At 25.8% G+C, this 51699-nt stretch carries 50 protein-coding genes and 1 pseudogene; 45 read left to right on the forward strand and 6 right to left on the reverse strand.

What is annotated here, in order from left to right:
* From KQY27_RS05470 to argH, 17 genes and pseudogenes are all read left to right on the forward strand, one after another.
* On the forward strand, nt 1-1720 hold a 1720-nt coding region (locus tag KQY27_RS05470; protein WP_224425563.1), incomplete at its 5' end, for a DUF11 domain-containing protein.
* 516 nt (nt 1721-2236) lie between these two features.
* Nucleotides 2237-2440 (forward strand): histone family protein, encoded by a 204-nt coding sequence (locus KQY27_RS05475; RefSeq protein ID WP_224425564.1) that lies wholly within the window; start codon nt 2237-2239, stop codon nt 2438-2440.
* 652 nt (nt 2441-3092) lie between these two features.
* Entirely contained in the window at nt 3093-3464 is a 372-nt protein-coding gene (gene rpl7ae / locus KQY27_RS05480; protein ID WP_224425565.1) for a 50S ribosomal protein L7Ae, read from the forward strand.
* 104 nt (nt 3465-3568) lie between these two features.
* A complete protein-coding gene (locus tag KQY27_RS05485; RefSeq protein ID WP_224425566.1) occupies nt 3569-3775 on the forward strand; it encodes a 30S ribosomal protein S28e in 207 nt (68 codons plus the stop codon).
* Nucleotides 3776-3845: 70 nt separating this feature from the next.
* Nucleotides 3846-4010 (forward strand): 50S ribosomal protein L24e, encoded by a 165-nt coding sequence (locus tag KQY27_RS05490; RefSeq protein WP_042703707.1) that lies wholly within the window; start codon nt 3846-3848, stop codon nt 4008-4010.
* Between the two features lie 13 nt (nt 4011-4023).
* Complete coding sequence (gene ndk, locus KQY27_RS05495) at nt 4024-4476, forward strand: nucleoside-diphosphate kinase (RefSeq protein WP_224425567.1); 453 nt, start codon at nt 4024-4026, stop codon at nt 4474-4476.
* 153 nt (nt 4477-4629) lie between these two features.
* Nucleotides 4630-6417, forward strand: coding sequence for a translation initiation factor IF-2 (infB, locus tag KQY27_RS05500; RefSeq protein WP_224425568.1), 1788 nt, complete (start codon nt 4630-4632; stop codon nt 6415-6417).
* 166 nt (nt 6418-6583) lie between these two features.
* Nucleotides 6584-6991, forward strand: a complete 408-nt coding sequence (locus KQY27_RS05505; protein ID WP_224425569.1) for a 30S ribosomal protein S6e — start codon at nt 6584-6586, stop codon at nt 6989-6991.
* 214 nt (nt 6992-7205) lie between these two features.
* Nucleotides 7206-8429, forward strand: coding sequence for a translation initiation factor IF-2 subunit gamma (locus tag KQY27_RS05510; protein ID WP_224425570.1), 1224 nt, complete (start codon nt 7206-7208; stop codon nt 8427-8429).
* 100 nt (nt 8430-8529) lie between these two features.
* Nucleotides 8530-8886, forward strand: a complete 357-nt coding sequence (locus KQY27_RS05515; RefSeq protein WP_224425571.1) for a PIN domain-containing protein — start codon at nt 8530-8532, stop codon at nt 8884-8886.
* A gap of 139 nt (nt 8887-9025) precedes the next feature.
* Nucleotides 9026-9550 carry an inorganic diphosphatase gene (locus KQY27_RS05520; RefSeq protein WP_224425572.1) on the forward strand — a complete coding sequence of 175 codons (525 nt, stop codon included), beginning with the start codon at nt 9026-9028 and terminating at the stop codon, nt 9548-9550.
* A gap of 85 nt (nt 9551-9635) precedes the next feature.
* Nucleotides 9636-10235, forward strand: a complete 600-nt coding sequence (locus KQY27_RS05525; RefSeq protein ID WP_224425573.1) for a DNA-directed RNA polymerase — start codon at nt 9636-9638, stop codon at nt 10233-10235.
* A 33-nt stretch (nt 10236-10268) separates the two neighbouring features.
* Nucleotides 10269-10445 (forward strand): transcription elongation factor subunit Spt4, encoded by a 177-nt coding sequence (gene spt4 / locus KQY27_RS05530; RefSeq protein WP_224425610.1) that lies wholly within the window; start codon nt 10269-10271, stop codon nt 10443-10445.
* A 190-nt stretch (nt 10446-10635) separates the two neighbouring features.
* Complete coding sequence (locus KQY27_RS05535) at nt 10636-11136, forward strand: DUF359 domain-containing protein (protein WP_224425574.1); 501 nt, start codon at nt 10636-10638, stop codon at nt 11134-11136.
* Nucleotides 11137-11176: 40 nt separating this feature from the next.
* Nucleotides 11177-11455 (forward strand): annotated as a pseudogene (locus tag KQY27_RS05540) (30S ribosomal protein S24e); the annotation flags it as partial.
* A 122-nt stretch (nt 11456-11577) separates the two neighbouring features.
* On the forward strand, nt 11578-11733 hold the full coding sequence (locus KQY27_RS05545; protein ID WP_224425576.1) for a 30S ribosomal protein S27ae: 156 nt from the start codon (nt 11578-11580) through the stop codon (nt 11731-11733).
* Between the two features lie 746 nt (nt 11734-12479).
* Entirely contained in the window at nt 12480-13907 is a 1428-nt protein-coding gene (argH, locus tag KQY27_RS05550) for an argininosuccinate lyase (RefSeq protein WP_224425577.1), read from the forward strand.
* Nucleotides 13908-14025: 118 nt separating this feature from the next.
* Here the strand turns inward: argH and KQY27_RS05555 are convergent, their stop codons facing one another.
* Nucleotides 14026-14310 carry a hypothetical protein gene (locus KQY27_RS05555; RefSeq protein WP_224425578.1) on the reverse strand — a complete coding sequence of 95 codons (285 nt, stop codon included), beginning with the start codon at nt 14308-14310 and terminating at the stop codon, nt 14026-14028.
* A 147-nt stretch (nt 14311-14457) separates the two neighbouring features.
* Between KQY27_RS05555 and KQY27_RS05560 the strand changes: the two genes are divergently transcribed.
* Entirely contained in the window at nt 14458-14595 is a 138-nt protein-coding gene (locus tag KQY27_RS05560) for a hypothetical protein (RefSeq protein ID WP_224425579.1), read from the forward strand.
* A gap of 66 nt (nt 14596-14661) precedes the next feature.
* Here the strand turns inward: KQY27_RS05560 and KQY27_RS05565 are convergent, their stop codons facing one another.
* Complete coding sequence (locus tag KQY27_RS05565; protein WP_342765746.1) at nt 14662-15909, reverse strand: ATPase; 1248 nt, start codon at nt 15907-15909, stop codon at nt 14662-14664.
* Between the two features lie 346 nt (nt 15910-16255).
* Between KQY27_RS05565 and KQY27_RS05570 the strand changes: the two genes are divergently transcribed.
* The 3 genes from KQY27_RS05570 to KQY27_RS05580 all read left to right on the forward strand — a co-directional run bounded on the left by KQY27_RS05570 (nt 16256) and on the right by KQY27_RS05580 (nt 18651).
* Entirely contained in the window at nt 16256-16861 is a 606-nt protein-coding gene (locus tag KQY27_RS05570; RefSeq protein WP_224425581.1) for a DapH/DapD/GlmU-related protein, read from the forward strand.
* Nucleotides 16862-17166: 305 nt separating this feature from the next.
* A complete protein-coding gene (locus KQY27_RS05575; protein WP_224425582.1) occupies nt 17167-17331 on the forward strand; it encodes a 4Fe-4S binding protein in 165 nt (54 codons plus the stop codon).
* Nucleotides 17332-17469: 138 nt separating this feature from the next.
* The gene (locus KQY27_RS05580) at nt 17470-18651 is read left to right on the forward strand and encodes an NAD(P)/FAD-dependent oxidoreductase (protein ID WP_224425583.1); all 1182 of its coding nucleotides are present in this window, start codon (nt 17470-17472) and stop codon (nt 18649-18651) included.
* A gap of 225 nt (nt 18652-18876) precedes the next feature.
* On the opposite strand, the gene KQY27_RS05585 is transcribed toward KQY27_RS05580, so the two are convergent.
* Entirely contained in the window at nt 18877-20070 is a 1194-nt protein-coding gene (locus KQY27_RS05585) for a cation:proton antiporter (protein ID WP_224425584.1), read from the reverse strand.
* 427 nt (nt 20071-20497) lie between these two features.
* Here KQY27_RS05585 and KQY27_RS05590 point away from each other — a divergent pair, with 427 nt between their 5' ends.
* From KQY27_RS05590 to KQY27_RS05610, 5 genes are all read left to right on the forward strand, one after another.
* Complete coding sequence (locus KQY27_RS05590; RefSeq protein ID WP_224425585.1) at nt 20498-21997, forward strand: DUF2193 domain-containing protein; 1500 nt, start codon at nt 20498-20500, stop codon at nt 21995-21997.
* A gap of 54 nt (nt 21998-22051) precedes the next feature.
* Complete coding sequence (locus tag KQY27_RS05595) at nt 22052-22822, forward strand: MIP/aquaporin family protein (RefSeq protein ID WP_224425586.1); 771 nt, start codon at nt 22052-22054, stop codon at nt 22820-22822.
* Nucleotides 22823-23281: 459 nt separating this feature from the next.
* Nucleotides 23282-24046, forward strand: a complete 765-nt coding sequence (locus KQY27_RS05600; protein WP_224425587.1) for an MIP/aquaporin family protein — start codon at nt 23282-23284, stop codon at nt 24044-24046.
* Between the two features lie 341 nt (nt 24047-24387).
* On the forward strand, nt 24388-25374 hold the full coding sequence (gene galE / locus KQY27_RS05605) for a UDP-glucose 4-epimerase GalE (protein WP_224425588.1): 987 nt from the start codon (nt 24388-24390) through the stop codon (nt 25372-25374).
* 164 nt (nt 25375-25538) lie between these two features.
* Nucleotides 25539-26786 carry a transglutaminase-like domain-containing protein gene (locus KQY27_RS05610; protein WP_224425589.1) on the forward strand — a complete coding sequence of 416 codons (1248 nt, stop codon included), beginning with the start codon at nt 25539-25541 and terminating at the stop codon, nt 26784-26786.
* A gap of 745 nt (nt 26787-27531) precedes the next feature.
* Here the strand turns inward: KQY27_RS05610 and KQY27_RS05615 are convergent.
* Entirely contained in the window at nt 27532-28677 is a 1146-nt protein-coding gene (locus KQY27_RS05615; protein ID WP_224425590.1) for a TIGR04083 family peptide-modifying radical SAM enzyme, read from the reverse strand.
* A gap of 159 nt (nt 28678-28836) precedes the next feature.
* A complete protein-coding gene (locus KQY27_RS05620) occupies nt 28837-29043 on the reverse strand; it encodes a TIGR04165 family Cys-rich peptide (RefSeq protein ID WP_224425591.1) in 207 nt (68 codons plus the stop codon).
* A gap of 609 nt (nt 29044-29652) precedes the next feature.
* Here KQY27_RS05620 and KQY27_RS05625 point away from each other — a divergent pair.
* From KQY27_RS05625 to KQY27_RS05710, 18 genes are all read left to right on the forward strand, one after another.
* Nucleotides 29653-31119, forward strand: coding sequence for an MFS transporter (locus tag KQY27_RS05625; RefSeq protein WP_224425592.1), 1467 nt, complete (start codon nt 29653-29655; stop codon nt 31117-31119).
* A gap of 382 nt (nt 31120-31501) precedes the next feature.
* Entirely contained in the window at nt 31502-32485 is a 984-nt protein-coding gene (locus KQY27_RS05630) for an ATP phosphoribosyltransferase (RefSeq protein WP_224425593.1), read from the forward strand.
* A gap of 197 nt (nt 32486-32682) precedes the next feature.
* Nucleotides 32683-33330, forward strand: a complete 648-nt coding sequence (pyrF, locus tag KQY27_RS05635; RefSeq protein ID WP_224425594.1) for an orotidine-5'-phosphate decarboxylase — start codon at nt 32683-32685, stop codon at nt 33328-33330.
* A 371-nt stretch (nt 33331-33701) separates the two neighbouring features.
* Nucleotides 33702-34385, forward strand: coding sequence for a cobalt ECF transporter S component CbiM (gene cbiM / locus KQY27_RS05640; RefSeq protein WP_224425595.1), 684 nt, complete (start codon nt 33702-33704; stop codon nt 34383-34385).
* A gap of 35 nt (nt 34386-34420) precedes the next feature.
* Nucleotides 34421-34732 carry an energy-coupling factor ABC transporter substrate-binding protein gene (locus KQY27_RS05645; protein ID WP_224425596.1) on the forward strand — a complete coding sequence of 104 codons (312 nt, stop codon included), beginning with the start codon at nt 34421-34423 and terminating at the stop codon, nt 34730-34732.
* Nucleotides 34733-34775: 43 nt separating this feature from the next.
* Nucleotides 34776-35450, forward strand: coding sequence for a cobalt ECF transporter T component CbiQ (cbiQ, locus tag KQY27_RS05650; RefSeq protein WP_224425597.1), 675 nt, complete (start codon nt 34776-34778; stop codon nt 35448-35450).
* Between the two features lie 208 nt (nt 35451-35658).
* On the forward strand, nt 35659-36249 hold the full coding sequence (locus KQY27_RS05655) for a class I SAM-dependent methyltransferase (protein WP_224425598.1): 591 nt from the start codon (nt 35659-35661) through the stop codon (nt 36247-36249).
* Nucleotides 36250-36311: 62 nt separating this feature from the next.
* Nucleotides 36312-37568, forward strand: a complete 1257-nt coding sequence (locus KQY27_RS05660) for a DMT family transporter (RefSeq protein WP_224425599.1) — start codon at nt 36312-36314, stop codon at nt 37566-37568.
* 130 nt (nt 37569-37698) lie between these two features.
* Nucleotides 37699-38532, forward strand: coding sequence for an ATP-binding cassette domain-containing protein (locus KQY27_RS05665; RefSeq protein WP_224425611.1), 834 nt, complete (start codon nt 37699-37701; stop codon nt 38530-38532).
* Between the two features lie 115 nt (nt 38533-38647).
* Nucleotides 38648-39106, forward strand: a complete 459-nt coding sequence (gene ribC / locus KQY27_RS05670; protein ID WP_224425600.1) for a riboflavin synthase — start codon at nt 38648-38650, stop codon at nt 39104-39106.
* Between the two features lie 454 nt (nt 39107-39560).
* The gene (locus tag KQY27_RS05675; protein ID WP_224425612.1) at nt 39561-40274 is read left to right on the forward strand and encodes a glycosyltransferase family 2 protein; all 714 of its coding nucleotides are present in this window, start codon (nt 39561-39563) and stop codon (nt 40272-40274) included.
* Nucleotides 40275-40313: 39 nt separating this feature from the next.
* Complete coding sequence (locus tag KQY27_RS05680) at nt 40314-40670, forward strand: DUF2304 family protein (protein ID WP_224425601.1); 357 nt, start codon at nt 40314-40316, stop codon at nt 40668-40670.
* A gap of 360 nt (nt 40671-41030) precedes the next feature.
* On the forward strand, nt 41031-41843 hold the full coding sequence (locus KQY27_RS05685) for a (Fe-S)-binding protein (RefSeq protein ID WP_224425602.1): 813 nt from the start codon (nt 41031-41033) through the stop codon (nt 41841-41843).
* On the forward strand, nt 41844-43169 hold the full coding sequence (locus KQY27_RS05690) for an LUD domain-containing protein (RefSeq protein ID WP_224425603.1): 1326 nt from the start codon (nt 41844-41846) through the stop codon (nt 43167-43169). It begins immediately after the preceding gene.
* A 271-nt stretch (nt 43170-43440) separates the two neighbouring features.
* Nucleotides 43441-43668, forward strand: a complete 228-nt coding sequence (locus tag KQY27_RS05695; protein WP_224425604.1) for a hypothetical protein — start codon at nt 43441-43443, stop codon at nt 43666-43668.
* A 272-nt stretch (nt 43669-43940) separates the two neighbouring features.
* Nucleotides 43941-44657, forward strand: coding sequence for a (5-formylfuran-3-yl)methyl phosphate synthase (locus KQY27_RS05700; protein ID WP_224425605.1), 717 nt, complete (start codon nt 43941-43943; stop codon nt 44655-44657).
* Nucleotides 44658-44792: 135 nt separating this feature from the next.
* Complete coding sequence (guaB, locus tag KQY27_RS05705) at nt 44793-46274, forward strand: IMP dehydrogenase (RefSeq protein ID WP_224425606.1); 1482 nt, start codon at nt 44793-44795, stop codon at nt 46272-46274.
* 99 nt (nt 46275-46373) lie between these two features.
* Nucleotides 46374-47195 (forward strand): molybdenum cofactor guanylyltransferase, encoded by an 822-nt coding sequence (locus KQY27_RS05710; protein ID WP_224425607.1) that lies wholly within the window; start codon nt 46374-46376, stop codon nt 47193-47195.
* Nucleotides 47196-47578: 383 nt separating this feature from the next.
* Here the strand turns inward: KQY27_RS05710 and KQY27_RS05715 are convergent, their stop codons facing one another.
* On the reverse strand, nt 47579-47779 hold the full coding sequence (locus tag KQY27_RS05715) for a pseudomurein-binding repeat-containing protein (protein ID WP_224425608.1): 201 nt from the start codon (nt 47777-47779) through the stop codon (nt 47579-47581).
* 689 nt (nt 47780-48468) lie between these two features.
* Between KQY27_RS05715 and KQY27_RS05720 the strand changes: the two genes are divergently transcribed.
* Nucleotides 48469-51354: a transglutaminase domain-containing protein gene (locus KQY27_RS05720; RefSeq protein ID WP_224425609.1), complete on the forward strand. Its 2886-nt coding sequence runs from the start codon at nt 48469-48471 to the stop codon at nt 51352-51354.
* Nucleotides 51355-51699 lie beyond the last annotated feature (345 nt).

Genomic DNA, 51699 nt, shown 5'->3' on the forward strand with positions numbered 1-51699 from the left:
GTCTGTTGGTAGTTTGATTAATGGTGATAGTGTTACTTTGGTGATTACTGTTCGTGTTAATGGTACTGGTGTTGTTGTTAATGGTGTTAATGTTTCTGCGGATCAGAATAATACTAATAATGATACTAATGGTTCTAATGTTACTGAGAATGTTACTGTTGTGCCTGAGGTTAATTTAACTGTGACAAAGACTGCTAATGTTACTAGTGATGTGTTTGATGGTGATGTGATTAATTATACTATTGTTGTGACTAATCATGGTCATGATAATGCTACTGGAGTTGTTTTAAATGAAGTGCTTCCAAACACCCTTGTTTATGTTGGTAGTGTTGCTAGTCAAGGTTCTTATGATCCTGTTACTGGTGTTTGGTCTATTGGTAATTTGGCTAATGGTGATACTGCTATATTAGTGATCACTGTTCAAATTAATGGAACTGGTATAATTAGTAATGGTGTTAATGTTACTGTGGATCAGACTAATATTAATAATGATACTAATGATAGTAATATTACAACTAATATTACTGTTAGGCCATATGTTAATCTCACTATTACAAAAACTGCTAATGTTACAAATGCAAGCTATGGACAAAGTTTAAGTTATACAATTACTGTGACTAATCATGGTATTGATAATGCAACTAATGTTATAGTTAGTGATATTTTAGATCCAAGACTTATTTTTGTTGGTAATTACTCAGGAGTTTCTTATTATGGTAATAATCATACTATAATTTGGACTATTGGTAATTTAAGTGCTGGCGATAGTGTTAATTTGACTTTTACAGTTATTATTAATGGTACTGGTCTTATTTCAAATGTTGCTAATGTCACTACTAATAATACAAATATTGGAGATAACACAACTGTTGGTAATAACTCAACTATCAATATTGATCCGGCAGTTAATTTAACAGTTACTAAAGTAGCTAATGTTAATGAAACTGTCATTAATGGTCAGATTATAACATATACCATTTCTGTAACTAATTATGGTCCTAATAATGCAACTGGTGTTATTATTAATGAAAAATTACCTAATGCTCTTATATATCTAAGTAGTAATGCTTCTATAGGTATATACAATGGAAATACTGGTATTTGGACTATTGGTAATTTAAATAATGGTCAATCTGGCGAACTTGTTATTACTGTCCGTGTTAATGGTATTGGTGTTATTGTTAACGGTATTAATGTCACAGCAGATCAGCAAAATATCAACAATAATACTAATAACTCTAATATTACTGAAAATATCACTGCCAAACCAAAAAATACAACTTCTCATAATACAAGTATTGCGATCACTGGTAAAGTCAGTGATAATGGTAAATCAATAATTATAACAGGTAGATTAACTGATGAAAATGGTAATCCATTAGCTAACAAAATTATTAAATTCTATGTTAATGGTCACTATGTTGGACAAGCAATGACTAATAATGAGGGTATAGCTCAATTAGAATATACATCTAACACTCCTTTAAAGAATGGGGATTATGTACTCACTACTGTATTTAGTGGGGATGAAATATATCCTCCTTCTTCTAATAGTACAACTTTAAAATTCAGTAATAATCCAAATAATACAACCAATAATACTAACTTTGTTAATGCAGGAGTAAGTATGAAAAAAACAGGTATTCCATTATTTGCTATATTATTAGTTTTACTAAATCTACTTGGTATAGCTGTGTGGAAAAAACAGAAATATAATTAAAAACTTTCTTTTGAGAGAATTATTTTTATTCTCTTTTATTTTTTCTATTTTTATTTTTTTAACATTTAAGGCATTTTTTATAATCATAATTATATATTTCACTTTCAATTTTACCAATAATAAAATAATATATGAATTTAAAAATTATTAAAAGTCTAATCAAACATTATAATAAAAATTTAATTAATTGTCAAAAATTTAATTTTAAACATAATTTCTATAAACATTCTAAAATGTAATTATATTTGAGAGTAATCATATCTTTATAATTTATATTTCTATATTTTAAAAAACATAATTATATTGTCTATTATCTGACTTTATTTTTTGAAAATTTTATTCAAAACTATCTAAATTAATGTTCTTGTTCACATATTTAATTATGATAAATCGTTATGTTTTTTATAAAATTACATTGTCAAAGTTCTTATTATATTGAAATTTACTTACATTGGACCAATATCTTTATATATGATGAAAGATACAGTATTAAATACAAATTTATGAGGTGAAAATATGGAATTACCAATTGCTCCTATCGGCAGAATCTTAAAAAACGCTGGTGCTGACAGAGTCAGTGATGGTGCTAAAGAAGCATTAGCTGAAGCTATAGAAGAATGTGGAAACGACATCGCTGCTAAAGCAGTCGGTTTCGCAAGACATGCTGGAAGAAAAACTGTAAAAGTAGAAGATATTAAATTAGCTACTAAAACTTGCTAATACGAAAATATTAAACAATTTAGTTTATCTATTTTGTAATATTTGAGTAATATTTTCTATTAATTTTTCTTTTGTTTTTATTTTATTAAGTTAATTTATTTCTATATTTTTTATTTATTTCATTATTTTGTTTTTATTTGGTCTATTTTTGAAAAGCTTTATATGCTATAAAAATATATTTAATATAGTCTATTCTCAAGACATTTATTTCATTAAATATTTATCATTAATATTTTTGACTAAATTTTGAATTTTTGAGATTATGAAGCTATAATTGATGCAATTAGTCTTTGACTATTGTGTAATGATGTTTTAGCTAAAATTGACTTTTTGTCCTATTGATATTTTGATTAATATCTTAATTTTAGCTTATTTTATTGTTATTTATCACTATGCTTTATATAGACTTTTTAATATTGAATTATTTAATATTAAATTATAATATAATCTAATATAATCTGATTACATTATTTTTATAGAAAATAATATAATCTGGATATTTAAATTATATTTTGTTATAACAGCAGATAATTATAAATTATTACAAATAATTATAAATAATTTTAATAAAAATTATTTTAACTCATTCGAGCTGCAGTTATAATATTTGCCGATGGATGGCAAATGCCAGATGAAAAAGGAGGTAAATAATATGGCAAAAGCAATTTATGTAAAATTTGATACCCCAGAGGAAATAGCTGAAAAAGCTGAAGAAGCATTAGAAACCGCGAGAAATACTGGAAAAGTAGCTAAAGGAACTAACGAAGTTACTAAATTTATAGAAAGAGGAAACGCAGCACTTGTTGTAATTGCAGAAAATGTTGATCCTGCAGAAATTGTTGCACATATTCCAGTTCTTGCTGAAGAAAAAGAAATTCCTTATGTTTACTTACCAACTAAAGAAGCAGTTGGTGGAGCAGCAGGTTTAAATGTTGGTACAGCTTCAGCTGCTATTGTAGATGCTGGTGAAGCAGAAGAATTAGTAAAAGAAATCGTGGAAAAAGTCGAAGAACTTAAAAACTAATTATTTTCTCGATCTGTTTAAAAAGCAGAAATTTTCTAAAGTAAAGTCAAAAATTGATATAAAATTTAGAAAATTCAGCTTAATTCATATTAACAGGTGATTATATGGAAGAAGGAACTCCAGCAGAAGTTATTGAAGTTCTAAAAAGAACTGGAATGACTGGAGAGGTAATGCAAGTTAAATGCAGAATCCTCGATGGAAGAGACAAGGGAAGAATATTAACTCGAAATATCATGGGTCCTGTTAGACAAGGAGATATTTTGATGTTATTAGACACAATTAGAGAGGCTAAGGAGATTAAGACTCCATAAGGTGTTTTTGTAGTTATTATACTATAAAAACATGGATTTCTTAATTAACTTTAATTCTAAGGTGAATATTATGAGAACTTGTTCATTTTGTAAAGAAGAAATAGAAGAAGGTACTGGTAAGATGTATGTTAAAAAAGACGGATCCATATACTTCTTCTGTAGTAGTAAATGTGAAAAAAACATGATTAAACTTGGAAGAGTTCCAAGAAAAGTCAAATGGGTTAAAGAAAATTAACTAGAGGCAAAAAATGATGGAAAAAAGCTTCGTTATGATGAAACCCGATGCTGTACAAAGAAGGATAATGGGAAAAATTCTCTCCCGTTTTGAAGAAAAAGGACTTCAAGTTGTTGCTTGTAAACTTTTAAAAATTGATGAAAGTCTTGCAAAAGAACACTATGGTGAACACGCAGAAAAACCTTTTTTTAATGATTTAGTTACCTATATAACTTCTTCACCTTCATTTGCTATGGTAATCAAAGGCGATGATGCAATATCATTAATCAGAAAAATTGTAGGGGCAACTAATCCTAAAGATGCAGATCTTGGAACTATTAGAGGAGATTTTGCAATGGATATGGGTAGAAATATCATTCATGCTTCTGACTCTCCTGCTTCAGCAGAAAGAGAAATTGCTCTATTTTTCAAAGAAGATGAGATTTGTGATTTTGAAATTGCTGATGAAACTTGGATTTATGAATAAAATTGATAATAAAACTTGATTAAAAAGTTGAATTAAAATTAATAATTAATTTACAATTAATAATTAATACTATCAATATTTATTAATTAATCAATATTTATTAAATAATCTTAATCTAGAAATAAATCTAAATTAAATAATTATTATAATTACATGAAAATCAGATCTCCTATTGTATCAGTTCTTGGCCATGTGGATCATGGTAAAACAACACTGCTTGACTTTATTAGAGGTAGTACTATAGCTGCTAAAGAAGCTGGTGGAATAACTCAACATATTGGTGCTACTGAAATACCTATTGAAACAATAGAGAATATTTGTGGCAAATTTATTGGAAAGTTATCTATCCAAAAAGATATTCCTGGTCTTTTTTTCATTGATACTCCAGGGCATGAAGCTTTTACTAGCCTTCGAAAGCGTGGTGGTGCTTTAGCTGATTTAGCTATTCTTATTGTAGATATTAATGAAGGATTTAAACCTCAAACTTATGAGGCTCTTAACATTCTTAAAATGTATAAAACTCCTTTTATTATAGCTGCAAATAAAATAGACAAAATTTTTGGATGGGAAGTTCATGAAAATGAATCTTTTTCGAAATCTTTTGAAAATCAGGCAAAAAGTGTTCAATTAGATTTAGACAAACTAATCTATGAACTTGTTGGAATTTTACATAGAGAAGGTTTCCAATCTGAAAGATTTGACCGTATTAGTGACTTTTCTTCACAAATTAGTATTATTCCTATAAGTGCTCAGTCTGGTGAAGGAATTATTGAGCTCCTTGCAATGTTATTAGGCCTTGCCCAAGAATATTTAACTGAGCAACTTAAGATTGAAGAAAATTCTCCAGCTAAAGGAACTGTGCTTGAAATTAAAGAAGAAATTGGTCTTGGTGTTACCCTAGATGCTATTATTTATGATGGTATTCTTAAAAAAGATGATGAAATTGCTTTAATGGAAAATGGGGATGTTTTAACAACTAAAATAAGATCAATTCTTAGACCTCTTCCTTTGGAAGAGATGAGAGACTCAAAGAAAAAATTCAAAAAAGTTGATGAAGTTGTAGCTGCTGCAGGTATTAAAATTGCAGCTCCTAATCTTGAGGATGTTATTTCTGGTTCTCCACTTAGGGTAACTAAAGATGGAGATCATGTTAAAGAAGAAATATTACAAGAAATGGAAGATATTACAATTCATACTAATGAAAATGGAGTAATGGCTAAAGCAGATACTCTTGGTTCTCTTGAAGCTCTTGTAAATTTACTTCAAGATATGGATATTCCAATAAGAACTGCTGAAATTGGTGATGTTTCAAAAAGAGATGTTATTAATGCATCTATTGTAAGTCAAGAAGACCCATCTCATGGAGTCATCATTGCTTTTAATGTTAAAGTTCATCCAACTGCTAAGGAAGAATTAGCTAATTCTAATATTAAACTATTTTCTGGTAATGTTATTTATCAAATTACTGAAGAATATGATAATTGGATTAAGGAAAAAGAAAAAGAACAGAAGAAAAAATGGCTTGATGCTATTATTAAACCTGCTAAAATCCGAAGTATTCCTAAACTCGTATTCAGACAAAGTAAACCTGCTATAGCAGGAATTGAAGTCCTTAGTGGAACTGTTAAACAAGGTTATTCTCTTATGAATGAAAATGGAGATATCGTTGGGGTTATCGAAAGTATGCAAGATAAAGGAGATAATCTGCCTTCTATTACTAAAGGTCAAAAAATAGCAATGGCAATTAAAGATGCAATTGTTGGAAAAGACTTTGAAGAAGGAGATACTCTATATGTTGATATTCCAGAAAAACATTATAAAATTTTAGAAAGAGAACTCAAAGACAAGTTAAGTGAAGATGAATTTGAAACCTTAAATGAAATTTTAACTATTAAAAGGAAAATTGATCCTGATTGGGGGACATTTGGACTTTTTGAATAATTTACTTAATGTTGTAGAATATTTTATTAAAAGATTTATTAAAAGATTAATTAAATGATTATTAAAAGAGTTATTAATAATTTTATTAGTAATGATTTAAATAATCAATATAAAGATTATTAAATTAGAAATTTATTAACAATAAGAAATGTAAAGGAGGAATTTTTTGGCATTTAAAGTTGTTGTTTCAGATAAAAGTGAAAGTTACCAAATAGAAGTAGATACTAATGAAAGACAAATTATTGGTTTAGCTATTGGTGATGAATTAGATGGAGATTTAATAGGACTTGAAGGATATACATTAAAAATCACTGGTGGAAGTGATAAGAATGGATTTCCTATGAAAAAAGATATCGAAGGTCCTAGAAGAGTTAAAAGTTTATTAACTGGTGGAGTAGGTTACAAACCTAAAGCTGCAGGTGTTAAAAGAAGAAAAACATTAAGAGGAAATACTATCTCTGATGATATTGTTCAAATTAGTACTATTGTATCTAAAGCTGGTAATAAATCAATTAATGATATACTTAATCCTGAAGCAGAAGCTGAAGCAGAAGGCGAAGCTCCTGCAGAATAGTAATTAATTATATCTTATTAATATGGTCTTTTATAAATAAATTTATAATTTTTTATCTAATATTTGATAAAAATTATATAAATTATAAAATAAATAATATAGATAGAATAATAAAGGATTATATAATGAATATTACGAACATAATCAGTAATATGTATGGAATTATGTATGGAAATACAAATATTTTAATAATAAAAAATTGCAGGTGTAATCTGTGAAAGTACAGTCTGATGTTAACATAGGGCTAGTGGGTCATGTCGATCATGGTAAAACAACTCTTACCAAAGCATTATCAGGTATCTGGACAGATACTCACAGCGAAGAAACTAAAAGAGGTATATCAATTCGTTTAGGATATGCTGATATTGAATTTAGAAAGTGTAACAAATGTGGTGAACCATTATGTTATACTACAGCTTTAACTTGTGAACATTGTGGTGAGGAAACTGAAATTTTAAGAAAAGTATCCTTTGTCGATGCTCCTGGACACGAAACTCTTATGGCTACTATGTTATCTGGTGCTGCAATAATGGATGGTGCAGTATTAGTAATAGCTGCTAATGAATATTGTCCACAACCTCAAACTAAAGAGCATTTAATGGCTCTTGATGTTATTGGTGTGACTGATGTTATTGTAGTTCAAAATAAAATTGATATTGTTTCAAAAGAAAGAGCTATTGAAAGCTACAAAGAGATACAAGAGTTTGTTAAAGGTACTTGTGCAGAAGGTGCTCCTATTATACCTGTTTCAGCTCAACAAGGGGCAAATATTGATATTTTAATAGATGCTATTGATAAAAAAATTAAAACACCTAAACGTGATCCTAACAAACCTCCAAGGATGCATGTAGCTAGATCCTTTGATATAAATAAACCAGGATCTCATCCCGATACCATTAGGGGAGGAGTTATTGGAGGAACATTAGTTCAAGGGACTTTAAAAGAAGGACAAGATATTGAAATTAGGCCAGGTATTGAAAATAAACATGCTGGTAAAAATGCTTGGATTTCTTTAACATCTGAAATCATTGGATTAAATGCTGGTGGGGAAGATGTTGATGAAATTGGCCCTGGTGGTCTTGTAGGAATAGCTACTAAATTAGATCCTTCTCTTACTAAGGCAGATTCATTATCTGGATCTGTAGCTGGAGAACCTGGAACTCTTCCTGATGTTTTACACAGCTTTGAAATGGAAACTCATCTTTTAGATCGTGTTGTTGGTACTAAAGAAGAGCGAGATGTTGCTCCAATTAAAATTAAAGAACCTTTAATGATTAATTGTGGTACGACTACTACTATTGGGGTTGTAACTAAAGTTAAAGGTAATGTTCAAGTAACATTGAAATTACCAGTTTGTGCGGATAAAGGAGATAGAGTAGCTTTAAGTCGTCGTGTTGGAGCTCGTTGGAGATTAATTGGTTATGGAATTATCCAATAATCCTAATCTGGCATGTTTTTATTTGATGATTTGATAATAGGGATATTAATATGAATAATAATAAAAATGAAAAAGTAATTGTCATTGATACAAATTTTTCATGATTCCCTTTCAGTTCAATGTTGATATAATTGATGAACTTGAAAAAGCTTTTCCTTCTTATAAGTTAATCACTCCAAATTTCGTAATAAATGAGTTAGTTGGCTTAAAAAAGAATTTAAAAGGCAAAGACAGGGTTGCAGCAGGAATAGCTCTAAAAATAGCTAAGTCGTCCAATATTAAAATTGAAGATATATCTCTTAAAACTAATGAATCTGTTGATGATGCATTAATTCGAACTTCAAAAGTTTTAGCTACTAATGATATTGAACTAAGAAAAAAAGCAAGAGAACATGGAATAACTGTTATTTATCTACGTCAAAAAAAATATGTTGTTGCTGATGGTTATTTAGAATGATTATCTCTTAAATTTCAAAATTTAGATAAATTTAGACAAATTTAGATAGATTTAGATAAATTTAAATAAAATTTACTTATTTAAAAATATATAAATAAAATATATGAAGATATATTGATTTAAATTAATGGTGGAAAGTATGAATTTATGGACTGAACTAACTCCAGGATCTGAATTTCCTGAAGTAATAAATGCAGTAATTGAAATTCCAAAAGGATCAAGAAACAAATATGAATATGATAAAGAAATGGAAGCATTTGCTTTAGATAGAGTATTATATTCTTCAGTGGTTTATCCTGCGGATTATGGCTTTATACCTCAAACTATTTATGATGATGGGGATCCAATGGATATTATGGTATTGATGGAACAACCAACTTTTCCAGGTTGTGTAATTGCTTCAAGACCTATTGGTATTATGGGGATGATTGATGGTGGAGATAAAGATTACAAGATATTAGCTGTTCCTGTAGATGATCCTAAATTTAAAGACATTAATAATATATCTGATCTTCCTTCTCACCTTTTAGATGAAATTAAAGAATTTTTCTTGACTTACAAAAATCTTGAAGGAAAAAAAGTAGAAGTTTTGGGTTGGGAAGATGCTGAAGTAGCTAAAAAAGAAGCTATACGGTCTATTGATCTTTACAAAGAAAAATATTAAAATTCATTATTGAATTATATATCATATTGAAATATTATATTTATTAAATGATAAATGCTGAATTAATTATTAATGAGGGATTTACTTGTATTATTTAACAAAAATTGAGGATACTGTTAGAATTCCACCTTATCGGTTTGAAGATCCTCTAGAAGAAGTAGCTATTGAAACTTTAAATGAATCTTACAATGGTAGACTTGATAAAAAATTAGGTTTACTTGTTAGTGTGAATGATATAGAAACTATTGGTGAAGGAAAAGTAATTATGGGTGATGGTGCTGCTTACCATGAAGTAACTTTTAATGCAGTATTCTTTAAACCAGAATTATATGAAATCATTGATGGAGAAGTTATTGAAATAGCTGAGTTTGGAGCTTTCATTAGAATTGGTCCAATGGATGGATTGGTTCATGTTTCACAAGTTACTGATGATTATATTAACTATGATTCAAAAAGAGGAGCTTTACTTGCTAAAGAATCTAAAAAATCTCTTGAAGAAGGGAATAAAGTTAGAGCTAGAATTGTAGCTGTTAGTTTGAAAGGTAAATCTACAAAAGAAACTAGAATTGGTCTTACTATGAGACAAGCTGGTTTAGGACGATTTGAGTGGATTGAAGCAGAAAAAGATAAAAGCAAAAATAAAAGCAAAGATAAAAGCAAAGATAAAAGCAAAAATAAAAAATAATTAAAAAGATAATTAGGATGTATTTTAATGAGTATGAAATCTTGTACTTCATGTAAAAGAATATCTACTAAAGAACGTTGCCCAGTTTGTAACAATCCTACTTCAACTAATTGGAGTGGTCTTTTACTAATTGTTGATCCAGAAAATTCTGATATTGCAAAAGAATTAAATATTGAATTACCTGGTGAATATGCTTTAAGAGTAAGATAATTGTTATAAATAGGTTAATTCATAACTAGGTAATTGTTATAGTAAGATAATCAAACAAGATAGTTTATAAACTAGATTTATTATAATCTATGTAATTTATATGAATAATAATTAATAATAATAAAAATAATTAAATAATTTTATAAAATAAATTAATTAAATTATATTAAATATATTAAGGGGTTTAATAGTGTTAATCCTAGATAAAAATTTAAGAGATGAGTTTAAAAAACCTTTAGGTGAAGTTTATCCAATATTTGATAATGCAATACCTAAAATTAAATCATCTAAGTTTTTAATATCTGTTGGAGATGCTACTACTAATAATCTTCTTAAAAATAAAATTTATCCAAATATTAGTATTATTGATAATCTTATTCAAAGAAAAGATCATGATCACGATATTATTTATACAGAAAATTTTTTAAATGCTGAAAATCCTCCAGGAACCATTACTGATGATCTATGGGAAACCATAGAATTAGCTATTAGTAATGCAACAAAAAATAATGAAAGACAACTTATTATTGTTGAAGGGGAAGAAGATCTTGCAGTTCTTCCATGCATATTATTGGCTCCTGAAAATTCAATTGTTCTTTATGGACAACCTAATGAAGGATTAGTTTTTTTAAATGTTTCTGATGTGAAGGATAGGGCTAATGAACTTATTCAATCATTGAAAAGGGTTTAGCTATTGAATTAATATTATATTAAGTTAAAGAGGCTTAAAAATGGAAATTGACATAATAAATAAGAAAGAAAATAGTGCATTAGATAGAACTGAGGTTAAATTTAATTGTATTTATGATGGTGAAGCTACACCTAAAATATTAGATGTTAAAAGTAAATTAGTAGCTTTATTAGATACTAAAAAAGATTTAATTGTGGTTGATTCTATTCAACCTCATTTTGGCGAGACAAAAGCTGCTGGCTATGCAAAAATTTATGGTTCAAAAGACAGTTTAGAAGGTATCGAAACTGAGCATGTTATTGCTAAAAATAAAGAACCTGAAGTTGAAGAAGTTGTTGATGATGAAGCTGAAACTTCTGAAGAATCAGAAGAAGCTAATGATTCTGAAGAAAAATCTGAGGAATCTGAAGATTCAAATTAAAATTTGTGGAGGACTAAATTATGAAAAAATCTACACTTTATGAAGTTGATGGAGATAAAATAAAAAGAAAAAATCCATTCTGTCCTCGATGTTCTGGAGGTGTATTTATGGCTGATCATGGTGATAGATATGCTTGTGGAAAATGTGGATATACTGAAATCAAAAATAAAGATTAATTTTTCTTTTTATAATTTTTTATAATAAGTATTTTTTTATATTTTTATTATAAATTTTTAATAATTATTTATATTAATAATTCAAATCATTTTTTTTGATTATAGTTTAATTAGATTTTTAATTAAATTTTTTTATATATTTTATTATATATTTTTTATATTTTATTTTTAATTAAATTTTTTATATTTTTTATTTTTAAGTTTTATTTTTATTTAGTTTTATTTTATTTTAAAGCAATTTATTGCATTTTATCTATTTTTATTTTATATTCTCTTATTTTAATTTTTTATTTTTATTTTAATTCTTTTTAAAATTATTTAAAAGATAATTAATAAATAGTTAATAGAATAATAATATAATATAGAATAAATAATTAATAAAAAAGTTACTTAAAGTTAATTATAATTTTTTAAACTTTAAAACATTATATCAATATTATATTAAATAATATAAATAATAAAATAAATCAATAATAATAGTTAAATTAGTATATAATATTATTATATCTGCAGTATTATTGTACTTATAGTAATAAAATAGTTTTATTATATTGTTTGGTAAATAGATATATTATTTAAATAGATGTATTATTTGATAATATTTACTAAATTACTAAATTATTAAATTACTAGATTACTACATTCAAATAAATAATAATAGTAATAATTGTTGATTTATATTATGTTTATGAATAAATTATCAAAATAAATTATTAAATTTCAATAATAGTTTTTTGGGGTATTCAATGAATTTACGAAGTGGAAGATTAGATAAAAAAATGACAAAAGGTGCAGCTGAATATACATCTTCACTTGAAGCTGATAAAAAGATCTTTGAAAGTGATATTAAATGTAATTTTGCTCATGTATTGATGTTAAAAAATGAAAAAATAATCGATGATGAAGTAGCTGATAAAATTCTTGAAGCTTTAACTAAACTTAAAGACGAAGGATTTGATGCATTAACTTTTGATCATTCTGTTGAAGATATTCATATGGCCATTGAAAATTATGTTACAGATATGGTAGGTATAGGTATAGCTGGATTCATGCACACAGCTAAGTCAAGAAATGATCAAGTAGCTACTGATATAAGATTAACACTACGTGGTAAAATCATTGAAATTCAGTTAAATATTTTAGAATTTATTGAGGGCATTGTAAAATTAGCTGAAGAACATAAAGAAACAGTAACTATTGGATACACTCATCTTCAGCATGCTCAACCGATTACTATTGCTCATAATTTCATGGCATATGCACAAGCTCTTAAAAGGGACTATCAGAGATTAGCTGATACATATAAAAGGGTCAACCAAAATCCTCTTGGTTCAGCAGCTATGACTACAACAAGTTTTCCGATTAATAGAGAACTTACTACTAAACTTCTTGGATTTGATAGCTATTTAGAAAATTCTATGGATGGAGTCTCAGCAAGAGACTTTATAGCTGAAACTGTTTTTGATTTAGCTACTCTATGTACTAGTTTATCTAAAATGTGTGAAGAAATGGTTCTTTGGAGTACTTATGAGTTTGGAATTATTGAAATGGCTGATGAATTTTCTTCAACTTCATCTATAATGCCTCAAAAAAAGAATCCTGATGTGGCTGAAGTGGCTAGAGCTAAGTCTACCGTGGTTAATGGAGAACTTATTACTATAATGACTATATTAAAAGCTATTCCTTATACTTATAATCGTGATTTACAAGAAATAACTCCTCATCTTTGGAATTCTATAAAAGTAGCTAATGATACTTTGAAAATCGTTTCTGATATGGTTTTATCTGTAACAATTAATAAAGAAAGATGTTTAGAATTAGCTGGAGCTAATTTTGGAACTGTCACCGATTTAGCTGATGTTATGGTAAGAGAAAGAAATATTCCATTTAGAACAGCTCATAAAATAGTTGGACGTCTTGTAAATCTTTGTATTGAAATGGATTTAGAAATTGGTGATGTTGATTCTGGATTTATTGATGGAATAGCTAATGACTTAGGCTTTGATAAGTTAAAATTATCTAATGATTTAATTAAAAAAGCACTTGATCCTTTAGAAAATGTTAAAATGAGACAAGTTCCAGGTGGACCTTCTCCAGAAATGGTTCAATTAGCTTGTAATAATATGAAAAACTTTTTAAAAGAAGAATATGCTAAAAAAGGTGTTGAAAACTAAATTTAGTCATAATGCAATAAACATAATTTAAATTAATAAAAATAGAAGAATTTAATAGTTGAATTTAATTGTTTAATTATAATAGTTGGATTATAATAATTGAAAATTTTATAATATATTATATATTAAGTTCATCTAATCTTCTATTTATTTCTTCATCACTTAAATCTTCTTCTAATTCTTCTTCAACTTCTTCTTTTTCTTTATTTTCAGAAGATTTATTTTTTTTAATTTTTTCTTTCTTTAGTTTAGTTTCATAACTTTCTCTTATTTCTTTGGCTAATTCAGCATTCCCTTCAATAATAGGTCCTGTATAATCACAATCTTTGCATTCCCAAATTGACTGATTTTGAGGTAATATCCAATCAACATTTCGTGATCCGCATCTTGGACAAATTTTCATGTTCTCATCTCTTTTCCTTGTGTTTATTATATATTCTTTAAATAATTTTAAATAATATTAATAAAAATTTTAAATAATTTAATGTTATAGTTATGATAAACGATTAATTAGATAATATTATATACAATTAAATACATAATATTTACTATGAATTCCAAAAACACAAATTTGGCATTAGGAATAGTGGCTATTATCGCAGGTATATTAGTGATTGTTTTCCCTAATATAGTTGCTTATGTAATAGGGTTAGTCTTAATAGCTTACGGAGTATTAAACTTTTTATAATCTTTTTTAGATTATAATTAGTTTATTAAACACATTTATTTTAATTTTTTTATTTCTTATTTTCAATTATTCTGTATTATAAAAACTCCATATTAAATTGAGAGCTTCACCAGGTTCTAATACACCGGCTCTAGTTTCTCTAAGGATTCTCTGTATTGAAAACTTCTTTAAATAAGGATATTTTTTATGTGTTTCATATAAAAGAGGACAGCCAAAACCTTTTATTTTTCCTAAATTATATTTAGCTACAGTGTTTTTGATTTCTTCTTTTCCAATTGATAGTGTTGCAGGCAAATTTAATCTATAAGTAAATTTATTTTCTTTAAATTTATTATTAGTATAATTATTATTACTATTATTATTGCTATTGATATTAGTACTAGTATTATTAATATTATTAGAACGATTATTAGTATTATTATTCTTTATTTCTTCATTTTGATGATGTTTTTCATTTTCAATCGAAGAAGTGTGCTTTGTTATGCACTGAAAACCAGTTGAAAGCATGTCTCCAAAGATTACTATTTTAATATTATTCTTTTCTGCATAATCAAATAATGTAGATTCAATAACAGATGAACATCTTCCACATGGGTGAAATCTTCCATTTAATGAATCTTTTATTATTTCACTATAATTTACAGGGATATATTCATGGTTAACATCTAAATCATTACATAACTTATTTATATTATCTTTAAATTGTTTTGGAAGAACAATAGTTCCAGGATCTATTGTGATAGCTAATGGATTAAACCCAAGTTTTTTAGCTAAAATTAGTGAAAAGCTACTATCAACTCCTCCTGACAATGCTACTATTGCATGATTATTATTGTCATTTTTATTTTCACTATTTAGGTCATTGTAAGTATTACTGTTAAAATAATCTTTTAAATTGAAGTCATATAAATTATTAATCTTTTCTTCTAAAAGATCTTTTAAATTTTTCATTGGTTTTAAAAATTCAGGCTTTTCTAGTTCTGAATGATCATTGTAATTATTAGTATTCTCTTTAATAAACGAATTTAAACTTTCTAATGAAAACTTCATTCGATATTCTCTTAATAAAAAATCTGAATAGCTTTCAACATGGATTTTATTAAAACCTGTTTCTTCTTTAAGTTTACCTACAACCCAACCTCCCTTTCCTATTATTGCTGATTTATCCGGTCTATCTGGAGTTATAATCCATAATTCATTAGTATTTTCGTTGAGTATAAGTTTTTGAATCTGGATATCATTATTTTCATGCCCTATTTCTTTTCTTATTTTATTTATGTGTTCTATGAGATTTTCCTTTTTTAGATTCAAAATTTCACCAATATTTTGAAGATTATTAAATGAATATTTTATTAATATTATTATAATTGGTATTATTATACTAGATATAATATATAATTATATATACTTTGTTAAATATATGAATATTTATAAGGATAATAATATCACTATCATTAATATTATTTATATTATTTTTAATAAATAATAAGTTTTGATTTTATTAAATTATATATTTAAGTAACAAAATATAATTATGATAAGAATTTAATAATAAATTATAATAAATATTATACATTTGAAAAAGATATACTAAGAAAAATAATTATTAATAAAATTAATAATAAAGTTAATCTAAAATAATTTAAGGAGTTTAATGATAATGGCTAGTCTACTAGGAATTTTTAATGAAGATAGTGATGAGTTTTATCAAAAGCTAGCTAAAGAAAATATTAAACTTGGGGTTAACTATAAAAGGTTTAGTAAACCTCCTGTTTTTGGAAAAAACATTTTACTTCGTTCTAATTCTGTTATTTACAATGATGTTGTTATTGGAGATGATTTCAAATCTGGTCACAATGTTGTTATAAGAGAAAATACTACAATTGGGGATGATGTTCTAATAGGGACTAATACTGTTATTGAAGGAAATTGTACTATTGGTTCTAATGTCAGAATTCAATCTAATGTATATATTCCTACTAATAGTGTTATTGAAGACAATGTCTTTATAGGGCCTTGTGCTTGTTTCACAAATGACCGATATCCTGTTAGAGTTGAATATGAATTGAAAGGGCCTCAAATTAGAAAAGGTGCTTCTGTTGGAGCTAATACCACATTTTTATCAAATATTGAAGTAGGTCAAGGAGCTATTGTAGCTGCAGGGGCTGTTGTAACAAGAACTGTTCCTCCGTTTTATCTAGCTATTGGAACTCCAGCAAAAATTAAACCATTACCTGAACATTTAAGAGTATCTAACATGCTTTAAATATTTTTATTTTATTCTTAAACATTTATTATTGTTTATTTTTATTATAGTTTTTTATCTTTCTATATTTTGTTTTTATAGATTTTTTCTATTTTTTTATTATTTTTATTTTTTCTATTTTTTGTTTTTATAGCTTTTTTTCTATTTTTTATTTTAATTTATCTATTTTACTTATCATTATTATTTTATAGCTTATTTATCTTGTTTATTTAATCAAAAATCAACAAATATTATATAGTATAAAAACAAAATTTAATCTATAATATTTTTATAAGATTTACAATTATATTCATAAGGCGATAAAAATGATAGTTAAAGATTGGTGTATGTTTTGTGGAGAATGCGCGGGAGTATGTCCAAGGAATCTAATTGAAGTTAAAGAATTTTCTTTGATATTCGATGATAGTGAATGTAGAGAATGTAGTACATGTGTTAATGTTTGTCCTGTTACAGCATTACAAAAAGAATAACTGAAATTATTTTATATTAAAATTATTAATGAAATCAATTTATATTTTAGATATATAATGGTTATATTTATTAATATTTATTAATATTTGTTGTATATTATTTTATTATGTATATTATGTTTATTTTAGGTGTGTAATATGATTAAAACTGATGTATTGGTAATTGGATCAGGACCTGCTGGATCATCTGCAGCTAAACATGCTGCATTAGGTGGAGCAGATGTAATACTTATTGACAAAAAATCTGAAATTGGATCTCCAAAACGTTGTGCAGAAGGAGTTTCAAAAGCAGGACTTGCAGATTTAGGAATTGAACCGAACCCTCGTTGGGTAACTAAGGAACTTGATGGTGTACGTCTTGTTTCTCCAAATGGTACTAATGTTTGGTTGACTTCTGATGAAATTGAACTTCCAGAAGCAGGATATATTCTTGAAAGAAAAGTTTTTGATAAATATATGGCTATGGATGCAGCTAGAGCTGGTGCAGAAATAAAAATCAAAACATTGGCTCATGGAATGAGAAAAGAAGGAAATGGCTATGTTGTAACTTGTGAACATATGGGTGAAATGTTTGAAATTAAAGCTAACATTATCATCGCAGCTGATGGACCAGAATCTCGTGTAGCTAGATGGGCAGGACTTAGAACAGCTACTAAACCAACTAATATGGAATCAGGTATTCAATTTGAAATGGTTGGAGTAGAAATGGAAAAACAAGATGTCATTGAATTCTATTTTGGAAGTGTTTCTCCTGGAGGATATGCTTGGATTTTCCCTAAAGGTGATGATATAGCTAATGTAGGGCTTGCTGTAATCACTAATGATACAGATAAAACTCCTTATCAACATCTTAAAGAATTTGTGGCTAATTGTCCAGCTACTCAAAATGCTCAACCAGTTGAATTCAATATTGGTGGAGATCCTGTAGGTGGAATGCCGAAAAAGATTTATGGTGATAATATTCTTGTTTGTGGAGATGCAGCTGGCCAAGTTAATCCACTTACTGGTGGAGGAATTATCAGTGGTATGAAAGGTGGAATGCATGCCGGTAAAGTAGCTGCAAATGCTATTGCTGATGAAGATTTCTCTGAAAAATATTTAAAACAATATGATAAGAATGTTAGAGAAGATATTGGAGATGAAATTTCTAAATATCTCAAAGTTAAAGACTTTGCTCTTTCATTATCTGATGAAGAATTAGATTCAGTAGCTGATGCTTTCCAAGATATTCAATTTGAGAAAGTTAGTACTACTGAACTTGTTAAAAACTTAATTAAAGTTAATCCTAAAGCTTTACTTAAATTAGGTAAATTGATTTAATTTATCTTTTTTATTTTTATTCTTACTTTTTATTTTTAAAATTTATTTAATATTTTTAGATAAATTGATTTAATTATTTTTTTATTTTCTATTTTTATTTATTATTTTTACAATTTAATTAATATTTAAATTATTGATATATCAATTATTTAATTATTATATTAAAAATTAATAATTAAAATTAATAATTTATATTCTTTAAAATAATAAGTACTTAAATAATATCTAAATATCTTTTGTCAATAGTTTTGGACCAAGTATTCTTATTCCAATAGCTCCTATTGGTGCTGAAAAAATTATACCTATTGCAGCTATTGCAACTATAATTTCACCAGAAGCAACTCCCATTGCAAGTGGAATAGCTCCAATTGTAGCCTGAACTGTTGCTTTTGGGAAATATGCAACCATAGAAAATATTTTTTCCTTTAAATTTAAATCAGTTCCTAGCAATGATATATAAACGCCAAATGATCTAAAGAGTAATCCAAAAGATATAACAATTAATCCTGGTATGATGAGACTTAAAGCTAAACTTATATTTAATTGAGCACCTAACATTACAAATACGACTATTTCAGCTAAGAACCATATATTTTTAAACTTATTTGATAGTTTAGTTGCTGTTTTTGGGGTTCGATTATATATCATAAATCCAACTACCATAACTCCTAAAAGTCCTGAAATTGGTATTATTCCTTCTAATCCTTGACCTACTCCATTTAAAAGAAGCCCAACTGCTAAAATAATTAAAAGTTTTTCAGTAAGTGAAAAATTCCATTTTTTGAATATATTTAATAGAATAATGCCTGATATAAATCCTACTAAAATGCCTAAAATCAATGATATTGGAATTCCAATAATTGTCCAAGCTATATTAGCATTTGTTCCAAAATAAACTCCTAAAAAAGATGAAAATATTGTAATTGCTACAACATCATCTGCAGATGCTCCTGCTAAAAGTATTGTTGGAATAGATTTCTTTGTACCTAATCCCTGTTTCATTAATGAAAGCATAGAGGGAACAAGAATTGCAGGAGCCACAGCTCCAAGAACAAATCCTAACATCCCTCCTTCGATAAATGAAATTCCTAGGATGAATGGGGAGATAATAGCTATTGACATTCCTTCAAAGATCGAAGGTAAAAATCCCATTGCAATAGCAGGCCTTCCTACTTTTCTAATTGAATCTTGGCTTATTCCAAGTCCTGCTCTAATCAAGATGATAACTATGGCTATGGTTGATAATTCTTGAGATAAATCTAAAAAAGAACCATGAAGGATGTTAAATCCAAATGGTCCAAGTAAAACACCTATTCCCATTAATCCAATAAATCCTGGGATTTCATATTTGCTTAATATTTTTGTACATAATATTCCAAGAACAATTATTATCCCAAGATTAATAGCAATTTGATCCATTTTATCAATTTTTTATTCTAAATTTCAATGTTTTTATATTTTATTAAATTAAAAATATTAATTTGTTAATATTTATTTTTTTATTTTTTATTTTCTTTATTATATTTTATCTTTAATATTAATACTTATATTCTTTTATTTTTATTTCATTGAATTAGCTTGTAATTGAATTATTTATTATAATATTTTTATCTATTATTAGATTTTACTTGAACTTTTGAGTTATTTTATATAATACATTAAATTTTATTACATATGAATATAATTTTATTAAACTATTATTACGGATAATGAACAAATTTATATCAAATAAAGAACAAATATATAAAAATATTATAGATATATTTAAAAAGTATTTTTTTATTAAAGCTATATTATTTTATTTAAAAATACTTTTTGAGATTATATATTGCTTTGAGGTGAAATAATGTCTGAAATATATAAAAAGATGGTAAATGAGTCAATAGAAGCTCAAAGAGCAGATGTAAACACTGTTAAAAAAAATAGAGGAAAACAATTTAAAATTAAAGACTCTGAAAGCTATGTTAAGGTAGCTGGAGATATGAAAGCAGTAGATGGTCAAGCTCAATCTGTCATTGATTTACATGTAAACTCTGTTAAAGCACATTACAACATATTAAGTGATTTAACAGATACTGTTAGGCCAGAAGATGATCCTTTTGTTGAACATTATCAAACACCTGCAATTCTCGAAATCCTTTGTGAAGAAGACGAAGAATTCTGTAAAAGTTTGAAAACTTTTGTAGATACAATTGAAAATTGCGAAGCTTTAATTGGGAAAGAAGTAATTAGGCGATATGGTGGATTTTACGGTCCAACATGTGTAGTTGACTTTGCTCTTATTCCAGGAAGTACAAGTAATGTTGTTAATCAAATATTACTCGAAACAAAGATTCCAAATAATCATAAACAAGCTATTCTTGCAGCTAAATCTTGGGGAATGAATACATCGTACGGTATTGGAGAAGTATTTTCTAATGAACTTGAATCTGGAGCTACTGCAGCTGCAGCTGTTAAAAAAGAAATAGCAATGATTAAAAAAATTTATGACACTCCAATTAATGCACAAGCCGAATTGATGGATGATTTAGGCCATGAATCTTTTGATGTTAGATCATATATGGAGAATTACAAAAAGATTATGAGAAATACTACAATAAATGCTATTGAAGATGGTGTACACTATGGAAATATTGTGACTGTTCCTGCATATTGTGTAGGAGATATTTCACACCATATCTCTCAATCAACATATAATATGTGTAAAGATGATGTGATTATGGGGGTTATAGAAGCTACAACTGATGTTATTGATACTACTTTAAATGCTAATTTAGATAATTATAAATCTGAATTTGATGTTTTATCTTTAGCTACTGGAACTTCTGCAGCTGCAGTAGAATATATACTTGAGCTTGATGGTTTTAATGCTCCGATGATTGTAGATCTTTTAACTAAACGTTTCCATAATTTTGTACAACAATATCCAACTCGTGGTGCTGCAGCTGAACTTCATAACTGTGACTTCATGGATATGATATATAGGGGATGGAAATACACAGATCAAGCTAGAAGGGCAAGAAGTAGTGAAAAAGAAGATTTAACCCCTATTGTTAATGGATTTAAAGTAGATCTTAATCCAATTAGAAACAATGAAATAATCATGAATCCACAAAGATATACTTATCCTGCATGTGCAATTTCTGTTAGATTCTCATCACTTATGAGATTAGCTGATTATCCATGTCTTTTAACAAGTGAACCAATAACAGCTACTATGATGACAAATATTATAGCTCTTCATAAAGAAGATCCAGCTTCACCTGTAAGAGGATGTAAAAACTGTGCTTCAGCAGCTCTTGTAGATTTCAGACATCATTATTGTCAATGGAGAGAAGCAGTATAACTTTCCAATAGTTCATTAAAATTTATTTAAAATTCTTTTATAGAAGATGGTTTTATGGCCTGTGGAATTGAAAAAAAGATGTTGGCAGAACTCATAGGAACTTTTCTCTTAGTTTTCTTTGGTACAGGTTCTGCAGTAGTTACATTGTTAATCACAAATAGTTTTGATCCAAATCATGTAGGTATTGGGGTACTTGGTGGACTTGGGGACTGGATAGCTATTGCTCTTGTATTTGGTCTTACAGTAATGGCTTGTATTTATTTATTTGGTAAAATTTCAGGTGCACACATAAATCCTGCGGTTACTATAGGATTATTGGTTACTAAGAATATATCCTTGGGTGATTCCTGTTACTATTTCTTAGGCCAATTTATTGGTGCAATACTTGGAAGTTTAGCACTTTTAGCTGTATTGGGCATGTCTGCTGTAACAATTGGTGGTTTAGGGGCAACCGCTCCAGGACTTGGAGTTAACTATTGGCAAGCTATGTTTGCTGAATTTATAGGTACTTTCTTTTTAATGCTTGTGATTATGGGGGTAGCTGTTGATAAAAAAGCAGATCCAGGATTTGCCGGGATATCTATTGGTTTTACTGTTACAGCTGTAATTGCTGTTTTAGGGCCATTTACCGGGGCTTCAATAAATCCTGCCCGTACTTTTGGGCCATATCTTATAGATTTATTAGCTGGTGGAGCCAATCTTTGGTTTTATTATCCAATATATTTGATAGGTCCTATTTTAGGAGCCATTGTAGCTTCATTGCTATATTCCTATATGGCTAAAGGTACTGATGTTTGTGAATTACCACAACCATTTCAAGAATAAAATTAATAACTAATTTTAGCTATTTTTAATTTTATTTTTATTTTTAATTTTATTTTATTAGTTTTTTAATTTTTTATTAACTTTTTTATTTTTGGTTTATATGTTTATATTTTTTTAAAAAGAAATTATTGGATTTATATTTATAAATAAAAATATGATATTATAATTTTGTTATTAATATAGTAATAATATGATAATTATATATAATACTAATTATATATTATCATATAAGATATATAATCTTATAATAATTCCTATTTTAGCTAAATCATCGATAATATTATAGTTGTTGTCTAATCTAACTATCAAATATGATTAGTTTAGTTTATTATAAAACTATATTAATTATTATTCATTATTAGATTATTTTTAGTGATTTTGACTATTTTATGGTTATTTGTTAATGGGGATTTATTTTATTAAATTATTTATCTAATAATATGATTTAAGGGTGATTTTATGGAATATTCTTTAAGTAAAAAGATGTTTGCAGAGATGATTGGAACTTTTTTGTTAGTATTGTTTGGTACTGGATCAGCAATAGGGGCTGCTTGGATTGTGCATAATTATGTTTCTGGTGGGGCTATTGGAGCACTTGGAGGATTTGCAGAATGGTTAGCTGTTAGCTGGGGATTTGGTATTACTGCCATTGCTGTTATTTATGCTATTGGAAAAATATCTGGAGGACATATAAATCCTGCTGTTACTATTGGTTTACTTGTTACAAAAAACATATCTGGTAAACATGCTTCTGTATATATTGTAGCTCAATTTATTGGTGCTATTATAGCTACTTTGTGTTTACTAGGTATTTTTGGTGTAGATATTGGTGCAGGTATAGGTGCTCTAGGAGCTAATGCTCCTGCTACGGGAATTAGCTTTTATCAAGCTATGTTAGCTGAAATTATAGGAACATTTCTCCTGGTGCTTGTTGTTATGGGTGTAGCTATTGATAAAAGTGCAGATCCTGGTATTTATGGATTATCTATTGGTATGGCTATTGGTATTTCTTTAACTTTCTTGGGACCTATTACTGGAGGAAGTATTAATCCTGCTCGTGGGTTTTCTCCATACTTAGTTAGCTTTTTAGTTGGTAATCCTGCTGGTTTAGTTTGGACTAATTATTTAATATTCTTAATTGGGCCTATTGTTGGTGGAATTATAGCTGCTTTATTATATAAGTTCATTGCAACTCCAAATCAGAAAAATAAAATTTATAATTAAGAATGATAATATAAATTAATAATAAAATTGGATAATAAAAAGTTTATGATAAAAAATGATATGGGATTGATAATTAAAAATAGATATTCTACTTTTTTTAGAGTTAAAATTAAATCTTTCTTAATATTTTTTATTTTAATTTATTATTTAATAGTTTTATTTTTACAGGTTTTTTAATTTTTCTTCAAATATTATTCTTGGGGTGATTTAAAGAGTAATTTATTTTTAGAATAACCATAAATTTAAATAATCATAAATTAAATATAATTATAAGAATAATTATATTATAATATATAATAATTAATTATCAATTTTAAACGTATTTAGGGGCATAATTATAAATGATTTTAGTAACAGGTGGAGCAGGATATATAGGTTCTCATGTAAATAAAGAACTCCATAAAGAAGGTTATGATACTGTTGTTTTGGATAATCTTAGCTATGGATATGAGGATGCTATTAAATGGGGTGAATTTGTTAAATGCGATTTAGCTGATACTGAAAAAGTTGAATCAATTTTTAATAAATATGATATTGAAGGAGTAATGCATTTTGCAGGATTTATTTCTGTTGGAGAATCTGTTAAATTTCCAGCTAAATATTATAAAAACAATTATAAAAACACTCTATCTCTTCTTAAAGTTATGAAAAATAATTCTATCAATAAATTTATATTTTCTTCGACTGCAGCAGTATATGGTAATCCTTATCAGGTCCCTATTACTGAAAATCATAAATTAAACCCAATTAACCCTTATGGAAAATCTAAATTAATGGTTGAACTTGCATTAGAAAGAGAATCAAAATTAGGATCTCCTGAATTTAAATATTCTGCACTTAGATATTTTAATGCATCTGGTGCTGATATAGAAGGAGAAATTGGTGAAAGACATAATCCTGAAACTCATTTAATTCCTCTTATTTTAGATGTAGCTACTGAAAAAAGAGATAATATATCTATATTTGGGGATGATTATGATACTCATGATGGAACTTGTATTAGAGATTATATTCATGTAGCTGATCTTGCTCAAGCTCATATTAAAGCTTTTGAATATTTAGATTCTGAAAAATATTCTATTGATGGTGAAAATATCTTTAATCTTGGAAATGGGAATGGATTTTCAGTTAAAGAAGTAGTTGATATTTGTGAGAAAGTCACAGGTATTGAAATAAAAAAAGAAATACTAGGTCGTCGAGATGGAGATCCGCCTATTTTAATAGCTGATTCTATGAGGGCTAAAAACACTTTAAATTGGAATCCTCAATGCACTGATTTGGAAAAAATTGTTGAAAGTGCTTGGAATTGGCATAAAAAACAAAATTGACCATATAAAATTAATATAATTTAATTAAATAATATAATTTATTTGTAAATTTTATTAATAAACACGTATTTGGTGGTAATATTTCATTAAACAATTTTAGAAACAGGAATGGAAAATATTTATTAAATAGAAAATCAAGACTTTTATTATTAATTTTTGTTTGTTTGTTTTTTCTTTGTATAACAAGTGTAAATGCTGATGTTGTAAATGAAAATAGTAACATTATTACTGATGATACTAATTCTAGTGATATAATAATTAATGAAACTAAATTTAGTGCTACTACTATTACTACTAATACTAATAATATTTCTAATTCTAATGTTACAACAACTAATAAAACTTCAGATTCAAATAAAACTTTGTCTATTGTTGTTACTTCTAATAAAGTAGTTGATTATGTTAAACCAGCATCTGCTTCTAGACATAGTACAAAAATCAAACCAACTAAACTATCTCAAAATAGTATAACTCTTGCTGCTAGTTATTTAAATCGCTATGTATATGTTCATGGAAAACTACCTAAATTTGTTAAAATATCTGGTTATAAGTTTTCTATTCCAGAATTTCTTTATTTAATTTCAAAAACAATTCAATATAAGAAAAATAAAAAAAATTCCAATATTCCTGTTAAATATAACCTTAAAGATCCTCAAAATATTAGAGGTACAAGTATATATGGTAATATTTCATTTAGTAAATTTTATAAAAGTGTGTTAGAAGTTATTGATTATATGAACTATTATAAGGTTGCTCCTAATTATATCGATACTAGTATAGGATCTATGCAATATCAGACAATTGTTTTTATTTTTTCAAAAGTTTTAGCTAGAAATGAGTTTCCAACAAAAATTGATATTTCTATTAAATGTCCAAATACTATAACTAAATCAACTCCTAAATATGTACGTCCAGGAACAAAAAATCCTTTAAATAGTAGATATACTGGTGGTTCATTAGCTAAATATTTAAAATCATCTAAAAATTGTCAATCTAATAGTGTTTATATTAAAAAAATGGCAAAAAAGATTACAAAAGGTTGTAATACTAAATTAGCTAAAGCAAAAGCTATTTATTATTGGGTAAGGGATAATATGGATTATACTTCCTATTATAATACTCGATACGGTGCTAAAAAAGCAATTGCAAATAGAAAAGGTAATTGTGTAGATTTATCCCATGCAATAATTGCTCTTTGCAGAGCTAGTAAAATTCCAGCTCGTTATGTTCATGGAAGATGTAAATTTGTCAGTGGAAACTGGTATGGTCATGTTTGGGTTCAAATTAAAGTTGGTAAAACATGGTATGTAGCTGATGCATCTAATAATGAATTAAATGGTTTTGGAGTAGTTAATAATTGGAGATCTGATAAATATTATATCCATGGAAGATATAGTAGTTTAAGGTTCTGATTTACTATTTTTATTTCATTTGATTTATTAAATAAATTGAATGTATTCATTTTATTTTTATTTTTTACTTTTATTATCAATTTGTTATTTTATTATAATTCTATTATTTTTTATAATTTTTTTAATTTTTATCAATATTTATTAAGAATATGTAAATAATAATATATTTTTTATAAATTTCTTTATTAAATCAAAATATAATGAAATAATTTTTTATTAATTTTTTAAAAAGATATAAAATATAAATCTAAAAAAAAGAATAATTAATATAAAAATAGTAATAAAAATAGTGTAATAATAATATAATAGTAGTAAAATAATATAAAATAATATTAAAATAGTAAAATACTATATGAGATAATTAAAAACAGAATTTAAAAATAATAATATATAATAATGGTAAAATAAGTAATTTATTAGGGTAAACAATTAATATTTGTGGTAGTGGGATCATTCACTCCTAACAAATTACTTCGTGTTTGTGTTTATTTCAACAAATCATATTTGTTGTAAGCATAATTATATTATACCCAATAATATATAAATATTCCTATTGTTATACTCGATAATATGTAAATATTCTTATTTTTATACTTAGTAATATGTAAATATTCCTATTATGTTTTTTAGTATTATTTTATTTATTTTACATATTCTATTTATTAATTTTGTTTTTAGTTTTTAATAAATAATATTATGAAAAAAATATTTAATTTAATTTTGTTTTGTATAGTATTATTAATTATTATTGTTTAAGCATTAAATCCATAATTGAATATTTTTTCTTTGTTTCATGTTTATTTACTGTGTTTTCTCCCATAATAGGGGGGATAGATGACTTTAAAAAGTCTTTATTAGCTCTGTTACTAACTTCTTTGAAAATCATTTTATATGCAGTACATTGGGGATCAACAGATTTAGCAGTTCCAGTAGCTACAATACCATTATATGGGCATCCTCCTCTGCAAAATTTTATATATGTACAATCTCCACAATTTTCATCTACAAAATCTTTAAAATCCATTAGTTTTTGCCAGGCTTCACTTTTCATCAATTGTTTCATGGATGGTTTGTTTTTTACATTTCCCATTATCCATTCTTCCATTCCATTAAATCGATAACAAGGATAAATGCTTCCATCGTGACCAATAGCTAAAGTATCCCCCATACAATCAGCAAATGTACAAAGAGTTCCTCTTCTTCTAAATGAACTTTTACAAATATGATCAAAGTCTTTTATTTCTATTTTATCAAGATCATTAAGGTATCTATCAAGTAACTGTATAAGAAGTTTTCCATGATCTTCTTGTTCTAATGCCCAAGGATCCGCATTTTCTCCTCTCATTGAAGGAAGTGCTGCATGAAGTTTCATATTATATCTGTTTTCCAAAAAGAAGTTATATATTTCTTCTTCAAAATCCTTAGAATATGATGTAAATGTACAAATAAAGTTAATTTTAACTCCGTTTTCTGTAGCTGTTTTATATCCTTCCATAGTTTTATCAAAATAACCTTTTCCCCGTTGATAATCATTAATTTCACGAGGACCATCAATACTAGTACTAATAGCTACTCCATATTCAGCAAAAAGTTTAGCTAAATCTTGATTTATTAACCATAGATTACTTTGAAGAGAAAATCCCGCTTCCTTATGAGTTGATGCATTTTTTAGGATTGGGAGTGCTTCTTTGTAAAAATCGTAACCTGCAAGAAGAGGTTCTCCACCATGAAATGTAAAATGAACATAATCGTCTCTAAATCCATCTAACCAAGTTACAATTTCCTTTACAATTTCAATATCCATTACTCCGGAACCTTTTTTTGAGCCCCAACAGTAGGCACAGTTAGATGGACAATCTAAAGTTGGAATTATCATCACATGGAAAGTCATATTTTTCACTATTTGGGTTTTTAATTTTAATTTTATTATTTATTTCATTATTTAATTTAATTATTTAATTATTATTTAATTTATTATTAATTTATTATATTAATTTATTATTTTAATTAATTATTTTTATTCTTTATAATAACAATTTTTTATTTATCTTCATTTTCCTTTTTTTATTTCTTCTTTTTCTTTCTCTTTATATTTTTCTTCTTGATCTTCTTTTGTTTCAAAAATATATCCACATTCATCACATACAACAGCTTTCATTTCTGCATGAGCTTTTTGATCATCTAACATTTTTCTTTGCACAGTTTTATCTTGTGATCCACATTTAGGACATTTAGCTAATAATTGTTCTAATTTCATAATGTTAATATAATTTTTATAATTTATATAAATTATTCTAAAAATAATGATATTTATCAAATATTAATTATTTCAATTTATTTTAAATTATATTAAATTATATTAAATTATTTTAACTTATTTTAAATTATTTTAAATTATTTTAATTTATTTAGAAATATTTTTTATAATATTATTTATATTTTTAAAATATTATCTAGATAAATAGCTGTATTATATATCTTTATTAAATTTATTGTCAAGTTTACCTTTTTTATTATCTATTTTTCTTTTTATTGTAAATTTATGATGAAATTTAGGTTACATTTATATTATATAAATAATAAATAGAATTAAGTAAATTTATAATTATTAATAATGATTAATATTAATTATTCAATATTTTTTAATAATTTCATATAATGATATATTTAATATTAAATTTTCTATTAATTAGCATTTTAAATTATTATATTAAATTATTAATTTAATTATTATTAATTTATTAATTCAATTATTATATTGATATTAAATTAATTATTGATAAATATTGTTTATAATGCCATATTATGATCATGATTAATGTATATCGACACAGAATTACTCATTGAATGATTAAAGGTATTAACTATGAATTCAAAATTAAAAGAAGATGAAAAGAAAGTAAAATATAATAACATTGATTCAAAGCATTTAAACACATTGTCTAAAAATAAATATATATTATTGATTACTGCATTATCATATTTTTTATCAGGGTATGTTGTATCAGTAATCTCAATTGCATTACCAAATATGGCTAGAGATTTTGCTGTTAGTGCAGTAGCACAGAATTGGATAGCTATAATTTTTTTTCTAACAATAGCTATTTTTTCAATACCTTTTGGAAAAATATCTGCAAAGTTTGGATTAAAAAAAACGTTTTATTTAGGTTTAATTCTTTTGATAATAGGATCATTAGGTGTTTCAGTTTCTAATTCATCTAATTTTTTAATAGCTTTTAGAGCTTTACAGGGATTTAGTGTTGCAATATTAAATGTTTCAACTTTAGCTATTGTAACAGAATCAATGCCTCCACATGAAAGAGGAAAAGGAATAGGAATAATAACTTCAATAGCTTATGTTGGTCTTATTGTAGCTAATATTCTTGGTGGTTTTTTAACTCATAATTTTGGATGGAGAAGTGTATTTTTATTTGTAATACCGTTTTTAATATTAACTATATTAATAACTTATTTTAAAGTTTCTGATGAATGGATTTTTTCAAAAGGAGAGAAATTTGATTATATTGGAGCTTTAATATTTGGATTAGCTATTTCCTTTTTAACATATGGATTTACAACAATCCATGAACTAAATGGAATAATTTTAGTTTTACTAGCTATAATCTCATTTGCTATATTTGGAAAATGGCAGTTAAAATCTAAGTTTCCTCTATTTCCTATTAAAATTATTAAAAATAGAGTGTTTACATTTGCAAGTTTTGCAGCATTTTTATGCTCATTTGCAACTTTTGTAATTACATATATTGTTGATTATCATTTACAGTATATTAAAGGGATAGATCCTCAACTAACTGGTTTAATTCTTATGTTAGCCCCTCTTTCAATGGCAATATCAACATTTTTTGCAGGGAGATTATCTGATAAATTTAACCCAAGAATATTAGCTAGTTCTGGATTAACACTAGCATTTATTTCTTTAATTATTTTAGCGTTTATGGATTCAACTACTACTATTCCAGTTATTATAATGGCAATTATTCTTGAAGGTGTTGGTTATGGAATGTTTATATCTCCAAATACAAATATTGTTATGAGTTCTCTTCCAGATAAATTTGCATCAATTGCTTCAGCAACAGTTTCAACTACAAGAGTTATTGGTGAAACTTTAAGTTTAGGAATGTTAACTGTTACTTTTGCGATAATTATGGGATCACTTCAGATTCTTCCTCAATATTTCCATCTTTTAATTGTAAGTTCAAAAATAGTTGCTATTATAGCTTCAATAGGATGTTTAGCAGGAATATTTGTTTCCTTAATTGGTGTTAAAATAAATTTTATAGAAAAAATATCAATTTTAGGATTAAAAAAATAAGTAAATTTTTATTTGAATGTATTAATTTTTTAATTTTAAAATTTTAAAATTTTTTAATTTTAATAATAATTAATAATAATTAATAATTTTATAAAAATTAATTTTTATAGGTATTTTTATTGTATTTATTTATTATTAAAATACTTTATTATTATATTAAATGATTTAATAATGGTTATATAGTTTAATTAACAAATTAATATTTATTATAAATATTAATTATCTTAATATATTAATTAAAATATTAATTATTATATTTTTTATAATATTTTATAAATTATTATTATAGTAATTTATAGTATTTTATAAAATTTTTATAAATTATATTTTTGTATAATAATATTATATTAAAAAGAATTAAATCAAAATATGGTAGGTTGTTATGGAGATTATAATAGGGCTTCCAAAAGGAAGTTTAAATAATGTAAATAGAGGAAATACATATCAGCTCTTTAAAGATGCTGGATATGAAGTTAGGGGATATGAACCTGGAAATGAATCTTATGAAATTGATATTGTTAATGATGATGAAATTAAAGCATTTCTCACTCGTCCTCAAAGTACACCTGTTGAACTCAACAGAGGAATGGTGGACATAGCTATTGTTGGTGAAGATTGGGTTAAAGAAGAATCAGTTTCTAATGATTGTGGGATAACAAAAATCGGGGATCTTGATTATGGTCAAACTCGTCTTATTGTAGCGGTTCCAATGGATTCTCCATATTTCTCTCTTAGTGAATTTTTCCGATTAAATAAAGATCGGGATACTCCTATTCTCTGTTTCACTGAATATCCAAATCTTACTAGAAAACATATAATGGAAAACGATGGATATAAAGAATTATTTGGTGATTCTGTCCCTCTTGTCCAAGTTCGTGGTCTTGTTGATGGTGAAAATGATAAAGTTCAAATAATTAATTCCGATGGTGCTACTGAAGTTTATATAGCTAAAGGTGCAGATCTTATTGTTGATAATACTCAAACAGGAAGTAGCTTAAAAAAAGCTGGACTTGTAGAGCTTGAAACTATAATGCACTCATCTGCAGGTCTTTATGCAGGAATTAACTGTATAGATGAAAAGATGGAAAAAGCTAAAATGATTTTTGAACAGCTTTATGGTGCAACTACAGCTATAAAATACTTTGATGTCAAATTTAATGTTAATAATGACATAGCTACTGTAGTAAGTGATTTTTTAGTTACTAATGGATATTGTTCTGATGAACCTACAATAAATACAGGAAGCAAATTTTCACAGATAAATGTTTTAATTGAGAAAAATAAATTTCCTGAAATGTTAAATGGCATTAAAGATTATGGTGCATCTTCAATTGTAAGAAATGATGTTAAACAATATGTTAAATAATAATTATACTATAAAATAAATAGTAATTATAATTATAATAATTATAATATAATAATAAATTGTAATAATTATAATAATTATTATTATAATAATAATTATATTATCTGATAATTATGATTATTATAGATTTAACAATTTAATGATTAATTAATCTTAATTTATAAAATTTTTTCTTAAGATCTTATTTGGGTGTTTATATGGATGTTAAAAATAATATAATATTAGCTATGGATTTAATGGATCTTTTAAATGCATATGAAGTTGCTGAAGCAATTGCAGAAGATATTAATACTATTAAAATTGGATATCCTTTAACTTTAGCTGAAGGTCTTAAATCAATTCAAATATTTAAAGAAAATTTTAATTTCAAAGTTATTTGTGATTATAAAGTAGCTGATATTCCTGAAACTAATTCAAAAATAGCTGATTTATCATTTGATGCTGGTGCAGATGCTATTATTACTCATGGTTTTGTTGGAAAAGATAGTGTTGAAGCTTGTGTAGATATTGCTAATAGCTATGGTGGGGATGTTTTTCTTTTAACTGAAATGTCACATCCGGGGGCTAAAATGTTTCTTCAGCCAGTTGCTGATGAAATAGCTAAAATGGGTCTTGATATGGGTATTAAAAATTATGTTGCTCCTTCTACTCGTATTGATAGATTATCAGATATTAGAAATATTGTAGGTAATGATTCTTTTATTATTTCCCCAGGAGTTGGTACTCAAGGTGGAGATCCAAAAGATACTTTAAAATATGCTGATGCTTTAATTATTGGTAGATCTATCTATGAAGCTGATAATCCAAAAACAGCTCTTGATGAGATTAGTGATTCTATAAAGTAAATTTATTCTTTTTTATTTTTTACTTTTTTAATTTTTTAGAATTTTAACTTTCTTAATTTATTCTTTTTACTTTTTTATTTTTTACTTTTTTAATTTTTTAGAATTTTAACTTTCTTAGTTTATTCAATCTTATTTTAATTTTTTAAAATAAACTTTAAAAAATCGAAAACTTTATATATTATACTATTAATATTAAGAAATATCAAATGGACTTTATTAATATTAAAGTTTACTTAAGCATATATAATTTGTAATTTATATATAATTTATATATTCTTAGATATTTGGTGATTATTAAGGATAATATAAAATTAGGGATAATTTAATTTATTGATAGGACTTCTCATATTAAATATATGGAGAGATGATAAATGCATATTATGGAAGGATTTTTACCACCATTGTGGTGTGCTGTCTGGTTTATACTTTCAATACCAGTTATTGCTTATGGGATTTTTAGAATTAAAAAAGTAACTGATGAAGTTCCAGAATCAAAATCATTATTAGCAGTTAGTGGGGCTTTTATGTTTATACTTTCGTCATTAAAGATACCTTCTGTTACTGGTAGTTGTTCACATCCTACTGGTAATGGACTTGGAGCAGCTTTATTTGGCCCTGCAGCAGCAGCTGTTTTAGCTACAATTGTTTTATTGTTCCAAGCTATACTTCTTGCTCATGGTGGATTAACTACTCTTGGAGCTAATGTATTTTCTATGGGTATAGTTGGACCTTTTGCAGCATGGGTAGTTTATAAAGGATTTACAAGATATGGAATATCTTCTGCAATAGCTATATTTTTTGCAGCATTCTTGGGTGATCTTTTAACTTATGTTACTACTGCATTCCAATTATCTTTAGCTTTTCCAGAACCTACATTCCAATCAGCTTTGACAACTTTCTTAGGAATATTTGCTGTTACTCAAATTCCATTAGCTATTGCTGAAGGGTTGTTAACTGTGGTTATATGGGATCAATTGACTAAATACAAACCACAATTACTTAAAAAGCTCAATGTTCTAAAAGGATTTAAAAAAGAGTCTGAGGTAACTAGTTAAACAATATATAGAATAAATAATTTTAAAGTGATATTATGAAGACTCGAAATAGAGATATAATTTTATTAATTCTTGTAGCTATTATAGCTATTGTCCCTATGGTAATGTATTCTGGTCTTGGAGAAGATCAAGGTTATTTTGGTGGTGCTGATGGTGCTGCTAGTGAAGTTATTGAAGGAACTGGTTATCAACCATGGTTTTCTAGTTTTTGGGAACCTCCGAGTGGTGAAATAGAAAGTTTATTATTTGCACTTCAAGCAGCTATTGGAGCAATAATAATTGGATATTTCATAGGTTATTGGCGTGGAACATCTAAGTGTGAAAATAAAGGAAAAGATGACAAATAAATGATTAATGAGTAAGATTTTTTGTTAATTTTAGGTGATTTAATTGGAAATTGATTATATTGCACACACAAATGAATTAAGAAATGTTAATAGTACTTTTAAGTTTATTTTCGCAATTTTCTTAATGGTTTTTGCTTTAATAGTCAATTTGCCAATTGTTTCTTTAATTATAACTTTTTTCATTGCATTTTTGTTGCTTTTTGTAGCTAGGGTTCCTTTTAGATTTTATATTAAATTTATTTCTATTCCATTTGGATTTTCATTAATAACTTGTATATTTTTGGCTTTTTTCTTTGGAACTGGTCCTATTATTTTTCATACAGGAATATTTGGAATAGTAGTTCGTGAAGATGCTTTAACTCTTGCTATAACTACATTTTTTAGAACATTAGCATGTTTTTCAGCACTTGGTTTTTTATCTTCAACAACACCAATATCTGAGATATTAAATGACCTTAAAAAGATTAAAGTTCCAAAAATTTTTATTGAAATAGCTCTATTGATGTATAATATTATTTTTGTCTTTTTAGATCAAATAAAAATAATGACAAATGCTCAAAAAACTAGAATGGGATATAATGGGATAAAAAATTCTTATAGGTCATTAGGTCTTTTAATTACTAATCTTTTCTTCAAATCTCTTGAAAAAAGTGAACATCTTCAGCATGCTTTAGATTCAAGAGGATATAATGGTGAATTACCTAAATATAATCCTTAGTTTTATTTTTTTATTTTTTTATTTTTGCTAATAATCTCATAAAATTATATTTTTTAAAATTTCCTTAAACATTAAATAGAAGTTTTAATATATTATGAGTAATACTCATTTATAAGTAAAAATAAAAAAAGTAATACTATTTGAATTAATGTATTAAATGTTTATATATTATTAACAATTTTAAATTATTAAAAAATTAGGTAAAATAATGAAAAAAGATTTTAAATTTAATAACAGAGCATCTTCATATGATAAAGGATTTGAAGGTAAATTTTCCAAGAAATTTTATAATTTATTATTAAATCAAATTGAATTAAAAGATGGAGATAATTTATTAGATGTTGGATGTGGTACAGGTAAAATATTAAGAGAATTATCTGATAAGTATGATATCAATGGTTATGGAATAGATGTAGAAGAGAATATGGTAAAAATAGCTAAAGAAAAATGTCCCAATATGAACATACAAATTTCTAATTCTGATAAAATGCCTTTTGTAGATAACAAATTTGATATACTAACTGCATGTATGGCATATCATCATTTTGATGATAAAATAAGTTTTGCAGAAGAAGCTGGAAGAGTTATGAAAATAGGAGCATATTTGTACATAGTGGATCCAAAATTTCCTAAAATAATTCGAATAATAATGAACTCTACATTAAAACAAATAGGCATTGTAGGAAAATTTGAAACATCTCAAGAGATATATAATACATTTGAAGAATTTGGGTTTGAATTAATAGAATCTGAAAGCGATAGCTATGCACAGTTAGTAAAATTGAAAAAAGTTAAATAAATAATGATAAAAATTTAATTAAATATTCAAATATTTAATTTAGATGGTTAAGTGGTTAGGTCATGAAAAATAAAAATTATTGGATAATATTAGGTCTTTTCTCTGGATTATTATTTGGAATTGCAACTCCTTTTAGTAAAGTTCTTTTATCTAATTTGAATTCTTTTCAATTATCTGGATTGCTTTATTTAGGATCAGGTATAGTTATTATTCCTCAATTAATTAAGAATATGATTAAAACCTATAAAAATCGGAAATATGATAAATATTATAATAAATATAACAATATAAATAATATAAATTCTGATAATACATCTCCTAATAATATAAATCAGGATAATATAAATTCTGATAATATACATTATTCTCAAAATATAGATTCTAATGAAGAATTATATTTTAATAGTCAAGATGTTAAAAAAAGTGCTATTAAAAAGAATATTATAAATTTTGATATAAATTTATTAAAAATAATTTTCATTGTTCTTTTTGGTGGTATCTTAGGTCCTTTATTCTTAATGATGGGACTTTCCCATACAAGTGCAAGTTCAACAGCTATTTGGTTAAATATGGAGCTTGTAGCAACAGCTATCATAGGAATTGTTTTATTTAAAGATCATTTAGATAAATATGGTTTTATTGGTCTTTTACTTACTTTCATAGCTGGTCTGATTGTTTCTTGGGGAAATGATTTTGGAGATTTCTATTCGATTATTTTTATAATTATGGCTTGTTTCTCATGGGGTATAGATAATCAATTAACTTCTATTGTTGATGGATATTCACCAGAAGTAATTACATTTATCAAAGGAATCTTTGGAGGAGGAGTAAATTTTGTTATTGGGATGTTTATAGCCGGACAATTTATTCCATTAAATCTTTTATTCTATGGAATTATTCTTGGAATTGTGTCTTATGGATTAAGTATTGTTTTCTTTGTTAGTTCTGCTCAAAATCTTGGAGCTACTAGGAGTCAGATTTTATTTTCTACAGCTCCTTTTTGGGGAATTTTATTCTCTATCTTATTTATAGGAGATCCATTAACATTAAATTTAATTATAGCTACTTTATTTTTAGTATTTGGAATAATTATCACGAATAATTTAGTTCATAAACATAAGCATTATCATGTTTCAATGGAACATATTCATATTCATTCTCATGATGATGGCCATCATGAACATAATCACAATTTTTTTAGTGAGGAAGAAATGACTGGAGATAATAAAAATAAAAAACACATTCATAAACATAAACATAATGAAAAAGAGCATGATCATAATCATTTTCCTGATTTACACCATAAACATGATCATTAATATGAAAAACTAATGAATTTAATAATTTAATTATTATATAATTATTAATTATTTAATTATTAATTTTTTAAATAATTATATAAGTATATAAAATATATTATATATTGCTAAATAAGGTGGACTAATGAATATTATAGAAGCTAAAAATATAACTTATTTATATCCTGATGGTACAAAAGCATTGGATAATATTAATTTTAATGTTGAAAAAGGGCAAATTGTTTCATTACTTGGTAAAAATGGAGCAGGAAAGTCTACTCTCTTTCTTCACTTTAATGGAATATTTGAACCAGAATCTGGACAAATACTTGTTGATGGTGAAGAATTAAAATATGATAAAAAGAGTTTACTTAAAGTTAGACAGAAAGTTGGAATTGTTTTTCAAAATCCTGATGATCAGCTATTTGCTCCAACTGTTGAAGAAGATGTAGCTTTTGGTCCGCTTAATATTGGCTTATCTCAAGAAGAAACAAAAAAAAGAGTTACAGATGCATTAGCTCGAGTTGGAATGGAAGGATTTGAAAAAAAACCACCTCATCATCTTAGTGGAGGGCAAAAAAAACGTGTAGCTATTGCTGGAATATTAGCTATGGGTCCTGAAATTATGGTTTTAGATGAGCCTACCTCTGGACTTGATCCTAAAGGGGCTTCTAAAATTCTTAAACTTCTTTATGAACTTAACAATGAAGGAATGACTATAATCATTTCTACTCATGATGTTGATCTTGTTCCTTTATATTCTAATAAAGTAAATATTATTAGAGATGGGAAAATAATAAAAGTTGGGTCTCCTCATGAAGTATTTGATGATGTTGATTTAATCCGTGAAGCAGATCTTAGATTGCCTAGATTAGCTCATTTAGCTGAAGTTCTAGAAAAAGAAGACAATATTAAAATTGCGGAATCTTATCCTTTAACTATTGGAGAAGCACGTAAAGATTTATTGGATTATTTTGATAAATAGTTTATATAATAAAAGCTTATTAATTAAAGTATATTAATTATACTATTAAAATAATAATATTAAAATACAAATAATTATTAAATAAAGTGTTTACATAACAATTATTGGTGAATATATGAGAATTGGTATTTGTGATACAACTTTTGCAAGATTTGATATGGGTGGAGCAGCTATTGATGAATTAAAAAATAATGCTACTGATTTAAAGATTATACATAGAACTGTTCCAGGAATTAAAGACCTTCCAGTAGCTTCTAAAAAACTCATTGAAGAAGAAGATTGTGAAATTGTAATGGCTCTTGGAATGCCAGGACCTATGGAAAAAGATAAAATGTGTGCTCATGAAGCTTCAACTGGTCTTATTAGGGCTCAGCTAATGACTAATACTCATATTTTAGAAGTTTTTGTTCATGAAGATGAAGAAGAAAAGGATGATCTTTTAAAGGAATTAGCTGAAAACAGAGCTAGACAACATGCTCAAAATCTAATTAAAATGATGTTTACTCCGAAACAAATGGAAAAAGAAGCAGGAAAAGGAATGCGTGAAGGAAAAAAAGACGTAGGTCCTTTATAAATAATTCAATATTTTTAATTTATTATTTTTAATTTATTGTTGTTATTCTTTTTTATTAATTATTATATTGTTAAATTTTTATCTAAATCTTCTATATTTTATTTTTTATTAATTATAATTTCATAGAATTTTTAATCATTTCATATTATTTTTTAATATTATTTTTATTAAATTATAAATTTATTTTTAATAATTTTTTAATCACTATTTAGAGTTATATTAACTAATTTTTACTATTTTATATTTAAGTGTTAATAATTTTAATTGAAGTATATAGGAATTTTTTTTAATGTAATTAGATATATTTAATTGTATATAATTGTAATTATGGTATATTTGAATATAGGATTAATATAACTAAATATATTTAAATATAATGTTGATTAAATTATTTTTAATAAAGTTTTGTAAATTTGTATAGTTTTATGATAACATGGTAGAAACACAAAATAAAATGCAAAATAATGAAAATAAAAATAATGAGGATACTGATGGGGTATTTCTGGTTGTTCCGGCATATAATGAAGAAAAAACTGTAGGAAATATCATAGAAAAGATAGCTTCATTAGGTTATCATGTTATTCTTGTTGATGATGGTTCAACAGATAATACATATGAGATAGCTAAAAAATCTACAGTTAAATATCCTCATAACATATTCATTTATGAGCATGTTATTAATAGGGGATTAGGAGCAGCTTTAAAAACTGGGATGTCTGGAGCTATTAATCATGGTGCTAAATATGTAGTTACCTTTGATGCCGATGGTCAACATGCTATTGAAGATATAGCTAAAGTTTGTAAACCTCTTAAAGAAGGTAAAGCTGATGTAGTTATTGGTTCAAGACCTTTTGAAGATATGCCTGCTTCTAAAAACTTTGCAAATACAGTTATGAATGTCATGACACACATATTTTATAGAACTAAAGTTAAAGATTCACAATCTGGACTTCGAGCTTTTACTGCTGAAGTTATTCCTAAAATTAGTATCCTCTCAAGAGGATATGGTGTCTCTTCTGAATTTATAAGAGAAATTCGAAGAAATCATCTCAAGCTTGATGAAGTCACTATTACTACTATTTATACTCCTGAAACTCAAGCTAAAGGAACAAATGCTGTTGTTGGTCTTAAAATTTTATTTAAAATGATAATTGATTTATTTAGATAAAGATTAAAATTAGAAGGTGTTATAATTTTTGGAGATTTAATGTTATATCAAGTATTAGTGATTATCATAGCTATTGTGGCTATTTTATTAATATTTGATAGATATCATAAGAAAAAAACTTCAATTCAAACATTTATTTTATGGGTAATATTATGGGTTATTTTAGCTATATTTACTATTGTTCCTGAATCAAGTAATATTTTAGCTCATTTAATTGGTATTGGAAGAGGTTTGGATTTAGTACTAATATTCGCTATTATTGGTTCTTACTATTTAATATTTAGGGTATATTTAAAGATTGAAAAAATAGATCAAGATATTACTGAATTAGTAAGAAAGATATCTATGGATAAAGAACTTAACTATGAATTAGAATTAGAAGAAAAAGAAGATTAAATATAAAATTTATTTTAATATAGTTTATTTTAATATATTTTATATGATTATTTTTCTTTTTATTTTCTTTTATATTTTTTATTTTTATCAATTATTAGTTTATTTATTATTAGTTTATTAAATCATAGATATTTTTTTATTTATTTTATCTTTTTTATTTTTATCAATTATTATTTATTAAATCAAATATATTAGTATTAGAAAAATTTATTAATTATAAAAATGATATATCTAATTAATATAAAAGTTCTGTATTTTCTATATTTTACTATTTTAATTTTAGTAGAGTTTTTTTAATTATTTTTATATTATTTTGATTTTTATCATTAATTTTTATGTTTAAACTATGGTGATAATATAATGTTATATTTCAGAGGATGCACAGCCCGTGAAAGACTAAATTCAATTTCAATTTCTACAGAAAAACTTTTAAAATTAGCAAAGGTTGATTTTAAAACACTCGATAATGAGGAATGTTGTGGTTCTGTTCTTCTTAGAACCGGATTTGAAGATGATGCAAAAGAACAAATGAAAAAAAATTTAGATAAATTTAAAGATGAAACAATTATAGTTTCATGTGCTGGATGCTATAATACATTAAAGAATGACTATAATGAGTTATTGGGTGTTCAATTAGATGTTATTCATATTTCACAATTACTTTTGGAACTAATTAAAGAAAACCGCTATGAATATAACAATAATATAGATAATACTAACACTAATAACTCTAATAACTCTAATAATAACAATAATAACACTAACACTAATAATAATAATAATAATAATAATAATAATTCTGATGAGATTGTGACTTATCATGATCCTTGTCATTTAGGACGTCATAGTGGTGAATTTGATGCTCCTAGGGAAGTTATAAAGCATTTTTCTCATTTAAAAGAGATGGAAAATATTCGAGAAAACTCTAAATGCTGTGGTTCTGGAGGTGGGGTAAAATCTGCTTTCCCTGAGATAGCTAAATCAATAGCTACAGAAAGAGGTAAAGAAGCTGAAAATACAGGGTGTGATGTTTTAGTAACTTCATGTCCTTTTTGTAAACTTAATCTTGATGAAAATTCGTCTTTGGAAGTTTTAGATTTGTCTGAATTTGTTTTAAATCATATTCAAAAAGAAGATTCTAATAAGAAAAACAAAAAATTGGAGAGTTTTTAAATGAATGAAAAAGAATTAGTAGCTATGAGAAATTCATTTAAAACAGTCTTTGATAAAAGAAAATCTATTTTAGATGATCCTAAAACTAAAAAACTTCAAGATAGAGTAATTAACATTAGAAAAGATGCTATAGATAATAATAAAGAGCTTCTTGAAATAGCTAAAAAATCTTTTAAGAAAAATGACATTGATTTTGCTTTTGCAAAAGATGATAAAGAAGCTAGAGATATTATTTATAATATTATAAATGATGTAGGTAGCTTTGACTTTGGTTCCAATGCCGATTCCAATGTTACTTCTAATGTTGATTCTAATTCAAATTCCAATTTGAATTCCAATTCTAATTCACAAAATGATTCAAAAGATAATAATCAAACTGTAATAGCTAAATCTAAATCAAATACTCTTGGTGAAATAGCTATTTCTAAATATTTAAAATCTAAAGGTATGGATGTTGTTGAAACTGATTTGGGAGATAGAATATTACAACTTAAAGGAAAAGATAATAAACCAACCCATCCTACTGGGCCTGCATCACATTTAAATGTTCAACAAATTTCAGATATTGTCAATAAAGCTATGGATAAAGATATTCCTTCTGAACCAAAAGCTATTATGGAAACTGTTAGGGAAGATGTTTTAAATAAAATAGCTAAAGCTGATATAGGTATTAGTGGAGCTAATGCAGTAGCTAGTGAAGATGGATCTCTTGTCTTTGTTCATAATGAGGGAAATATATCTTTGGTATCATTGATGAAAACTCATATAGTTGTAATTGGAATGGATAAACTTGTTAAAACTATTGAAGATGCTATTTCTATAGCTAAGCTTGAAACAATTTATGCAACAGGTAGCAAAACCACTTCTTATATAAATGTTGTTTCAGGTCCTTCTAAAACAGCAGATATTGAGAAAAAACTTCTTAAAAATATGTATGGTGCAGAAAAAGTATTTGTAGTTATTCTTGACAATGGAAGGTCTCAAGCTATTGATTCAATCCACGAATGTCTTCTTTGTATTGGTTGTGGAAGTTGTATAGTTACTTGCCCAGTTTACAATGTTATTGGTAATGAATTTGGCTTTAATAATTATTTAGGTGGTAGAGGAGTAGCTATGAGTAAATTTATTGAAGATTCTGAGACAAGTTTTAATTCAGGTCTTTATAAATGCACTTTATGTGGTCTTTGTACAGAAAATTGTCCAGTAGCTATTCAAACCAATGAAGCTATTGAAGAAATACGAAAAGATTCTCAAAAAAAAGGATTCTATCCAAATGAACATGGAAAATTCAGAGATAATATTAAGAAGAAAGGTTCTCCTTATTGAGTTACATATTAATTTTTTAATTTTACCTTTTAATATATATTTTTAATTTAAATTTTTAATCTAGCTTTTTAATCTAGTTTTTCAATTTATTTTTTAATTTAATTTTTTTAAATTATTTTTTAATTTTTTAATAATAAATCTTTAAAATTGATAATAAATTAATCTTTAAAAATATATGAAAACAATTAAATATTCATATTATAATATATATAAGATATCTTAATAATTATCTCATAATATTGTAGAAAAATAAAGAAAGGAAGATTGAAAAATGAAGGTAAATACTTTAATAATTCATACAAAGAACTCAAAAGAATCATTAACTTTTAAAGTTGGACAGACTTTGACTTCAGATAAATTTGAGCTCTTAACTGTTGATAGTCCTATAAATTATATTAATATTAATACAAAAACTGGATTTATTGAAATAAAAACTAATGAAGATAATTTCTTATGGTATTCATTAAATGATATACAATTTTTGTCCTTTAATATTTAATTTTTTAATATTTAATTATTATATTGTTTAAATTATTTTTGTTTAAAAATTTTTGTTTAAAAATTTTCACGATTAAATAAATCTAAAAGTTTTTATATAATTGATACAATAATTAAACTAACTCAAATTATATAATATTTGATATTATATTATAATTCATAATTCAAATTATATTGGATTATATTAGATTATATTATATTTTTTTAGATTTTATTAAATTTTATTAAATTATATTTATAAATATTGTTCATTAATAATGTGGAGGAAATGTATTGCTTTTATTAATCAGTCCAATAAATAATGAAGAAGCACTAGAATCTATTAAAGGTGGTGCTGATATAGTGGATGTTAAAAATCCAAAAGAGGGTTCTCTTGGTGCTAATTTTCCTTGGGTAATTCGAGAAATTAGGGATTTAACTCCTGACGATATGTTGGTCAGTGCAACTCTTGGAGATGTTCCTTATAAACCAGGAACAGTTTCTCTTGCAGCTATGGGTGCATTAGTTTCTGGTGCAGATTATATTAAAGTAGGATTATTTGGGACATCTAATTATGATGAAGCATTAGAAGTTATGGCTAATGTTGTAAAAACTGTTAAAAATGAGAATCCTGAATCTATTGTTGTAGCATCTGGTTATGCAGATGCTCACAGAGTTGGAGCAGTTAGTCCATGGGACATTCCAAAAATAGCTAAAGAATCTGGCAGTGACTTAGCTATGTTAGATACAGCTGTTAAAGATGGAAAAACATTATTTGATTATCTTGATATTGATGATTTAAAGAAATTTGTAGGAGAAACTCATAGTTATGGATTAAAATCAGCATTAGCAGGTTCTGTTAAAAAGGAACAATTAAAACCTCTTTATGATATTGGTTGTGATGTTGTCGGTGTTAGAGGTGCTGCTTGTACTGGTGGAGATAGAAATAATGGAAAAATTCATAGTTCTGCAGTAGCTGAATTAAAAGAATTAGTTAATTCATTTGATTAGTTAATTTACATTATGCATTAATATACAAATTATATAGATTAATATGCAGTAAGTATGATATGGGTATTTAGATACTCTAAATTAAAGTTTTTATTATGATAAATTTTATTTTTAATTAATGGAAAGGTGAAGTAAGTGTATTCAAAAAAATTAAAAGAAGCTGAACTTGGATTTACATATGATGATTTTTTACTTGTACCTAATGCATCATATGTAGAAGCAAAAGATGTCGATACAACAGCTAGAGTATCAAAAAATTTCAAATTGAACATTCCGATTATAAGTTCAGCTATGGATACTGTAACAGAATCAGACATGGCAATAGCTTTAGCTCAAGAAGGTGGAGTTGGAGTTATCCATAGGAATATGACTTTAGAACAACAAGTTAAGGAAGTTAAAAAAGTCAAAATGTCTGGTGATTTAACTATAAAAGATGTTGTTACTATTACTCCTAATTCTTCTATAGCAACTGTTAAACATATTATGGATGAAGAAGCAGTTAGTGGGCTTCCTGTAATTGAAAATGAAAAATTAGTTGGAATTATCAGTAAAAGAGATATTAAACCTTTTTTAAATATTGATACTGATAAAAAAGTTGAAGATATAATGACTCCTGATGTAGTAACTATTGAAGAACCAATTACTCCTTCAGAAGCACTTGATTTAGCTTATGAGAATAAAGTTGAAAGACTTCCAGTTATTAGGGATGGTAAATTAGCTGGAATTGTTACTATTAGAGACATTTTAAATCATAAAAAATATCCTACAGCTGCAAGAGATAAAAAAGGAAGATTTTTAGTAGCTGCTGCTACTGGTCCTTTTGATTTAGAACGAGCAATGGCTCTTGATCAAGCTGGAGCAGATATTCTTGCAGTTGATTGTGCGCATGCTCATAATATGAATGTTGTCAAATTCGCTGAAACTATAAAAGATAATATTGATGCTGATCTTATCATGGGTAACATAGCTACTGCCGAAGCTGCTGAAGATTTGATTGCTCAAGGTGTTGATGGATTGAAAGTTGGTATTGGTCCAGGTTCGATGTGTACTACAAGAATCATTGCGGGAGTTGGTGTTCCTCAATTATCAGCTATTTCTAATGTAGCTGATGTAGCTAGTGAGTATGATGTTCCGGTAATTGCTGATGGTGGGCTTCGTTATTCTGGAGATATAGCTAAAGCTATGGGAGCTGGAGCAGATCTTGTAATGCTTGGAAATTTACTTGCAGGTACCTATGAATCTCCTGGAGATGTTGTTGTTATGAATGGAAGAAAATATAAACAATATCGTGGAATGGGTTCAATGGGTGCTATGACTGGTGGTTTTGGTGGTGGTGCTGATAGATACTTCCAAGAGATTAAAGGTCATATGAAACATTCAAAACTTGTTCCAGAAGGAGTAGAAGGTGCTGTTCCATATAAAGGAACTGTTGATGAAGTAGTTTTCCAACTTGTTGGTGGTCTTAAAGCATCTATGGGTTATTGTGGTGCTAAAAACATTGAAACCATGAAGAAAGTAGCTAAATTTGTTAGAATTACTTCTAGTGGTATTAAAGAAAGTCATCCTCATGACCTTATGATTACTAATGAAAGTCCTAATTATCCAACTTTGGAATAATTAGCTTTTTTTATATAATTAATTAAATTTTATCTATTAATTTTTTTATTAATAATTTTTAAATTTATACATATATTAAATAATTACTGTTATATTAAAATGAAAAATAAAAATATTCGCTCTGCTATTATTTTATGTGGAGGTATGAGTAGAAGAATGGGTGAAGATAAAGGATCAATGAAAATTGATGAAAAACCCATGATTATTTATTTGCTTGAAGCTTTAAATTCTAAAATAGATGAAGTTATATTAGTTTTAAATGATGAAACTAGGATAGCTAAATATAAATCTTTAATTACTGATTATATTAATAATCAAGATACTCAAAATAATCATAATAATAATAATAATAATAATAATAATAATTTTTTTGATTTTAATATAAAATTAGTAGAAGATGAAATTAAAAATAAAGGACCTTTATCAGGTATAATGACAGGTCTTAAAACAATATCTTCTAACTATGCATTAGTTTTACCATGTGATTCTCCTTATGTTAGTTCTAAATTCATTGATTACATGTTTATCACTTTAAATGAATTTATAAGTTCTAAAATTGATGTAGAAGGAATTGTTCCTTATCATAAATTTAATTATAATTCTAATAATTCTAATAATACTAAAAATAATTCTAAAAATAATTCTAAAAATAATTTTAATGATAATTTTAATGATAAAAATAAAAATAATAATAAAAATAATAAAAAAGAATTATTAAATAATTCAGAACCTTTACATAGTATTTATAAAAAAGAAAATTATTTTGTTATAAAAAATCTTTTAAAATCTGATAAAAAAGAAGTTAAGTCTTTTATAAATATAATAAATTCTTATTTTATTCCTATTGATGATAATTCTAATAAATCTAGTAAAATAAATGAAATTAATTTTAAAAATATTAATTATAAAAATGATTTATAAATTATTAATTTAAAAATAGATTTTAATTATAAATTTGATATAATATTAATAATTATGATATTAGTTATATTAATATATTATTAGTTATATTAATAAAATAGATTTTAATTATAATTGATATATTATTACTAATTAATAAAATAAATTTTAGTTATAAAAGTAGATTTATAAAGCTTTTTTAAAATAATTAATAATAATTAATTGAAATGTTTCATTTTTTATAGATTGATAAAACATTCTACTAATAAAAATAGTTAAACTTTTTATACAGATTTCTTCTGTTATTATTTTATGGTCAATTGATAATAGATATCTTTTGTTATTTTTTTGTTTATTTTATTTTTTTAAATTAAAAATTGAAGTAAAACTTTTCTTTTTAATTTTTATTCAATTTCAATTGATCTTGGATTTCTACCCATTTCTAAAATAAACTTATTTACACGTTCGATCATATTGCAATAATCTTGGCGTGGGATCTTTATATCGCTTATTTGAGCGAATTCTGGCATTTCACCAGTAGTATTTTTAATATCCATTATTCTATCTACCATTTCCCTATATTCTTCTAGTGTCAAATGTGTCATAGAAAATCCCCATGATATTGAAATATACATGGATTTTTATTATGTATAATAATATAGGTTTCAAGTATATAAACTATTCTATTTCATTGATTTAGATTATTTTCCATGAATAAAATAAGAATGATTTTTAAAAGAATTAATATTTTTAGCACATTTTTGATGAAAAATAATTTTAAAATATAGAACTAGATAAATTCTTATAAAAATATTATTCTGTTGATTTGGATTATATTGTAACTATTATAGAAATATTAAATCAAAATGATTTAAATTAATATAAATTTATACATTTAAAAAGAAAATCAATTCAAAATATTATATTTTTAGTTTAAATACAAATATTATAATAAATATTTTAAAGGTTCATATAATATATAACATTTAAGAAAAAAATAAACCATGAATAAAAAACCTTAAATTTATCCCTAAATTACTTTAGAAAGATTTATAAGTGATTGGTAATAGATTATAATCATAAAAACGAATTTTTTATTATATGTTAATATAATATTAAATTAAGTTGCATATATTTATATTCTATTAATTATAGTTTAATTATTTATTATTATAATTATAATATAAAATATAATCATATAATTAATTATTTAATGTAATTATAGAATATAACTTTTAATTAATTAATATTTTATGAGGCGAGGGGTGGAAAAATTAGATTATGTAAAAAGGCAATGATATTTGCCATTTTATTCATTTTTTTTATTAGTTTAAGTGCAAGTTATGCACTTGACACGAATTCTAGCACTAATATTACTAACAATGATAATAGTGCTATAAATAAAGATATAAGTAGAAATAATAGTGAAAGTACTGTTAAAAATTCTAATGATAATAAGAATAATAAAGCTAATACTACAAAAACAAACACTAAATATCAAGCTGCTGGAGAACCAGAAAAGTTAACTCAAAATCAGATACTGGCGGCTTCTAAAACTGTTAATAATTATGTAAAAAAGTATAAAAAATTGCCCAACTATGTAACTATAGCTGGATTTGATTTTTCTATGCAAGAATATTTATATCTACTTAGTGGAACAATATATTACAAATATAATAAGAAAACAACTCAAATTGCTATAAGATACAATATAAAAAATCCATCAAGTCCTAATGGGGTAAATCTAAAAGGAAAACTTACAAAAGCACAGTATTATAGTTATGCAAAAATATTGATTAACTATGTTAAAAAATATAACAAAATTCCTAATTATATTAATACAAGACTTGGAAAAATGCAATATCAAACAGTTATATATACTTTTAACAAAATACTCTATTATTCAGCAACACATAAAGGAGCATTAGCATCTAATGTTGCTATTAAAATTGCAAAATCTCAAACTTTAAATAAGAATCTTCCAAAGTTTGAAAGAGGTAAAGCTAAAAATCCAACTACTAATAATCCTAGTAGTGGAACTAGTAGTGGTACTAGTAGTGGAAAAGTTACTATTTCTCAAAGTCTTATTTGGGCAGCATCTACAAGTCTTAAAAGCTATGTAAATAAAAATAAAAAATTACCTAATTATGTAACTATTTCTGGGAAAAAATATTCTATTCCTGAATTTTTATATTTATTATCAAAAGCTATAAACACTAAACTTGCTGGGTCATCTGGAGCTATTACTGTTAAATCTGGTGTTAAAAGTCCATCTAGTGCAAGTGGTTCTTCAATAAGTAAAATATTTACTAAAGCACAGTATAATGATATGGCAAAAAGATTTGTTAACTATATTAATTCTAATAATAGAGCTCCTAATTATTTAGCTGCAAAATATGGAGTAGGAAATATTCAATATCAAACAGCTATTTATGGATTAGTGTGTGTTGGTGATTATATAAACACTAAAAAAGCTATTCCTAAATCTTTAACAATTAAAATAGCAAAATCTAATTCAATAAACAAATATTTACCTGTATATTCTGGGAATAATGAAAATACTAATCAAACTGCAACTATAAAAACAACTCTTTTAGGTTCTAATGATAAAGGAAAAGTTGAATTAATAGGAGTATTTGGTAATCCTAATTCTAAAATAAAGATAGCTTATGTTATTGGACAACATCCTCTTGAATCACAGGTACATAATGTATTATATGAATTAATGAATAGTAAGAAAAATTCTTTAAAATATTGTTATTATATATATAAAATAACTGTTACAAAAAATCCTAGTGATTATACTGAAGGAAGAATGAATGGACAATTGCTTGCTCAAAGCTATGTCTTACCACATATAATAAATAATGATTATAATTTAGTAATTGATATGCATTCTAATCGAGGATTAGATGGAGGAAGTTATGAAGAAACACAATTTATCTTTGCTCCATTAAATCATACTATATCCAAAATAATTGCAGAAAATCTAATAAATCAAATTCCAGCACTTACATATTATTATCCAAATTCACAAACTAGTCCTTCATATCTAACACAACCTCTTGTAAATGCAGGAATTCCAACAATTCTCTTTGAAACTTACATAAATGAAAATGTATCAGTAACTACTGATTTAGTTAATCAATTAATATCAAAAGTTGATGTATATAATTTTGCAAGTAATTCAACAGATAGTTCTGGAGCATTAAGTTTAGATAGTATTATAGATGCAGCTTCTAGAGTAAAAGCATATGTTGAAGCAAACGGTGTATTACCTAACTTTGTAACAATAGGCACTACTCAATACTCAATGCCAAACTTCTTGTATCTTTTATCTACTGCAATTAAAAATATAGCTGCTGGAAGTACAAGCGGAGTAAAACCAATCTCTGTTAGTGCTGCTGCAACTCCAAGTGGAGCAAAAATTTCTAAAACTTTATCAAAAGCTGATTATGTAGATATCGCAAAAAGAGTTTCAAGTTATATTACTACAAATAAAAGAGCTCCAAATTATGCAAGTTCAGATTTCGGAAATATTCAATTCCAATCTTTAGTATATGAACTTTCAAAAGTATTAAATTACGTAAATATAAATGGTGTTCTTCCAAGTACATTAGCTATAAATACAAATAATCCAAGCACTTTAAATGGAGGATCTAATGGTGGTATTGATCTTAATGGTCCTTTAAACGAGAAAAATACGTTAAGTGCATCTGAATTATTAAAATATTTAAAAGCAACTACTAACTGTCAAGTAAATGATAATACAATCAAAAATTTAGCAGCAAGTTTAACTAAAAACTGTAATTCAGATTTAGAAAAAGCTACAGCAATTTTCAATTATGTGAAAAATAATATCGATTATACATATTATACAAACACTAAAAAAGGAGCTGTAAAAACTCTTAGTTCTAAAAGTGGAAACTGTGTTGATCAGTCACATCTATTAATTGCATTACTTAGATCAGCTGGATTAGCATCAAGATATGTTCATGCTGACTGTACATTTACAGTAAGTGGAAGAATTGGTCATGTATTTGTACAAGTATTAATTGGAGACACTTGGATAGTAGCTGATACTACTCATTCGGCAAATAGCTTAGGAAAAATTACAAACTGGAATACAAACACATACACATTAAAAGGAGATGGAAAATCAGCTTCTATAGGCTTTTAAAAGGTTATATGTAAGCTATTTAATTATATTTTATTAAATATTAATTTTTTATTATTTTTTAGAATATAATTATTTTAATTTCATATTTTTTATTTCACTTATTAAATTGTTTTTTAGTTTTTTTTGTCTTTTTTTTTATTTTTATTCTTTTTTTATTATTCGTTCATTTATGCTTTATAATTTAATAAATAATCTAAATTTTTATTTTCTTTATTTATATACAATAATTGATATTAAATTAATTGAAATAATATTTTTATAGTAGTTTTCTTTATTTATATACAATAATTGATATTAAATTAATTGAAATAATATTTTTATAGTAGTTTTCTTTATTTATATACA

Source organism: Methanobrevibacter sp. TMH8, assembly GCF_020148105.1.
In the GTDB taxonomy this organism is placed as follows: domain Archaea; phylum Methanobacteriota; class Methanobacteria; order Methanobacteriales; family Methanobacteriaceae; genus Methanobinarius.

Coding starts and splice junctions, on each gene's coding strand:
- KQY27_RS05475 (WP_224425564.1), top strand. CDS start 2,237: ATGGAATTACCAATTGCTCCTATCGGCAGAATCTTAAAAAACGCTGGT.
- rpl7ae (WP_224425565.1), top strand. CDS start 3,093: ATGGCAAAAGCAATTTATGTAAAATTTGATACCCCAGAGGAAATAGCT.
- KQY27_RS05485 (WP_224425566.1), top strand. CDS start 3,569: ATGGAAGAAGGAACTCCAGCAGAAGTTATTGAAGTTCTAAAAAGAACT.
- KQY27_RS05490 (WP_042703707.1), top strand. CDS start 3,846: ATGAGAACTTGTTCATTTTGTAAAGAAGAAATAGAAGAAGGTACTGGT.
- ndk (WP_224425567.1), top strand. CDS start 4,024: ATGATGGAAAAAAGCTTCGTTATGATGAAACCCGATGCTGTACAAAGA.
- infB (WP_224425568.1), top strand. CDS start 4,630: ATGAAAATCAGATCTCCTATTGTATCAGTTCTTGGCCATGTGGATCAT.
- KQY27_RS05515 (WP_224425571.1), top strand. CDS start 8,530: ATGATTCCCTTTCAGTTCAATGTTGATATAATTGATGAACTTGAAAAA.
- KQY27_RS05520 (WP_224425572.1), top strand. CDS start 9,026: ATGAATTTATGGACTGAACTAACTCCAGGATCTGAATTTCCTGAAGTA.
- spt4 (WP_224425610.1), top strand. CDS start 10,269: ATGAAATCTTGTACTTCATGTAAAAGAATATCTACTAAAGAACGTTGC.
- KQY27_RS05545 (WP_224425576.1), top strand. CDS start 11,578: ATGAAAAAATCTACACTTTATGAAGTTGATGGAGATAAAATAAAAAGA.
- argH (WP_224425577.1), top strand. CDS start 12,480: ATGAATTTACGAAGTGGAAGATTAGATAAAAAAATGACAAAAGGTGCA.
- KQY27_RS05555 (WP_224425578.1), bottom strand. CDS start 14,310: ATGAAAATTTGTCCAAGATGCGGATCACGAAATGTTGATTGGATATTA.
- KQY27_RS05560 (WP_224425579.1), top strand. CDS start 14,458: ATGAATTCCAAAAACACAAATTTGGCATTAGGAATAGTGGCTATTATC.
- KQY27_RS05570 (WP_224425581.1), top strand. CDS start 16,256: ATGGCTAGTCTACTAGGAATTTTTAATGAAGATAGTGATGAGTTTTAT.
- KQY27_RS05575 (WP_224425582.1), top strand. CDS start 17,167: ATGATAGTTAAAGATTGGTGTATGTTTTGTGGAGAATGCGCGGGAGTA.
- KQY27_RS05580 (WP_224425583.1), top strand. CDS start 17,470: ATGATTAAAACTGATGTATTGGTAATTGGATCAGGACCTGCTGGATCA.
- KQY27_RS05585 (WP_224425584.1), bottom strand. CDS start 20,070: ATGGATCAAATTGCTATTAATCTTGGGATAATAATTGTTCTTGGAATA.
- KQY27_RS05590 (WP_224425585.1), top strand. CDS start 20,498: ATGTCTGAAATATATAAAAAGATGGTAAATGAGTCAATAGAAGCTCAA.
- KQY27_RS05595 (WP_224425586.1), top strand. CDS start 22,052: ATGGCCTGTGGAATTGAAAAAAAGATGTTGGCAGAACTCATAGGAACT.
- KQY27_RS05600 (WP_224425587.1), top strand. CDS start 23,282: ATGGAATATTCTTTAAGTAAAAAGATGTTTGCAGAGATGATTGGAACT.
- galE (WP_224425588.1), top strand. CDS start 24,388: ATGATTTTAGTAACAGGTGGAGCAGGATATATAGGTTCTCATGTAAAT.
- KQY27_RS05615 (WP_224425590.1), bottom strand. CDS start 28,677: ATGACTTTCCATGTGATGATAATTCCAACTTTAGATTGTCCATCTAAC.
- KQY27_RS05620 (WP_224425591.1), bottom strand. CDS start 29,043: ATGAAATTAGAACAATTATTAGCTAAATGTCCTAAATGTGGATCACAA.
- KQY27_RS05625 (WP_224425592.1), top strand. CDS start 29,653: ATGAATTCAAAATTAAAAGAAGATGAAAAGAAAGTAAAATATAATAAC.
- KQY27_RS05630 (WP_224425593.1), top strand. CDS start 31,502: ATGGAGATTATAATAGGGCTTCCAAAAGGAAGTTTAAATAATGTAAAT.
- pyrF (WP_224425594.1), top strand. CDS start 32,683: ATGGATGTTAAAAATAATATAATATTAGCTATGGATTTAATGGATCTT.
- cbiM (WP_224425595.1), top strand. CDS start 33,702: ATGCATATTATGGAAGGATTTTTACCACCATTGTGGTGTGCTGTCTGG.
- KQY27_RS05645 (WP_224425596.1), top strand. CDS start 34,421: ATGAAGACTCGAAATAGAGATATAATTTTATTAATTCTTGTAGCTATT.
- KQY27_RS05655 (WP_224425598.1), top strand. CDS start 35,659: ATGAAAAAAGATTTTAAATTTAATAACAGAGCATCTTCATATGATAAA.
- KQY27_RS05660 (WP_224425599.1), top strand. CDS start 36,312: ATGAAAAATAAAAATTATTGGATAATATTAGGTCTTTTCTCTGGATTA.
- ribC (WP_224425600.1), top strand. CDS start 38,648: ATGAGAATTGGTATTTGTGATACAACTTTTGCAAGATTTGATATGGGT.
- KQY27_RS05675 (WP_224425612.1), top strand. CDS start 39,561: ATGCAAAATAATGAAAATAAAAATAATGAGGATACTGATGGGGTATTT.
- KQY27_RS05680 (WP_224425601.1), top strand. CDS start 40,314: ATGTTATATCAAGTATTAGTGATTATCATAGCTATTGTGGCTATTTTA.
- KQY27_RS05685 (WP_224425602.1), top strand. CDS start 41,031: ATGTTATATTTCAGAGGATGCACAGCCCGTGAAAGACTAAATTCAATT.
- KQY27_RS05690 (WP_224425603.1), top strand. CDS start 41,844: ATGAATGAAAAAGAATTAGTAGCTATGAGAAATTCATTTAAAACAGTC.
- KQY27_RS05695 (WP_224425604.1), top strand. CDS start 43,441: ATGAAGGTAAATACTTTAATAATTCATACAAAGAACTCAAAAGAATCA.
- KQY27_RS05710 (WP_224425607.1), top strand. CDS start 46,374: ATGAAAAATAAAAATATTCGCTCTGCTATTATTTTATGTGGAGGTATG.
- KQY27_RS05715 (WP_224425608.1), bottom strand. CDS start 47,779: ATGACACATTTGACACTAGAAGAATATAGGGAAATGGTAGATAGAATA.
- KQY27_RS05720 (WP_224425609.1), top strand. CDS start 48,469: ATGATATTTGCCATTTTATTCATTTTTTTTATTAGTTTAAGTGCAAGT.